The organism is Arhodomonas sp. AD133 (genome assembly GCF_051195215.1).
GTDB lineage: Bacteria > Pseudomonadota > Gammaproteobacteria > Nitrococcales > Nitrococcaceae > Arhodomonas.
Genome location: NZ_JBNAZM010000023.1, coordinates 1 through 56,111 on the forward strand (window position 1 = coordinate 1; position 56,111 = coordinate 56,111).

50 protein-coding genes, 1 CRISPR repeat array and 1 riboswitch (1 of these 52 running past the window's edge) are annotated in these 56,111 nt (G+C 68.2%); of the genes, 16 read left to right on the forward strand and 34 right to left on the reverse strand.

The annotated features are described in order from the left end of the window. Together ACPEES_RS13465 and ACPEES_RS13470 are read left to right on the forward strand one after the other, a co-directional pair. The coding region (locus ACPEES_RS13465) for an energy transducer TonB family protein (protein WP_435104023.1) at window positions 1-662 on the forward strand (662 nt) is incomplete at its 5' end. A gap of 219 nt (window positions 663-881) precedes the next feature. Then, the gene (locus tag ACPEES_RS13470) at window positions 882-1,286 is read left to right on the forward strand and encodes a phasin family protein (protein WP_435104024.1); all 405 of its coding nucleotides are present in this window, start codon (window positions 882-884) and stop codon (window positions 1,284-1,286) included. Between the two features lie 269 nt (window positions 1,287-1,555). Here ACPEES_RS13470 and ACPEES_RS13475 read toward each other — a convergent pair whose 3' ends face one another. Continuing rightward, window positions 1,556-1,921: an SHOCT domain-containing protein gene (locus ACPEES_RS13475; RefSeq protein ID WP_435104025.1), complete on the reverse strand. Its 366-nt coding sequence runs from the start codon at window positions 1,919-1,921 to the stop codon at window positions 1,556-1,558. A gap of 637 nt (window positions 1,922-2,558) precedes the next feature. Between ACPEES_RS13475 and ACPEES_RS13480 the strand changes: the two genes are divergently transcribed. Continuing rightward, window positions 2,559-3,236, forward strand: coding sequence for a rhomboid family intramembrane serine protease (locus ACPEES_RS13480; protein WP_435104026.1), 678 nt, complete (start codon window positions 2,559-2,561; stop codon window positions 3,234-3,236). Window positions 3,237-3,293: 57 nt separating this feature from the next. On the opposite strand, the gene ACPEES_RS13485 is transcribed toward ACPEES_RS13480, so the two are convergent. Then, on the reverse strand, window positions 3,294-4,814 hold the full coding sequence (locus tag ACPEES_RS13485; RefSeq protein WP_435104027.1) for a YifB family Mg chelatase-like AAA ATPase: 1,521 nt from the start codon (window positions 4,812-4,814) through the stop codon (window positions 3,294-3,296). An 83-nt stretch (window positions 4,815-4,897) separates the two neighbouring features. Then, complete coding sequence (ubiK, locus tag ACPEES_RS13490; protein WP_435104028.1) at window positions 4,898-5,170, reverse strand: ubiquinone biosynthesis accessory factor UbiK; 273 nt, start codon at window positions 5,168-5,170, stop codon at window positions 4,898-4,900. A gap of 251 nt (window positions 5,171-5,421) precedes the next feature. Between ubiK and ACPEES_RS13495 the strand changes: the two genes are divergently transcribed. The 3 genes from ACPEES_RS13495 to ACPEES_RS13505 all read left to right on the forward strand — a co-directional run bounded on the left by ACPEES_RS13495 (window position 5,422) and on the right by ACPEES_RS13505 (window position 7,777). Continuing rightward, entirely contained in the window at window positions 5,422-5,760 is a 339-nt protein-coding gene (locus ACPEES_RS13495; RefSeq protein ID WP_435104029.1) for a P-II family nitrogen regulator, read from the forward strand. Window positions 5,761-5,809: 49 nt separating this feature from the next. Next, on the forward strand, window positions 5,810-7,054 hold the full coding sequence (locus tag ACPEES_RS13500) for an ammonium transporter (RefSeq protein WP_435104030.1): 1,245 nt from the start codon (window positions 5,810-5,812) through the stop codon (window positions 7,052-7,054). A gap of 321 nt (window positions 7,055-7,375) precedes the next feature. Further along, on the forward strand, window positions 7,376-7,777 hold the full coding sequence (locus ACPEES_RS13505) for a DUF4870 family protein (protein WP_435104031.1): 402 nt from the start codon (window positions 7,376-7,378) through the stop codon (window positions 7,775-7,777). 470 nt (window positions 7,778-8,247) lie between these two features. Here ACPEES_RS13505 and ACPEES_RS13510 read toward each other — a convergent pair whose 3' ends face one another. From ACPEES_RS13510 to ACPEES_RS13540, 7 genes are all read right to left on the reverse strand, one after another. Next, a complete protein-coding gene (locus ACPEES_RS13510) occupies window positions 8,248-8,817 on the reverse strand; it encodes a cob(I)yrinic acid a,c-diamide adenosyltransferase (protein ID WP_435104032.1) in 570 nt (189 codons plus the stop codon). A gap of 115 nt (window positions 8,818-8,932) precedes the next feature. Then, entirely contained in the window at window positions 8,933-10,627 is a 1,695-nt protein-coding gene (locus ACPEES_RS13515) for a methylmalonyl-CoA mutase family protein (RefSeq protein ID WP_435104033.1), read from the reverse strand. Next, window positions 10,608-11,594: a methylmalonyl Co-A mutase-associated GTPase MeaB gene (gene meaB / locus ACPEES_RS13520; RefSeq protein ID WP_435104034.1), complete on the reverse strand. Its 987-nt coding sequence runs from the start codon at window positions 11,592-11,594 to the stop codon at window positions 10,608-10,610. Before meaB ends, ACPEES_RS13515 begins: the two co-directional genes overlap by 20 nt. A gap of 1 nt (window position 11,595) precedes the next feature. Continuing rightward, window positions 11,596-13,020 carry a phenylacetate--CoA ligase family protein gene (locus ACPEES_RS13525; protein ID WP_435104035.1) on the reverse strand — a complete coding sequence of 475 codons (1,425 nt, stop codon included), beginning with the start codon at window positions 13,018-13,020 and terminating at the stop codon, window positions 11,596-11,598. 26 nt (window positions 13,021-13,046) lie between these two features. Then, on the reverse strand, window positions 13,047-13,463 hold the full coding sequence (locus ACPEES_RS13530; protein WP_435104036.1) for a cobalamin B12-binding domain-containing protein: 417 nt from the start codon (window positions 13,461-13,463) through the stop codon (window positions 13,047-13,049). Window positions 13,464-13,496: 33 nt separating this feature from the next. Beyond that, complete coding sequence (locus ACPEES_RS13535) at window positions 13,497-14,159, reverse strand: GntR family transcriptional regulator (protein WP_435104037.1); 663 nt, start codon at window positions 14,157-14,159, stop codon at window positions 13,497-13,499. 19 nt (window positions 14,160-14,178) lie between these two features. After that, window positions 14,179-14,394 (reverse strand): DUF1289 domain-containing protein, encoded by a 216-nt coding sequence (locus tag ACPEES_RS13540; protein ID WP_435104038.1) that lies wholly within the window; start codon window positions 14,392-14,394, stop codon window positions 14,179-14,181. A 132-nt stretch (window positions 14,395-14,526) separates the two neighbouring features. On the opposite strand from ACPEES_RS13540, the gene ACPEES_RS13545 reads away from it, so the two are divergent. Genes ACPEES_RS13545 through ACPEES_RS13560 form a run of 4 tightly spaced genes read left to right on the forward strand, consistent with a single transcriptional unit; the run spans window position 14,527 to window position 18,759 of the window. Further along, on the forward strand, window positions 14,527-15,129 hold the full coding sequence (locus tag ACPEES_RS13545; RefSeq protein ID WP_435104039.1) for an ABC transporter ATP-binding protein: 603 nt from the start codon (window positions 14,527-14,529) through the stop codon (window positions 15,127-15,129). Beyond that, window positions 15,120-15,929, forward strand: a complete 810-nt coding sequence (locus ACPEES_RS13550) for an ABC transporter permease (protein ID WP_435104040.1) — start codon at window positions 15,120-15,122, stop codon at window positions 15,927-15,929. Before ACPEES_RS13545 ends, ACPEES_RS13550 begins: the two co-directional genes overlap by 10 nt. A gap of 2 nt (window positions 15,930-15,931) precedes the next feature. Next, window positions 15,932-18,277 (forward strand): S8 family serine peptidase, encoded by a 2,346-nt coding sequence (locus ACPEES_RS13555; protein ID WP_435104041.1) that lies wholly within the window; start codon window positions 15,932-15,934, stop codon window positions 18,275-18,277. Beyond that, a complete protein-coding gene (locus ACPEES_RS13560) occupies window positions 18,274-18,759 on the forward strand; it encodes a protease complex subunit PrcB family protein (protein ID WP_435104042.1) in 486 nt (161 codons plus the stop codon). The genes ACPEES_RS13555 and ACPEES_RS13560 overlap by 4 nt, the downstream gene beginning before the upstream one ends. 82 nt (window positions 18,760-18,841) lie before the next feature. Here ACPEES_RS13560 and ACPEES_RS13565 read toward each other — a convergent pair whose 3' ends face one another. The 19 genes from ACPEES_RS13565 to thiS form a co-directional block, all read right to left on the reverse strand. Beyond that, on the reverse strand, window positions 18,842-21,088 hold the full coding sequence (locus tag ACPEES_RS13565) for a TonB-dependent receptor (RefSeq protein WP_435104043.1): 2,247 nt from the start codon (window positions 21,086-21,088) through the stop codon (window positions 18,842-18,844). A 74-nt stretch (window positions 21,089-21,162) separates the two neighbouring features. Further along, a complete protein-coding gene (gene speE, locus ACPEES_RS13570; protein ID WP_435104044.1) occupies window positions 21,163-22,041 on the reverse strand; it encodes a polyamine aminopropyltransferase in 879 nt (292 codons plus the stop codon). Between the two features lie 91 nt (window positions 22,042-22,132). Further along, window positions 22,133-22,897, reverse strand: coding sequence for a (2Fe-2S) ferredoxin domain-containing protein (locus ACPEES_RS13575; RefSeq protein ID WP_435104045.1), 765 nt, complete (start codon window positions 22,895-22,897; stop codon window positions 22,133-22,135). Further along, the gene (locus ACPEES_RS13580; protein WP_435104046.1) at window positions 22,894-24,555 is read right to left on the reverse strand and encodes an oligopeptide/dipeptide ABC transporter ATP-binding protein; all 1,662 of its coding nucleotides are present in this window, start codon (window positions 24,553-24,555) and stop codon (window positions 22,894-22,896) included. The genes ACPEES_RS13575 and ACPEES_RS13580 overlap by 4 nt, the downstream gene beginning before the upstream one ends. Further along, a complete protein-coding gene (locus ACPEES_RS13585; protein WP_435104047.1) occupies window positions 24,552-25,445 on the reverse strand; it encodes an ABC transporter permease in 894 nt (297 codons plus the stop codon). The genes ACPEES_RS13580 and ACPEES_RS13585 overlap by 4 nt, the downstream gene beginning before the upstream one ends. Continuing rightward, on the reverse strand, window positions 25,442-26,398 hold the full coding sequence (locus tag ACPEES_RS13590) for an ABC transporter permease (RefSeq protein ID WP_435104048.1): 957 nt from the start codon (window positions 26,396-26,398) through the stop codon (window positions 25,442-25,444). Before ACPEES_RS13590 ends, ACPEES_RS13585 begins: the two co-directional genes overlap by 4 nt. 36 nt (window positions 26,399-26,434) lie before the next feature. Further along, a complete protein-coding gene (locus ACPEES_RS13595; RefSeq protein ID WP_435104049.1) occupies window positions 26,435-27,982 on the reverse strand; it encodes an ABC transporter substrate-binding protein in 1,548 nt (515 codons plus the stop codon). 98 nt (window positions 27,983-28,080) lie between these two features. Further along, window positions 28,081-30,066, reverse strand: coding sequence for a TonB-dependent receptor plug domain-containing protein (locus ACPEES_RS13600; protein WP_435104050.1), 1,986 nt, complete (start codon window positions 30,064-30,066; stop codon window positions 28,081-28,083). Window positions 30,067-30,112: 46 nt separating this feature from the next. After that, window positions 30,113-31,561, reverse strand: a complete 1,449-nt coding sequence (locus ACPEES_RS13605; protein WP_435104052.1) for a cobyric acid synthase — start codon at window positions 31,559-31,561, stop codon at window positions 30,113-30,115. Continuing rightward, window positions 31,558-32,517 carry a cobalamin-binding protein gene (locus ACPEES_RS13610; RefSeq protein WP_435104053.1) on the reverse strand — a complete coding sequence of 320 codons (960 nt, stop codon included), beginning with the start codon at window positions 32,515-32,517 and terminating at the stop codon, window positions 31,558-31,560. Before ACPEES_RS13610 ends, ACPEES_RS13605 begins: the two co-directional genes overlap by 4 nt. Beyond that, window positions 32,514-33,497 carry a threonine-phosphate decarboxylase CobD gene (gene cobD, locus ACPEES_RS13615; RefSeq protein WP_435104055.1) on the reverse strand — a complete coding sequence of 328 codons (984 nt, stop codon included), beginning with the start codon at window positions 33,495-33,497 and terminating at the stop codon, window positions 32,514-32,516. Before cobD ends, ACPEES_RS13610 begins: the two co-directional genes overlap by 4 nt. Next, window positions 33,490-34,389 carry an adenosylcobinamide-phosphate synthase CbiB gene (gene cbiB / locus ACPEES_RS13620; protein ID WP_435104056.1) on the reverse strand — a complete coding sequence of 300 codons (900 nt, stop codon included), beginning with the start codon at window positions 34,387-34,389 and terminating at the stop codon, window positions 33,490-33,492. The genes cobD and cbiB overlap by 8 nt, the downstream gene beginning before the upstream one ends. Continuing rightward, window positions 34,389-34,994 (reverse strand): cob(I)yrinic acid a,c-diamide adenosyltransferase, encoded by a 606-nt coding sequence (cobO, locus tag ACPEES_RS13625; RefSeq protein WP_435104057.1) that lies wholly within the window; start codon window positions 34,992-34,994, stop codon window positions 34,389-34,391. Before cobO ends, cbiB begins: the two co-directional genes overlap by 1 nt. A 174-nt stretch (window positions 34,995-35,168) precedes the next feature. Beyond that, entirely contained in the window at window positions 35,169-36,956 is a 1,788-nt protein-coding gene (locus tag ACPEES_RS13630; protein WP_435104058.1) for a TonB-dependent receptor domain-containing protein, read from the reverse strand. 96 nt (window positions 36,957-37,052) lie between these two features. Beyond that, window positions 37,053-37,304, reverse strand: a riboswitch (cobalamin riboswitch). Window positions 37,305-37,370: 66 nt separating this feature from the next. Further along, window positions 37,371-38,138, reverse strand: a complete 768-nt coding sequence (locus ACPEES_RS13635) for an ABC transporter ATP-binding protein (RefSeq protein WP_435104059.1) — start codon at window positions 38,136-38,138, stop codon at window positions 37,371-37,373. Then, window positions 38,135-39,115 carry a FecCD family ABC transporter permease gene (locus ACPEES_RS13640; protein ID WP_435104086.1) on the reverse strand — a complete coding sequence of 327 codons (981 nt, stop codon included), beginning with the start codon at window positions 39,113-39,115 and terminating at the stop codon, window positions 38,135-38,137. Before ACPEES_RS13640 ends, ACPEES_RS13635 begins: the two co-directional genes overlap by 4 nt. Further along, the gene (gene trmB / locus ACPEES_RS13645) at window positions 39,115-39,810 is read right to left on the reverse strand and encodes a tRNA (guanosine(46)-N7)-methyltransferase TrmB (RefSeq protein WP_435104060.1); all 696 of its coding nucleotides are present in this window, start codon (window positions 39,808-39,810) and stop codon (window positions 39,115-39,117) included. Before trmB ends, ACPEES_RS13640 begins: the two co-directional genes overlap by 1 nt. A gap of 95 nt (window positions 39,811-39,905) precedes the next feature. Beyond that, complete coding sequence (locus ACPEES_RS13650; protein ID WP_435104061.1) at window positions 39,906-40,688, reverse strand: thiazole synthase; 783 nt, start codon at window positions 40,686-40,688, stop codon at window positions 39,906-39,908. A gap of 85 nt (window positions 40,689-40,773) precedes the next feature. After that, entirely contained in the window at window positions 40,774-40,995 is a 222-nt protein-coding gene (thiS, locus tag ACPEES_RS13655) for a sulfur carrier protein ThiS (RefSeq protein ID WP_435104062.1), read from the reverse strand. A 252-nt stretch (window positions 40,996-41,247) separates the two neighbouring features. On the opposite strand from thiS, the gene cas1f reads away from it, so the two are divergent. From cas1f to cas6f, 6 genes are read left to right on the forward strand one after another with little or no spacing between them, the layout of a single operon-like run. After that, window positions 41,248-42,225 (forward strand): type I-F CRISPR-associated endonuclease Cas1f, encoded by a 978-nt coding sequence (gene cas1f, locus ACPEES_RS13660; RefSeq protein ID WP_435104063.1) that lies wholly within the window; start codon window positions 41,248-41,250, stop codon window positions 42,223-42,225. Next, on the forward strand, window positions 42,222-45,557 hold the full coding sequence (cas3f, locus tag ACPEES_RS13665; protein WP_435104065.1) for a type I-F CRISPR-associated helicase Cas3f: 3,336 nt from the start codon (window positions 42,222-42,224) through the stop codon (window positions 45,555-45,557). Before cas1f ends, cas3f begins: the two co-directional genes overlap by 4 nt. A gap of 38 nt (window positions 45,558-45,595) precedes the next feature. Then, window positions 45,596-46,912, forward strand: coding sequence for a type I-F CRISPR-associated protein Csy1 (gene csy1 / locus ACPEES_RS13670; protein WP_435104066.1), 1,317 nt, complete (start codon window positions 45,596-45,598; stop codon window positions 46,910-46,912). After that, entirely contained in the window at window positions 46,905-47,879 is a 975-nt protein-coding gene (gene csy2 / locus ACPEES_RS13675; RefSeq protein ID WP_435104067.1) for a type I-F CRISPR-associated protein Csy2, read from the forward strand. The genes csy1 and csy2 overlap by 8 nt, the downstream gene beginning before the upstream one ends. Before the next feature lie 25 nt (window positions 47,880-47,904). Further along, complete coding sequence (gene csy3, locus ACPEES_RS13680; RefSeq protein ID WP_435104068.1) at window positions 47,905-48,945, forward strand: type I-F CRISPR-associated protein Csy3; 1,041 nt, start codon at window positions 47,905-47,907, stop codon at window positions 48,943-48,945. A gap of 4 nt (window positions 48,946-48,949) precedes the next feature. Further along, window positions 48,950-49,516 carry a type I-F CRISPR-associated endoribonuclease Cas6/Csy4 gene (cas6f, locus tag ACPEES_RS13685; protein WP_435104069.1) on the forward strand — a complete coding sequence of 189 codons (567 nt, stop codon included), beginning with the start codon at window positions 48,950-48,952 and terminating at the stop codon, window positions 49,514-49,516. A 130-nt stretch (window positions 49,517-49,646) separates the two neighbouring features. Further along, window positions 49,647-51,373: direct repeats of the CRISPR family, unit length 28 nt; unit sequence GTTGGCTGCCGCACAGGCAGCTCAGAAA. 188 nt (window positions 51,374-51,561) lie between these two features. Here the strand turns inward: cas6f and ACPEES_RS13690 are convergent. The 5 genes from ACPEES_RS13690 to ACPEES_RS13710 all read right to left on the reverse strand — a co-directional run. Further along, a complete protein-coding gene (locus ACPEES_RS13690; protein ID WP_435104070.1) occupies window positions 51,562-51,684 on the reverse strand; it encodes a hypothetical protein in 123 nt (40 codons plus the stop codon). 409 nt (window positions 51,685-52,093) lie between these two features. Further along, window positions 52,094-53,587, reverse strand: coding sequence for a tripartite tricarboxylate transporter permease (locus ACPEES_RS13695; RefSeq protein WP_435104071.1), 1,494 nt, complete (start codon window positions 53,585-53,587; stop codon window positions 52,094-52,096). 1 nt (window position 53,588) lies between these two features. Next, the gene (locus ACPEES_RS13700) at window positions 53,589-54,023 is read right to left on the reverse strand and encodes a tripartite tricarboxylate transporter TctB family protein (protein ID WP_435104072.1); all 435 of its coding nucleotides are present in this window, start codon (window positions 54,021-54,023) and stop codon (window positions 53,589-53,591) included. 10 nt (window positions 54,024-54,033) lie between these two features. Next, window positions 54,034-55,008: a Bug family tripartite tricarboxylate transporter substrate binding protein gene (locus ACPEES_RS13705; RefSeq protein ID WP_435104073.1), complete on the reverse strand. Its 975-nt coding sequence runs from the start codon at window positions 55,006-55,008 to the stop codon at window positions 54,034-54,036. Between the two features lie 140 nt (window positions 55,009-55,148). Beyond that, window positions 55,149-56,111: the 3' portion of a Bug family tripartite tricarboxylate transporter substrate binding protein gene (locus tag ACPEES_RS13710; RefSeq protein ID WP_435104074.1), read on the reverse strand. It continues 81 nt past the right edge of the window; the window shows 963 of its 1,044 coding nt (coding positions 82-1,044); its start codon lies beyond the right edge, outside the window — the gene reads right to left on this strand; the stop codon is at window positions 55,149-55,151.

Sequence of the window (56,111 nt, forward strand, 5' to 3'; positions counted from 1 at the left end):
AACCGAAGCCCGAACCGAAGCCCGAACCGAAGCCCGAACCGAAGCCCGAACCGAAGCCCGAACCGAAGCCCGAACCGAAGCCCGAACCGGAGCCGGAGCCGGAGCCGGAGCCGGAGCCGGAGCCGGAGCCGGAGCCGGAGCCGGAACCGGAACCGGAACCGGAACCGGAACCGGAACCGGAACCGGAACCGGAACCGGAACCGGAACCGGCAGAACCAGGGCCTGAGCCTGGCGACAACAATGACGAGCGCGCCGAGTCCGGGGCGGAGAAGACGGACAGTGCGGGCGATTCAGGCGCAGCGGCCGGCTCGGGTGAGACGGATGCGGCTGCCCCTGCCGGCGCGTCAGGCCCGGACCGTGGCGCCACCTCCGGTGCCGCGGACCACAGCGGCTATCTTCAATCTCTGTTTGCGGCGTTGCAGCGGTACAAGGAGTACCCGCGGCGGGCCAAGCTGCGGCGGGACGAGGGGGTGGTGAACCTTTCCTTCACGTTGACCGCTGACGGTGAAGTCCGCGAAGCGTCAGTAGCGGAGACTTCCGGCTCGCGCACGCTGGATCGGGCGGCATTGCGCATGCTTCGGGCGGCCTCGCCATTACCGACGCCACCGGCGGACCTGGTGGGTCGCGAGATCGTCGTTCCGGTGCAGTACCAGCTGCGCTAGCGCGATGTCATCGAGCTCCAGCCACCGCTGCGGCTGACAGACGCCCCCCGGCATGCGGATCCGGGTCATGAACTGGTAGGCCGCCTCGCTGCGCCCGGGGAGCATCGCCTTGGTGGCGAGGTGCTTGAGGCACCGCTGATCAGTTGCATGTTGCAATGCAACATCACCGCTTCTATAGTGCACTGCAACATTTGATGACGTCCCAAAGGAGGGAGTCACATGAGTAACGAGACAATCACTGGACTTACCGAGCAGTTCACCAAGGCCTTCGAGCCGACGCGTGCCTTTGTTGGCCTGACCGTGGATCACATCGAGAAGCTGGCGCAGGTCCAGATCGAGGCCGCCAAGGCGTACACCGATCTCGGTATCGCCCAGACCCGTGAGGCCCTGCAGATCTCCGATGCGAAGTCCCTGCAGGACTACGTCGCGAGGCAGAAGGACGTCGCCGAGACCGTGACCAAGCGGGTCAGTGACGACGCCCAGAAGCTTGGCGAGCTCGGCACGAGCTACACCGAAGAGGCGACCAAGCTCGTTGAGCAGAACATCGGCCAGGTCCAGGGCGCTGCCAAGCCGGCTTCCCGCCAGGCCGCGACCAAGAGCAGCGGCGCCAAAGCCTCGGCATAAGCGCCGTTACCCGCCGGGACTTCGCGCCCGGCGGGGCGATGAATGAAAGGCTGGTCATGCGACCGGCCTTCTTTCGTCTGAACCCACCCGATGTCAGTCGTTCGCGGCTTCCAACCGAATAGCCCGAAATGGTTGCGGCCCGCATGGCTGCTGGAGGCCCGCGAGCGCAGCGACAGCGCGCCGCCGGAAGGCGGGGCGGGCAATATGCCCCTTTGAACCCCCGAGCCGGGCTGCCGGCCCAAGGGTGGTTGGACGAATTGCCGTGGATCTCATTCGCCGAGCACGCGGCGGCGTTCCTCGAACTCTTCCGTGTCGATTTCTCCGCGCGCATACCGCTCTTTGAGGATATCGAGCGGCGTACGTCCCGGCTGTCCATGATGCGGCGCTTGCGGGCCTTGCCACGGTCCACCGAGCCAGCGCACCAGCAGTACGACACCCGCGATTACCGTGACGAGGACCAGGATCATGAAGAGCGGACCAAGGATCATGCCGTACCAGCCTCCGCCCCAGTCCATCATATGGGGGCCGTAGCCACGCGAGTACGGCTCTGCCTGTCGTTGTGCCCAAGCCCAATCCGAAGCCAGCGCGATCCCGGCAACTGTAACCGCCGCCGGGAATATCCGGTGCTTGCTCATATCTGCGTTCCCCTTCGTTTGGGCTGTCCTCCGAATGCCCGTGCGTGCGGAGGTTTCAGCGCACGGTCCATTGATGCAGGTGGCCCTGGAGCCCATCGCGTTCCAACGCGCCGTGCCGCTGCAAGAACCCGTATGTGCCTGAACCCTGCTCCCGGAGCGCCGAAATGGCTGATACCCAGCGTTTGTCCGTACGGCAAACCAGAATGACAGGCCTGTTGCGATGCGGCTTGATCTCGATCATACGATCGGCGTTCACGGATCGGTGGCCGAGTTTCCGTGTGGCGCGATCGCGTCGACTCGGTGGCCTGCTAGCCTGAGAGTGAATGGAAGGCGGATGTCGTCATGAACGGCCTCCGGAGGATGCGATGGCGCCGACGCTGACGGAGGGGACTGTGCGCCTTACCGGAACATCCGTCCTCCCGCGGATGCCGCGTGCTCGGGCGTTGGATCGAGGTACGGACAGTTCTTGGGGCTGGTGGCTTTCCCTGAAGCGGCGCTGTCTCAAGCTGTGTGCCAAGGCGGGTTGCGTCCGCGCTTCGACAGCGGAGAGGGCGCCGAGGCCCGCCCGCCACGTGATTACTCTGCAGCGGCTCCGCCATGAACGGGGGCCGCTTGTTCGAGGGTGGACGTTCTCCCCATGCGCGAACCTCGCCTGATGCACACTGTCACCCGTGTGACCCTGTTCGTGGTCGCGCTGTGGGCCATACAGGGGATGGCGGCGTTGCTGGGCATGTCGCTCGGGCCGCTGGGTGTGCAGCCACGGGAGGTGGCGGCGTTGCACGGCGTCGTGACTGCGCCGCTGGTGCACGGCTCATACTCGCATCTCATGGCCAACACCCCGGCGTTGCTGGTGTTGGGCGTGGCGATGCTGTACGGCTACCCGCGCGCTTCGCGGATCGCGCTGCCCATCATCTGGCTCGGTTCCGGCCTGGGGGTGTGGCTGTTCGCCCGCGAGGCGGTCCACCTTGGTGCCAGCGGCCTCATGTACGGAATGATGCTCTTCGTCTTCGTGATGGGCATCCTGCGCCGCGATCGCCCATCGATGGCGCTGGCGATGCTGGTGTTCTTCCTCTACGGCGGCATGATCTGGGGTGTTCTGCCATTGAAGCCCGGCATTTCCTTTGAATCCCACCTTTTCGGCGCGCTGGCCGGTGTCGCCGCGGCGTTTCTGCTGCGCCATCGGGATCCCCTCGCCGAGCGCCGGGTGAGGAAGCGGCCCGTCGATCCCCGGCGCGAGGAAGAGGATCCGGTCATCGGGGAGCTCTGGCGGGACGCAGAGGCGCCGGAGGTTCCGCGGCGCCGTCGGGATGAGTGAAAACGGGTGCGCCGATCTGGCTTGCTTCGCCTACCGGCGATTGCCTTGGAACTGCGCTCACGCTGTCGCTGTTCCGCCTGCGGCGGCGGTGCTGCGCTCGCGGTAGCCGATGGCTTCGGCGAGGTGGGCGACGGTAACGCGCTCGCTCTCGGCGAGATCGGCGATGGTGCGGGCGACGCGCAGACAGCGGTGATAGCCGCGGGCCGACAGGCCCAGGCGTTCGGTCGCCTGGTCCAGCATTTCGCCCTCCGCGCGGCCCAATGCACATGTTCGTTCCAGTGTTCCCGCCGGTAGCCGGGCCGCGGCGGTGCCGTCGCGTTGCTGCTGAACTTGCCGTGTGGCCTCGACACGGGTACGGACCTCGGCGCTGCACTCGCCGGGCGGGCTCGTCCGTAGCTCCGTGGGGGCCAGGCGGGGTACCGAGCAGAACAGGTCGATGCGATCGAGCAGGGGACCGCTTATCCGCCCCTGATAGCGGGTGATCTGGTCGGGTGTGCAGCGGCAGGCGCTGGTGGGATCGCCCAGATGGCCGCAGGGGCAGGGGTTCATGGCAGCCACGAGCTGGAAGGCCGCCGGGTAGCGCACTTTGGCTGCCGCCCGGGAGATCTCGACGTGCCCTGTCTCCAACGGTTCGCGCAGCATTTCCAGCGCCTTGCGGCTGAACTCCGGCAGCTCGTCGAGAAACAGCACCCCATTGTGGGCCAGTGATACCTCGCCGGGCCGGGGCCGTGAGCCGCCCCCGGCGAGGGCGACGTGGGAGGCGGAGTGGTGTGGGCTGCGAAACGGGCGCACGCCCCAGCGGGCGGGGTCGAAGCCGCCGTCGCTCACCGACGCGACGGTGGCCGCTTCGAGGCTCTCGTCGTCGCTCATGCGGGGGAGAATGCCGGGCAGACGTGCCGCCAGCATGCTCTTGCCCGTGCCGGGCGGGCCGGCGAGCAGCAGGGAGTGGCCGCCAGCGGCGGCGATCTCCAGACATCGTCTTGCCTGATATTGTCCGCGCACGTCGGCGAGGTCGGGGGCGTCCCGGCGTCTGCCGGCTTGCGGCGGGCTCGCATAGGCCAGGCGGTCGCGGTCGCTCAGGTGGGCGCAGACTTCGAGCAGGTGATCGGCGCCGAGGGCCAGTTCCGGGCCCGCGACAGCCGCTTCGGTGGCGCTCGCCGCCGGCAGAATCGCCTGGCGGCCGGCTTCACGGCAATGCACCGCGAGTGGCAGGGCGCCGGAGACGGGGCGCAGGTCACCGGTGAGCGCGAGCTCGCCGGCGAATTCGTAGCCGGTGACGGCCTCCTTCGGTATCTGGCCGGAGGCGGCGAGGATGCCCAGCGCGATGGGCAGATCGAAGCGCCCGCCTTCCTTGGGCAGATCCGCCGGGGCGAGGTTGATGGTGATCCGTCGTGCGGGAAAATCGAATCCGCTGGTGACCAGCGCGCTGCGCACCCGGTCGCGGGCTTCCTTCACGGCGGTTTCGGGCAGACCGACGATGGACAGTGACGGCAGTCCCCCGGCGAGATGCACTTCGACGGCCACTGACGGGGCTTCCACACCCACCGCCGCGCGGCCGTGAACAACGGCGAGCGACACGGTTCCCTCCTTTGGGCACCGCCGGCGGCGATGCTTCCCTGAGTGCTACAGGGCGCCTCTCCCGGCGCCCCTGAACGTCGGGACTAGTCGACCGGCTGCGGCGGCTGACTCTCGCTGTGGCCGGCTTCGAGTGCCGCCACGCGCTGCTCCAGTGCCTCCAGCCGGGCACGCGTGCGGGCGAGCACCTTCGCCTGGGCGTCGAATTCTTCCCGCGTGACCAGATCCATTCGCGAGAAGGCCGACTGCAACGCAGTGCGCGCGTTCTTCTCGATTTCCTGCTGGAACTCGCGCACCCCGCCGGGCAGATGCTCGCTGACGCGTCGCGCGAGATCGTCGAGTTGCTTGGGATCGAGCATCGGGCGTCCTCCCTGTGGGTTGTCTTCATTCTACGTCGTTACGAGTCCGCGTGGCGAATGCACCAATTGCGCGCGCGCCGCCGCGGGCGATTGCACCGAATCGGTGCGGGTGTGTCCTGGCCCCAATCATGGGGGTTTCCGTTAACTATTTGAGTTTCATGAACAAATCAGAGATGGCACGCGGGGTGCTTAGAGGGAGTCAGGTTGGGCGCTGTGCCGGAATGTCCCGGCCGATCAGGGAGATTTAGACGATGAAACTGCTCACCGCGATTATCAAACCTTTCCGCCTCGACGATGTGCGCGAGGCTCTTTCGGAGATCGGCGTACGGGGTATCACCGTGACCGAGGTCAAGGGCTTCGGCCGGCAGAAGGGTCACACCGAGCTCTACCGCGGCGCCGAGTACGTCGTGGACTTTCTGCCCAAGATGAAGCTCGAGGTGGCGCTCGACGACGCGCTCGTGGAGCAGGCCGTCGAGGCCATAGCCCGCGCGGCGAACACCGGCAAGATCGGTGACGGAAAGATCTTCGTCACGGAGCTCGCCGAGGTCATGCGCATCCGTACCGGCGAGACGGGCGTGGACGCGCTGTAACCGTGAGGCGTTCGCCGATTATTCCAGTGAATGAGGGAGGCAGGTTCCCATGGACCGTGTAGTCGAACTGGCCTACGCGCTGGACACCTTTTATTTCCTGGTGTCCGGCGCGTTGGTGATGTGGATGGCGGCGGGCTTCGCCATGCTCGAGGCGGGGCTGGTGCGCGCCAAGAATACCGCCGAGATTCTGACCAAGAACGTCGCGCTCTATGCCATCGCCTGCGTGATGTATCTGCTCTGTGGCTATCAGATCATGTACGGAGAGGCGGTCAACGCCTTCATCCCGGGCTTCGGCTCGCTGATCGGTGCCGATCACACGGCGCAGTCGGTGCTCGCCAGTGATGGTGGCATCTATTATTCCACGCTGTCCGATTTCTTCTTCCAGGTGGTGTTCGTCGCCACGGCCATGTCCATCGTCTCCGGTGCGGTGGCCGAGCGCATGAGGCTCTGGGCGTTCCTTGCCTTCGCCGTGATCATGACCGGTTTCATCTACCCGGTGCAGGGTTACTGGAAGTGGGGCGGCGGTTTCCTCGACCAGCTCGGCTTTCAGGACTTCGCCGGTTCCGGCGTCGTGCACATGGCCGGGGCGGCCGCCGCGCTCGCCGGTGTGCTGCTGCTCGGCGCGCGCAAGGGCAAGTACGGACCCAAGGGCGAGGTCCGTGCCATCCCCGGTGCCAACCTGCCGTTGGCGACCCTGGGCACGTTCATCCTGTGGCTCGGGTGGTTCGGCTTCAACGGCGGCTCGGAGCTCAAGGTCTCCAACGTGGCCGAGGCCAACGCCGTCGCCCAGGTGTTCGTCAACACCAACATGGCGGCAGCCGGCGGTGTGATCGCCGCGCTCGCCACCGCCCGTCTCGCTTTCGGCAAGGCGGATCTCACCATGGCGCTCAACGGTGCGCTCGCCGGCCTCGTGGCGATCACCGCCGAACCGCTCACCCCCGCCCCGCTGCTCGCCACGATCATCGGCGCAATCGGCGGCGTGCTGGTGGTGTTCTCCATCGTCGCCCTCGACAAGCTCAAGATCGACGATCCGGTGGGCGCCATCTCGGTGCACGGCGTGGTCGGAATCTGGGGGCTGCTCGCCGTACCCCTGTCCAATGACGCGGCGGGTTTCGGCGGACAGCTCGCGGGGATCGCCACCATCTTCGTCTGGGTGTTCGCCGCAAGCCTGATCGTCTGGGCCGTGCTCAAGGCGGCCGTGGGCATTCGCGTCTCCGAGGACGAGGAGTCGGAAGGTACGGATATCGGCGAATGCGGTCTGGAGGCCTATCCGGAGTTCACCAAGCTCACCTGACAGGCGTGCTTGGATACCGCTAAAACGATAAGAAAAAGAAACTTAAAGGCAGTGATCGGCGCGTTCGGTGTGGGCGTGCCGCACTGCCTTCTTTTTTTCACTCGCCCCGCTTGGGGGCAGGTGCCGACCTTGCCAACCGATATACCCATATGCCGGCATCTGGACGTGCTCCTGTCGCTTTGTGATAGATTCCACGCCCTCGTCGCGTCGCAATCGTCACCATGACGCGACGGCCTCAGTGCGGGTCCGGCGCCGGTGACCCGTCGCGGTCCGGTCCTGGGCCCGGAAGGGAGGCATTCACTCGAAGCAAGGAGTTGCTCAATGATTGCCGACAGCGACACGGTCGCACGGACGAGTACCGGTCAATCCCTGTTCTCGGATGAGCGCCGATATGCGGCGTATGCTTACATCGCCCAGATCGTCGGGGTGTTTACCGCCATCGGTTTCATCGTCGCGCTCGTCATCGATTACCTGGCGCGCGACGAGCTCCCGCGCGATGGCACAACGGCCGCGCACGTCAACTGGCAGATTCGCACCTTCTGGTGGAGTGTGGCGTATTGCGTCCTCGCCTGGCTCGTCGGGATTTTCGGAACGTTTTTCATCATCGGCCCGGTGATCGGTGTGGCCGTCTGGTTCGCCGCGTTCATCTGGGGCATCTACCGGATCGCCCGCGGCTTCATCAAGCTGGCCGACGGCCAGCGTCCGAAACCGGGGTACGAATGAGGCAATTCGCCGCAGGCGGTTTCTTGATGAGTGGCGAGCAGTGAGTGGCAGGTTTCAAGTGCCGAGCGGTACCCGCGGCGGCAGCGTCGCGTGTAACGCGAGCATTCGATATGCCCGCCAGGGATCGGCGCCGCTGCGAAGCATACGGGCAATGCCAGCCGTGGCGATCCGCTGGTGCTGGCAGACGACGTCTCTGCACTCGGGATGTCGGCCAGCGCTTCGCGCTCGCCGACCTACGGCGGTCTTCCCCGGTTAGCTACGCGACAGCGGTAGGTCGGGGACCGCCTCCGGCGGTGCCCGACGTTGGTGCGTGGGGGCACTGCCGGCGCCGCCTCCGTATGCGATCGGTTGGCGTGCGCGGAGCGGAGCGCTGGTAATGTCGGCCAGCGCACGCGCTCGCCGACCTGCGGCGACTGTTCAGCGATGTTCATGCACAGCGCTTGACCGGCAACGGAGTATCTACGGCTTATTCACTCACGGTGCTTTCCGGGTACCCACAGCAGATCACCGTGGCCGGCGGCGGCGTTGACGTGACGGGCGGCCACGAACAGGTAGTCCGAGAGACGGTTGATGTAGCGCAGGCCCGCCTCGTTGATGGGGTGCTCGCGGTGGAGGGTGACCATGTCGCGCTCGGCGCGGCGGGCGACCGTGCGGGCGAAGTGCAGGTGCGCCGCGCGCGCGACGCCGCCGGGCAGGATGAACGAGCGCAGGGACTCGAGCTCGGCGTTGTAGGCGTCAATGCAGCGCTCGAGCCACGTCACCTGGCTTGCTTCGAGGCGCAGAGGGTCGTGCTTGAGCTCGGCGTCCAGGGGGGTGGCGAGGTCGGCGCCCAGATCGAAGAGGTCGTTCTGGATGCGCTCTAGCTCCGATTCGAGCTGGCCGGTACCGTCGATGCGGGCGAAGCCGATAGCGGCGTTGAGCTCGTCGACGCTGCCGAACGCGGCCACCCGCGGGTCGTCCTTGGGCACCCGCGAACCATCCACCAGGGCGGTTTCGCCGGCATCGCCGGTGCGCGTGTAAATCTTGGTGAGGCGGACCATAGAAGCGCTCGTCTCCCCGGCCGGACGTGGCGAACGCCCGGCCGCTGGCGGTGAATGAACCGGCCAATGGTTTCACAGCCGTCCGGCAACGGGAAGCCGCTTCCGGGGCGGCGAGTCAGATCACGGGGGTCTCCCGATACGTGCCCCATTTCTCCCGCAACGTCTCCACGATGTCACCCATGGAGGCACCCGCCTTCACCAGCTCGATGGTCACCGGCATGATGTTCCGGGACTCGTCCCCGGCGATTTCGCGGAGCTTCTCCAGGAGCCGGCGCACCGCGCTTTCGTCGCGCGCCGAGCGCACATTTTCCAGGCGCTCGATCTGGCGGCGCTCGGTCTCCGGGTCGTGGGGGTGCGTCTCGATGTCGACGTTTTCCGCTTCCTCGACGAAGCAGTTGACGCCGATCACCGGCCGCTCGCCGCTTGCCTTGCGGATGGCGAACTCGTAAGCGGAGTCGGCGATGCCCTTCTGGAACCAGCCGTCCTCGATGGCCTCGAGGGTGCCGCCCATCTCGTCGACCTGGGCGAGGATGGCGTTCACCTCGCGCTCCATTTGGTCGGTGAGCGTCTCCACGTAGTAGGAGCCGCCGAGGGGGTCGACCACCTGATCCACTCCGGTCTCGTAGGCGATCACCTGCTGAGTGCGCAGGGCGAGGCGCATGGCGTCTTCGGTGGGAATGGCGAAGGCTTCGTCCATGCCGTTGGTGTGCAGCGACTGCGCGCCGCCGAGTACCGCGGAGAGGGCCTGAAAGGCGGTGCGCACGATATTGAGCTGGTACTGCGGCTTGGTGAGCGTTGCCGCGGCAGTCTGGGCGTGGAACCGCAGCCGGCAGGATTCCGGCTTCTGCGCGCCGAAGCGCTCGGCCATGATCCTGGCGTAGACCCGGCGGGCGGCGCGGAACTTGGCGATCTCCTCGAAGAAGTCCGCCTGGCTGACGAAGAAAAACGACAGCCGCGGGGCGAAGTCATCCACGCTCACGCCGGCCTTGATTGCCTCCTCGACGTAGGCAATGGTGGTCGCCATGGTGAAGGCGATCTCCTGCACCGCGGTCGCGCCGGCCTCGGAGATGTGGTAACCGGAGATGTTCACCGGGTTGTAGCGGCGCATGTGCCCGGCGCCGTACTCGATGCAGTCGCGGACCAGGCGTACCGACTCCCGCACCGGGTAGATCCATTCCTTCTGCGCGATGTACTCCTTGAGGATGTCGTTCTGGATGGTGCCGGAGAGGTCGTTGAGGTCGTAGCCACGCCGCTCGGCGAGGGCGATGTACATCGCGAACAGGATCCACGCCGAGGGGTTGATGGTCATCGACACCGAGATCCTGGTGAGATCGATGCCCTCGAACAGGGTCTCCATGTCCTCCAGAGTGTCGATGGCCACGCCCTCGCGGCCGACCTCGCCGTGACTCATGGGGTGGTCGGAGTCGTAGCCCATGAGCGTGGGCATGTCGAAGTCCACCGAGAGCCCGGTCTGCCCCACGTCGAGCAGGTACTTGAAGCGCTGGTTGGTCTCCGCCGCCGTGCCGAAGCCCGCGATCTGACGCATGGTCCAGTGGCGGCCGCGGTACATGGTGGGGTAGGGCCCGCGGGTGAACGGGTAGCGCCCGGGCAGGCCGATGTCCTCGTAGCCGGTCTCGGCGATGTCCACCGGCGTGTAGATGCGGTTGACGGGGAGGCCGGAGCCCGTGCGGTACTCGCTCTTGCGCTCGGGCATGCGCCGGATGAAGCCGGCGACCTCGTTGGCCTCCCAGTCCCGGCGCTCGGTGTCGATGCGCGTGAGCGCGGCATCGTCATACAGCTTGCTCGTCATAGCGAATTCTCTCCTTGACCGTGGCCAACAGCTCCAGGGCGGCGCCGTGAGGGTCGAGCTCGCGCTCGACGACGCGTTCGATCATGGTTTCGATGCGATCGGGGTGGGCGCGGTAGAAGCTCTCGCGCACGATCTCCTCGGCGATCTTCACCACCCGGGTGCTCGCGATGCGGCGACGGCGGACATCGATCTCGCCGCTGCCATGGAGGTGCTCGCGGTGGCGGTCGAGGGCCGCGAGGAGCTCGTCGAATCCTGAAAGCGTCTCGCTGCTGGTGGGGATCACCGGTACCTGCCAGGCATCGGGGGCTTCGGGCATGCTCATCATCAACATGCTCTTGAGCTCGCGCACGGTGCGGTTGGCGTCCGGGCGGTCGGCCTTGCTCACCACGTGCACGTCGGCGATCTCGAGGATGCCGGCCTTGATTGCCTGGATGTCGTCACCGAGGCCCGGGGCGTTGATCACCACGGTGGTGTGGGCGGCACGCACCACGTCCACCTCGTCCTGGCCCACGCCCACGGTCTCGATGAACACCAGGTCGAAGCCGCCGGCGTCGAGCACGTCCACTGCGTCCAGCGCTGGCCGGGCGAGCCCGCCCAGGCTGCCGCGGGTGGCCATGCTGCGGATGAACACGCCCGGGTCCTGGACGAGATCGGACATGCGGATGCGGTCGCCGAGAATGGCGCCGCCGGAGAAGGGGCTGGACGGGTCGATGGCGATGACCGCCACGCGCCGCCCGGTCTCACGAATGGTGCGGGCGAGTTGGCTCACCAGGGTGGACTTGCCCGCGCCGGGCACGCCGGTGATGCCGACGACATGGGCGCGGCCGGTGCGGCGGTAGAGCGCGGCGAGGGCGGCACGACACTCGCGCTCGCCGGATTCCGCTCGGGTAATGAGCCGCGCCATCGCCCGCGGATCGCCGTTGCAGACGCGCTCGGCGAGCGTCTCGGAGGCGATGCGTTGTGCCATGTCAGCCGCCTCCGGCCCGCGCCTGCAGGCTGCGGTAGAGGTCGCGGTCGTCGACGACCCGCCTGGCCTTGAAGTCGGTGCGGTCGAACGTCCCGGTGGGCACCGCCGTCACTGCAACGCGCAGGCCGAGCATGCGGGCGAGGGCCTCGGCGGCGGACTGCCGGAAGCGCTCCTGCGCCGCCTCGCCGCTGGTCTCCACGGTGCGGTCCATTTCCACCTGTACCGCGAGCTCGTCCATGACGCCCTCGCGGGTGATCACGATGCGGTGCTCGCCCCCGTAGCCCTCGAGTTGGGTGAGCACCGCGGCGATCTCGCTGGGATACACGTTCTCGCCGCGCACCTGGAACATGTCGTCGATGCGTCCGTAGATCCCCTGGGGCAGGCGCGGGTAGGTGCGCCCGCAGGGATTCGTCTCCATGGTCCAGTGGGTGAGATCCCCGGAGAACAGCCGGATCATGGGCTGGGAGGTGCGCTCGAGGGTTGTGTAGATCGGTGTACCCTGCGCGCCGTAGGTCACGCGGCGGGCGGTCTGCGGGTCGCAGATCTCGGTATAGACGATGTCCTGCCACAGCAGCATGCCGTCGGTCTCGGCACTGCCGGCGCCGTGCATCCAGGGAGTGACCTCGGCCATGGTGCCGCAGTCCACCACGCGCGCACCGAAGGTCGCGGCGATGTGGTCGCGGATGCCGGGTATGGAGCCACCGGGTTCGCCGGAGAAGAACATCACGCGCAGGCCGAACTCGCGCGGGTCCACGCCTTCCTCCCGGGCGACCTCGGCGAGGCGCAGGGCGTAGGACGGCGTGCTGTAGAAGCCTGCCGGGCGTATCAGCCGCAGCCAGGTCACCGCGCGGGCGGTCATGCCCGGGGCGCCGGCGCCGAAGGGAAAGGCCTTGCAGCCGAGGCGCTCGGCGCCGGTCAGTGCGCCCCAGGAGCCCATGTAGAGGCTGAAGATGGCGGCAACGAACACCGTGTCTCCGGGACGCAAGCCCATGCCCCACATGATGCGCGCGTGGTTGTTGGCGATGGTCTCCCAGTCCTCGCGGGAGAGGCCGAATACCGTGGGCCGTCCGGATGTGCCGGAGGTGCCGTGAATGTGGTAGACCTCGGTGTGGGGTACGCAGAGGTAGTCGCCGAAGGGCGGATGGGCGTTCTGCGAGGCGCGCAGCTCGTCCTTGGTGACCACCGGCACGTGCTCGAAGTCGGCGAGGCTGCGGATGTCGTCGGGCTGAATGCCGGCCTCGGACCACTTCTGCCGGTAGAAGGGGGCGTGCCTCCAGGCGTAGCGCATGACCTCGCGCAGACGGGCGACGATGGCCTCGTCCCGTTGCCCCGGGGCCATCGTCTCGCGCTCGGGGAACCAGTAGCGTTCGCCCGGCGCGGGGAAGTAATGCGCGTCGTAGCGCGGCGGAAACTGCCACTGCTCCATGATCTCCTCCTCCGCAGTGTCGCGGTCTAGCGCGGTCCGCGCTCGGCCACCAGGGCACGGAACGCGTCGACGATCTCCTGCGGCGGGGTGTCCTGGAGCAGGACCCTGGCGACGCCCATGCGCTCCAGCTCGGCGACGTCCTCGTCGGGGATCACGCCGCCGCCGGCGACGATGATGTCCTCGCCGCCCTTCTCGCGCAGCAGCTCGAGCACCCGGGGGAAGACGGTCATGTGCACCCCGGAGAGCAGGCTGATGCCGAGGATGTCCACGTCCTCCTGCAACGCGGCGTCGACCACCTCTTCGGGGGTGCGGTGCAGGCCCGTGTACACCACGTCCATGCCCGCATCGCGCAGGGTGCGCGCCACGATCTTCACGCCGCGGTCGTGGCCGTCGAGGCCGACCTTGGCGAGCAGTACCCGGATCACCGCTTCACTCTGCGCCATCTCCTCTCCTCCTCGTCGTGGGCCGGACAGACCCTAGGCCGAGAGACGTTCGGTGGCCTGTTGCAGCCAGTGGCAGGCCCCGTCGGCGTGCTCACGGGCGAGCAGCTCCGCTTCGGGCACGTTGCCGTTGCAGATCGCCCGGTAGATGCGCTCGTGCTGGTCCCAGATCGGGCCCTGGTTGGCGGCGTCGTCGATGACGTTGATCATCACCCGCCGGGTGTGGTGCCACTGGGTGGCCATTACCTCCAGTACCCGGGCGTTGGCCGCGGTCTCGTAGATCAGCCAGTGGAATTCCTCGTCCGCAGAGATCAGCAGGGGCACGTCGTGAGCGGCAAGCGCCGAGCGTCCGTCGGCGAGAATGCGCTCGCCCTCGGCCATGAATCGATCGTCGCAGCGGCGTGCGGCTTCGCCCGCGGCGATCAGGTCGACGCCCGCGCGCAGACCGTAGAGATCGCGCACGAGCGCCGCGGACAGTGGGGCAACGCGCAGCCCCCGACGGCCGACGGGGCAGAGAAAGCCCTCGGTCTCCAGGCGCTTCAGTGCCTGGCCCACCGGCAGGCGCGAGACGTCGAGACGGCTTGCCAATCCGTCCTGGGTGATGCGTTCGCCCGGCCGCAAGGTTCCCTCGCAGACGGCGTTCAGCACTGCGTCGTAGACCAGTTCCGGCAGCGGCTTGGGGGTGTCGATGCGCTGCATGACAACACCTCTGGGAAGATTAGTAACGCCTCCTCGGCAGGGCGTCGGTCGCGGCGTCGGTGTTGTCCGATCGCCTCCGGCGAAGACGGTCGACGACGCGTTGCCGCTCCACGGGATCCATGTTCGACCAACGGCCGATCTCGTCGATGTGGCGACCGCAGCCGCAGCAGTACGCGCCGTTCGCGTCCAGCCGGCATACCCCAATGCACGGTGAGGGCACGTCCTGTGTCGTCATCGCGTCCCCAGATTTCTGAATACTGTATACAGTAAACAGCGTAGCCGGCGTTCCGGCGATATCCACCCGCGATTGAGCGCATCCGCTCCAGCCCGGTATAAGGGCAGGGGTCGATCGACGAGCGGGGCGGCGGTGACACTGGCGGCGAGACAACTGGACTGCGGGGTGGTACGGGTTGCTGCGCTGCAGGTGCGCGATGGCGAATGCGTTGCCCTCACCGGCCCGTCCGGCTCCGGCAAGACTCGCATCATGCGTGCGTTGGCGGACCTCGATCCCGCCACGGGCGAGATCACCCTGGACGGCCGTTCCCACCTGGAGTGGGGCGGCCCGCAATGGCGGGCACGGGTGATGTATGTGCCCGCGGAAAGTGCCTGGTGGGACGACCGCGTCGGCGCGCATTTCCCGGTCGATGTCACCACTGCCGACCTGCGGCCCCTTGGTTTCGCGGCCGATGTGCTCGACTGGCCGGTTGCCCGGCTCTCCTCCGGTGAGCGCCAGCGACTTGCCCTGTTGCGTGCCGTGCTCCGCACACCACGGGTGCTTTTGCTCGACGAGCCCACCGCCAACCTCGACAGCGCCAATGTCGATCGCGTGGAGCGCTGGCTCGCCGCACGCCCCGGCAACGATGGCGCGATGCTGTGGGTGAGTCACGACCAGAATCAGCTAAGGCGGGTGTGTGCCCGCGGCTATGGCATACATGCCGGCGAGCTCCGGGAGATCGTGCCATGGCCGTGATCCCTCTTACCGCGCTGGATCTCGCATTGGCCGCGGGGCTGGTGCTCGCGCTCGGCGTGCTTGCCTGGCGCGAACGCCTGGCGATCACTCGTTCACTATGGTGGGCGACGCTGCGTATGGGCGTACAGCTCGCCCTGGTGGGGCTGGTGCTGGAGGCGGTGTTCGCGCTGAACGACTGGCATTGGGTCATGCTTGTGGGGCTGGGCATGCTGCTCGTCGCCGCTCGCGAAGTGCACGCTCGTCAGCGTCACCCCTTCGCCGGCGGCTGGGGCTACGGTATCGGCGCGGGTGCCATGTTCGTCGCGAGTTTCACTACCGCGGGGCTCGCCTTGCTGGTGCTCGTGCAGCCCGAACCCTGGTACCGTCCACAGTACGCCATTCCACTGTTGGGTATGCTGTTGGGTAACACCATGAACGGGGTGGCGCTGTGCCTGGAGCGGCTCACCGAGGGGGCCTGGAGACAGCGCGCGGCCATCGAGGCGCGACTGATGCTCGGCGAGGAATGGCAGACCGCGGTCGCACCGTTGCGTCGCGAGAGCATGCGCAGCGGTCTGATCCCCATGATCAACGGCATGGCCGCTGCGGGAGTAGTGAGCCTGCCGGGGATGATGACCGGCCAGATTCTCGCCGGCAGCCCGCCTGGAGTGGCGGTGCGCTACCAGATCCTGATATTTCTTCTGATCACTGTGGGGACGGGTTTTGGGACGTTGCTCGCCAATCGGATGGCGGCGCGTCGACTGTTCGACGAGCGTAGCCGCTTGCGTCTGGATAGGCTGCGCGACAAAGCGCAGGGGAGATGACAATGATCCGAACATGGGGGCGTACCCTGCTGGCATCCGCCGTGACACTCGCCCTGGGCGCCTGCGGAGGCGGAGGTGGCGGCGGGGACAGCGATGAACCTGTTACCGAGATCAGCGGTCGCCTGCAGGTGGCCGAGGGCACCTACGCGGACGCGCCGGCGGGCGAGCGGGCGCTGTCGAACCCCGCGACGGTAAGCGCCAGCGCCGCGGTGGGCGGTGGCAGTGACCGCTACCGGGTGACGCTGGCCCGAGGCCAGGCGGTCTCCCTGGTGGCGACAGCGGGTCAGACTCTGCGTCTGCGCCTGTGTGCCGTCGGTGGTGACTGCGAGCAAACCCGAACGAGTGCCGGCCAGCCCGTGCGCACCGTGCTCGCTCCGGCGGATGGCACTTACCGCGCGGAGCTGGTTGCGGAGGCGGGTGCCGGGCTGTACGTGCTCGGCGTCGCCGGTGGTGCACCGACCGCCGATTTCGCGGCGGCCGCCGGTCCATTCGTGGCCGGCGAGATTCTCGTGGGGCTGCGTGCGGGGGCGCAGTGGCCCGAGGGCGCGCTGAGCCGGCAAGCGGCCGAAGGCAATGAGGGGCCTGTGCTCGTACATCTCGACACACCGGCAGGGGAGGCGATCCTGTCCCGTCTCGGGGTAACGGGCGGTGACGCCGATGGCTTGCGTGCACGCACGCTCAGGGCTGTCGCCGAGCTGCGGCGTCATCCGGATGTACGCTACGCCGAGCCGAACTATCTCTGGGAGCGCAACCGCATCCCCAATGATCCCCGTTACGCCACCCAATGGCACTATCCGGCACTGGCGTTGCCCGAGGCGTGGGACGAGGTCATCGGTAGCGGTTCGGATGTGACGGTGGCGGTCATCGATGATGGCATTCGCCGTCACGTGGACCTGAACGATCGCCTGCTGTTCGATCAGGGGTACGATTTTGCGTCCGACCCGAACTTCTCCAATGACGGCGACGGGATTGATCCGGACCCCACCGACCCGGCGGTCGACGGCATATTCCACGGCACCGAGGTGTCCGGCCTGGTGGCAGCGGCCACGAACAATGCCCTGGGCGTGGCCGGTTCTGCCTGGCAGGCCGCCCGGGTTCTGCCGGTGCGTGTCGGCAGCGCCTCGCGCATCACTCTGGCAGACGTGATCAATGGCGTGCGTTACGCGGCGGGCCTGGCCACGCCCGCGGGGCCGGCGCAGGCTGCACCGAGAGCGCAGGTGGTGAATCTCAGCCTCGGCGGGCCGGGCGGTGCGGCCCAGGCGGCCGAATTCGCACGCGTGCGTGAGCGAGGTGTGATCGTGCTCGCGGCCGCAGGCAATACGGGCGATGCCACGCCACAGTACCCCGCCGCACATGCGGATGTGCTCGGTGTCGCCGCCACGCGACGTGATGGTACCCGCGCGCCGTATTCCACCATGGGAGCGTCGGTCTCCCTCGCCGCGCCTGGTGGTGATGCGGGTGATCCGGTGCAGACCCTCAGCGGCGATGACGCCTATGCGGCGGTCGCGGGTACTTCCTTCGCCGTGCCCCAGGCCGCCGGTGTGGTCGCCTTGATGAAGGCCGTTCACCCGGGGCTCACACCCGAGGCGGTCGAGTGCGGCGTCCGTGCCGGCGAGCTCACCGATGGTGAGCCCGACGCGTGGGACCCGGAGCTCGGCTACGGACGGCTCGATGCGGCCGCGGCGGTGGATTATGCCGGACGCCTGGCCCGTGGCGAGGGCCTGGTATCCCCCAGGGTGGATGCCGTGCCGAGGCAGCTCGATTTCGGTTCCTTGCCGCAGAGCATGGAGATCGGATTTCGCATCATCTGTGGTGACGGTGCGTTTGCCGGACCGCCACAGCCGCAGGCGAACTGGTTGACGGTAACCACCGTGGACGAGGCCAGCGGTCGCTATCGTGCTAGCGTGGAGCGCGACGGCCTCGCCGAGGGGGTGAATCGCACCGTCCTGCGAATGGAAACGGACGGCGGTCAACGGCTGGACGTACCGGTGACGGTTCTGGTGGAGCCGGTGCCCGCTGCGGATGCCGGCCGGCAGTTCGTCCAGCTCTATCGCTGGGAGGACTACGTCTCCGGCGAGCCGGCGTCCCGCCAGCTCGAGCTGGACGGCAGCGACGATTACCGCTACCGCTTCACTGACGTGGACGCCGGAGAGTACGCGGTCATCGCCTCCAGCGACCTGGACGGCGACCGCCGCCTGTGCCAGCTCGCGGAGATCTGCGGTGGCTGGCCGGATGGCGCGGCCCTCGAGCCGCTGGAAATCGACGAGGGGGAGGTGCGTGAGAACGTGAACTTCCCGGTCGCGCCGTTGACCTCTTTGGCGCCCCAGTACCGCAAGGAGGGGCCATGAGGCACGGTGTGTGGCTGTTGGCAGTGGCGCTAGGGCTCGTCGCCTGCCGCGCCCAGGAGCCGGCACTGGATCAGGCGCTGACTGTCGAGCCGATGACCCTTGCACGCTCGGCGCGTTGTGCGCCGGGCGATGCCCGGGTCCGATGGTTCGACGATGCGGATGCGCTCGTTGCAGGCACGGGATCGCTAGTGGATGCCGGCACCGCCGACGGGCTCGATTGGCGTTCGCAGGCGGCCGTGGGCGTGTGGCTGGGTGAGCGTCCCACTGCCGGGTACGGTCTCAGCCTCGCCGACAGTCGCCAGCAGGGCGATCGGCTGGAGCTCGTCGTCCGGCGCCAAACGCCGCCGGCGGACGCCATGGTGGCTCAGGTAATCACGTACCCCTGCCTGATCGTGACCGTGCCGCGCACGGGGTATTCGACGCTGCAGGTGGTCGATGACGACGGCGCCAATCTCGGGCGTCTGCGGCCCGGTGTCGAATGAGTGTGACGCGTGAACGTGGTGGCCGCCTTCCGGCTGTCGCGTATCGGCGCTCCGGGGGCTTGAGCCCCCGGGTGCGCTCGGTTCAGTAGCGAACCGTATAGGTCAGGCTGTAGGTACGCCCGCGGCCCTTGTAGGCGAACATCTCCTCCGGACCATAGTACGGCGCGTAGAACAGCTGCGCGCGCTGTCCCCAGACCGTGGTGTAGTCGGCGTCGAGCAGATTGTGCACGCCGAAGGAGAGCTCACCGACGGGCAGCGTCTGGCGCCCGAGCAGGTCGACGGTGTTGAAGCCGTCGATCTCGTTGCCCTGGTCGTCGTCCAGGTCGAAGGCGCGGGTATACTGCAGGCGCACGCCGGTGCCGCCCTGTTGCCAGCCAGCGAAGGCAGTGGCCTTGGAGAGGCTGGCGTAGCGGGCGTCGCGTTTCTGCCAGTCACCGTCGGTCTTCTGCTCCGAGCGCACCAGGTGTGCGGTACCGCCGAGTCGCCACTGGCGGTCGATGCGGTAGCTGACCTTGCCTTCCACGCCGTAGTCCCGGGTCTGCTCATCGAGCACCTCGACGGCGAGGCTCTCGCTGTCGTTGGTGAGCGCTTCGTCCGACCACGCATAGTAGACCGCTGCCTGCGCGGTGAGGCGATCACCGAAGTGTCGCCAGCCGATTTCGAGCTGATTGGTCTTGATGCCCTTCAGCGGCGACTCGTCCACGTTGACGCTGTCGTTGAGCACGTAGTGCCCATCCACCAGCTCGTAGCTGCCCTGGCCGTAGTACTTGCCCGGATCGGGGATTTCAAAGCCCTGGGCGAAGTTGGTCCACAGCTGGTTGCGCTCGTTGACGTCGAACACCGCGCCCACGTTGACGAGCGTAGTGTCGTAGTCGTTGGAGCCGCCGGGGATGGCTTGCGCCGATGATGCGTAGCCCAGTGCCACTGCCACCTGCTGGCGGGCGCCGACGAACTCGTCCACCTCCACGTCGGAGTGCTGCTGGCGTACACCGGCGGTGAAGCGCAGGCGCTTGGTTGCCTGCCACTCGCCCTGGGCGAATGCACTCACGGTGTCCACCTGGTAGCCGGGGTAGCGGCCCACGGTCGTCGTTTCATCGAGCTTCAGCCCTCCGGAGTCGGCGGCCAGAGGAAAGTCGAAGAGCATCTGATCCGCTTCGAACTCCTCCCGATCCACGTCCAGCCCCCACTGCAGGCGTACCGGGTCGAGCTCGCTGACGAACACGCCCTTCAAGCCGTGGACGTCGGTGTCCTGCCTGGAGGCGGAGTAGTACGAGCCGGGGTCAGGCATGCCGTCGCCGTTACCGTCACGCACGTAGGGGAAGGGATGGAAACTCGCTTCCTCGCGTCGGCTGAATCCCTGCAGGTAGAAGCTCTGGCCCAGCAGGTCATCATGCTGATACGTCGCGTTGACGAGATGCCGCCGGGTGGCGGGCTCGCGGTCGGTCTCGAGACCGTCGCGAATGTCGAAGCTCTCGGGCGACGCGCCGGTGACGGCACCCAGGTCCTCGCCCAGGTACAGACCGGTGTCACCATCGTAGCGGGAATCGTAGTACTGGGCAGTCACCGAGAGACCCTGATCCGGGCCCAGATCGGCGTCCAGCGAGCCCATGAGATCGATGCTGCGGTTGTACTGGAGGTCGGTCTGGGAGATGTCCGGCACGATCTGCTCACCGTCGGCATCGTAGAATCCGCCGTTGCGCTGGACGGCGATACCGAAACGGCCCCGGACGGTCTCGTTGCCGCCGCTCACCGACTGCGCCGCGCGTGCTTCGTAGTCGTCGCCATCGTTGAAGCCGGAAGTGGCGCCGACCTGGCTCGTGAACTTCGCCCCGCCGCGCTCACCGCGTTTGGTGATGATATTGACGATACCGCCGGTGGAGCCGCCGCCGTAGAGCGCCGTGGCGCCGGAGAGCACCTCGATGCGGGCGATGTTGAACGGGTCGATGCTGTCGAACTGCCGGCTGAGCCCGCGTGAGGAATTCAGTGAGACGCCGTCGATCATGACCAGCACCGAGCGTCCGCGCATGTTCTGCCCGTAGTTGGTCCGTCCCTGGGGCGCGACGTCGAGGCTCGGAATGAGCTTGCCGAGCGCGCTCTTCAGGGAGGCGCCGGCGCGCACCTGCTTCATGAACTGCTCGGGCTCGATGATCCAGACGGTACCGGCGAGCTCGCTGATCTTGGCCGGCGCCCGGCTGCCCACCACTACCATCTCGTCCAGTGTGATGGCGGAATCGTCTGCCTGCACAGCCGCGGCCAGGCACAACGCGCCGGCGCCCAGGCCCAATCTCAGCGCTGTGCGTCGGTGCACGGCCAGTCGTTCGTCGTTCATGTGTTCCCCCCAACTTTGCACAGGAAAGCGGCGCGAACACTATCATGAATGCGAACGATTTACATATTCATGATTTATCCGGTGGTGACCGATTCCAGGCCGGAGAACAGTGCCGCACAGAAGGCGGGTGGAGCGAGCGCACCACGGTGAACGTCCGCGCTGTAGTAGCGCGTGGGAAACGCGCGGGCGTCGGCGTCGGCCTGCCGGAATCGGTTCACGGGCACGCCCTTGCCGGCGAGAGTGGCGCTCCACCAGCCGCTCGGATAGCTCGGCACCGGGAACGGCAGGGTCACACGGTGCGCGAAGCCGGCCTCGTCGAGAGCGCCATGGAGGTCGCGGATGATGCTCTCGCTGTGGAGCAGCGGCGACTCGCTTTGCTGGACCAGGACGCCACCGTCGGCGAGTACGCGGTGGACTTCGCGGAGGAACGGCGCCTCGAAAAGCCCCTCCGCGAATCCCACGGGATCGGTGCTGTCGATGATCACCACGTCGAAGGTTCCGTCCCCGGAGGACTTGATGTAGGCGAGTCCGTCCTCGAAGCGCAGCTCCGCGCGCGGATCGTCGTTGGCTTCGGTGAGCTCCGGGAAGAAACGCGCCGCCGCTCGGGTGACGCCCTCGTCGATGTCCACCTGGACTGCGTCGGTGACGTCGGGATGGCGCAGCACTTCGCGCAGCGTGCCGCAGTCACCGCCACCGATGATGAGCACGCGCCGTGGGGCGGCGTGCGTGAACAGCGCCGGGTGGCTCATCATTTCGTGGTAGAGGAAGTTGTCACGGCCGGTGAGCATCACGCAGCCGTCCAGGGTCAGGAGATTGCCCCAGTGGCTGGTCTCGAAGACCTCGATGTGCTGATAGCGGGTACGCTCGTCGAGGAGCTTGCGGCGCACCCGCAGCGAGAAGGCGACGCCCTCGCTTTCGAAGGCTTCGGAGAACCATTGGTCGTCGAGGCTCATGGGCGGCTCCGCTCGTTGTGCGACGGCGCGGCAGTCTACGGTATTCGGCGCGGTCTGACAGCCGATTGACGCCGTAATCGCGATCCGGCCCCTATCGACGGCAACCACCGCTGCCGGCACGCCCGTCGCCGGTACTCGTGGCGGTGTCGTGGATGACGAGCTCGGGCGCATCCCCGCCCTGCAGCAGCACGGCGTCGACGAAACGCTGCACTGCGGTACGGTCGGGTAGCCGGAACCATCGCCCACGGGGGTAGTGCGCGACAATCGGGCCACGGTTGCAGGGGATCAGGCAGCTCGTCTCGGAAACGAGACACCGTTGCCACAGCCCGGCCGTCCGCAATGCGTCGATGAGCTCGGCGCGCAGCGACGGCGCGTCGCGAAAATGGCAGCGCGGGCCGGTGCATACCAGCAGGTGATGCTCGAAGACGGGCATGTGATCCCACCCGGGCTTGCCGAGGGAGGGCGGGACCGCCGTTGTGGGCTCGGTCGGGTGTGCGGGATCGATGGCCTGACGTCTGACCGTCGCCAGCGTTGCAGCATTCGTGCACTGGTCTTCGCCGAGGGTGGCGGTGACGTTCGCCGGCGCGCGCGTCTGCAGCCAGTGAGCCAGCGCTCCCGGGAGCCAGGCGGCGACGCTGTCGGAGAATGGCAGCCCCACCGGCTGGACGTGCAGGTGCCGTGCCCCCGCCGAGGTCATGGCGTCCAGCGCCGCAGGCAGATTCCCGCCGCGCCCGGTGAGTCGCACCACGCGGGTGGGCACCGGCATGTCCGCGCACAGACCGTCGGCGAGACGGCGTGCGCGCCGGGCACCGAGGTAGGCGGGGGCGATGACGTACACGATGGCATCGGCGGTCATGGGCGGTCGGCTCCCTCTTTCATGCTGGCCGGATCAGGGGCGGTCAGGGGCACCACGCGGTGGCACAGGGCGTCGAGCAGTGGCCGGTCGTGACTGGCGATGACGATGGCGGTGCCGCCCGCGGCCAGCGCCGCTAGACAGTGCAGAATCGAGGCGGAGGCGGCGGTGTCCAGCGCGCTGGTGGGCTCGTCGGCGACGAGCAGCCGTGGTTGGGCGGCAAGCGCCCGGGCGATGGCCACCCGCTGGCGTTGCCCGCCGGAGAGCTCGGCCGGCCGGGCTTCGGGGTCGATTCGGCCGAGTCCGACATCCGCGAGCAGTCGCTGAGCCCGGGTGCGGCGTTCGCGGCGAGCCAGGCGCGTCCGGTGCGGGGCCGTCAGCGGCTCGCTGACACTCTTACAGACGGGCCAGCGGGGGTCGAGGCTCGCCGTTGCGTTCTGAAAGATCGCCATGACCAGGCCCGGCGGCGGCCATGGCCGTCCCGCGCCCGGCTGCCAGCCGTCGATGTCCAGGTGGCCGGCAGCGGGCGTTTCGATGCCGGCGAGCATGCGCAGGAGGCTCGATTTGCCGCAGCCCGACGGCCCGCTGACGCCCACGATTTCGCCGCGGTGGAGGGCGAGATCGGTGGCGGGCACGGCGACTGTCGTTCCGTAGTACTGACGCAGCCCCCGGGCGGTCAACAGTGCCGGGCCGCCGGTTGACGGTGGGAGTGGGGGACGTGCGCCATCGTCGTGGACCCGAACCGATGGGGGGCGTCGTAGTGGGAAGAGGCAGGCGACGTCGTTGTCGAGCGCCGGTCGCTGCGTATGGCAGAGCGCACGCGCGTGCCGGCAGCGCGGTGCGAAAGCGCACCCGTCGCCGGTGTCGCCCGGCGCCGGGGGGTCGCCGGGGAGCGTGGCTGGCAGCCGGCCGTGAGCCTGCGGACGGGCGGCGAGAAGACCGGCGGTATACGGGTGACGCGGTGTCGTCGTGATCGAGTGCGCCCTGCCGGTTTCGACGATCCGCCCCGCGTAGCACACGGCGATGCGATCGGCATGGCGGGCGACCAGGGCGATATCGTGACTCACCAGCAAGACCGCCGCGCCCTGATCCCGCAGGCCGCGCAGGGTGTCGTCGGCGCGCTCGGCATCCAGCGCGCTGGTGGGCTCGTCGGCGACGATCAGCGCCGGGGTGTGGGCGCCGGCGGCGGCGATGTTCGCGCGTTGCAGCATCCCGCCGCTCCATTGGTGGGGATAACGCTTCATGGCCATCGCCGGCCGGGCGATACCGAGGCGTCCCAGGCGTTCGGCCACGGCCCGTGGTGCGATGCGCTCCCCGTGGGCGCGCCATGCCTCGGCGACGTGGTCGTGGAGTGGACGCAGCGGGTTGCAGGCGGCGAAAGGATCCTGATTCACGAGCCCTGCGACACGGCCGCGTAGACGGCGGAGTGTGCGCTCCGGTGCCCCGACGATTTCCTCGCCGCACAGCCGTATCGAGCCATCGACGGTGGCCGAAGGTGGCAGCAGGCCGAGTGCGGCATGGGCGATGGTGCTCTTGCCGCAGCCGGACTCGCCGACGAGGGCCAGACACTCACCGGGGGTGACTTCGAGGCTGACGCTCCGCACCGCGGGGATCGTGGCCGCATAGGTGACGGTGACCGCGTCCATGACGAGCGTGCTCATGGCCCGGCCCCCGGTTCCAGCACGTCGCGCAGGGCGTTGCCGAGCAGGTTGGCCGCCGCCACCGCGATCGTAATGGCACATGCCGGGGTGAGGAGCAGCCACGGCGCCACCGAGAAAACCATGCGTGCCTCTGCGAGCATGGCGCCCCACTCGGCGTGTGGCGGCTGGACACCGAGGCCCAGAAAGGAGAATCCGGAGATCGCGCTGATCATGCCGCCGAGCCCGAGGCTGGCCACCACGCCGAGGGGGCTCGCCACTGCCGGCAGGATGTGCGAGAGCACGATGCGATAGCCCGGGATCCCGGCGAGACGGGCGGCAATCACGTCTTCCCGGGAGCGCGCATTCAGCGCGTAGGCACGTGCCAGGCGCGCGTAGTATGCCCAGTCGGCGATGACGAACGCCACGAGCAGGTTGACCAGCCCCGGACCGAGCAACCCGAGCACCGCGAACGCGAGAACGAGCCCCGGCAGGGCCATCATCACATCGGCGCAGCGCATCACCACGGTATCCACGAGGCCACCGGCGAGTGCGGCGGTTGTGCCCAGCAACAGGGCGACGGAGAACAGGCAGGCGAGCACCGCGACGGCGGCACCCAGGGAGCGATGAGCGCCATCGAGCAGGCGGGAGAGCACGTCCCGGCCGCTGGCATCGGTGCCCAGGGGGTGCGCCACACTCGGCGCCTGAAGTGCTTCGGCGTAGTTCGGCCAGTTGGGATCGTAGGGAACGAGCAACGGCCCGAGCACCGTGGCCACGGCCAGCACCGCGAGCAGCATCATGCCCGTCCGTCCGCCCCGGTGGTTGGCGAGCCGGCGCAGCACGAAGCGGTGACGGACCGTCGCGGCGGCCGCGTGCGTCGGACGCTGGCTGCCGGCATTCCAGGCACGAATCATGGGGTCGCCTCCCGGCGCAGCCGTGGGTCCAGCCAGAGGGCGGCCAGATCGACGGCGAGGCTCGCACCGACGTAGGACAGGGCGCTGACGAGCACGAACGCCTGGATCACCGGGTAGTCCCGCGCGTGAAGCGCCTGCAGCACGTAGCGGCCGATGCCCGGCCAGGTGAAGATTTCCTCGATGATGGGCGCGCCGCCGAGCAGTGCTCCCACGCTCATGCCGATGGCCGCCAGGAAAGGCATGACCGCGTTCGGCAGCGCGTGGCGGAGCAGGACACGTCGCCGCGTGGCCCCGCGTGCGCGTGCCGTGAGGACGTAGTCCGAGCGCAGCGTCGCGAGCAGGCTCGCTCGCAGAAGCTGTGTCCAGCCCGCGGCGCGATCGATGCCGATGGCGAGCGCCGGAAGCGCCACGTACGCCGTGGCACCGCCGGTGAGCACCTGGCCCACCCCTGCGGCAACGACGGCGTACTGCAGAACCAGCAGTGCCAGCACGAAGGTGGGAATGGAGGCGCCGAGCTGCGTGTACGCGCAGATCAGCCGATCCGGCCAGCGCCCGTGCGTGGCGGCTGCCGTCAGCGCCAGTGTGAGTGACGTGATGACGGCGATCGCCAGCGCGCAGCCGAGCAGGGTTACCGTGGCGGGCAGGCGGTCGGCCAGATCCTGGAGCACGGGCTGGCCGGTGCGGTAGGAGACGGAAAAGTCGCCCTGCACGACCCGAGCGAGCCAGTCCAGATACTGCGCGGGCAGCGGCTCGTCGAGCGCCATCTCCGTGCGTAGCGCCTGGATCTGCAGCGCCGTGGGGTCCTGGACACCACGTGCCTTGAGGATGCGGTACGCCGGATCGCCGGGCGCCAGAGGCAGCAGTGCCCAGACGATGACCGTCGCGGCGAGCGCGGTGGCTACGGCCTGAGCGAGGCGTCGGCCGCTGCGTTGCAGGAGACGTTTGGTGGCCATCCGTTGCCGTCGTTCGTTTGGCCGGTCGTTGCGCGGTTACTGCGCCAGCCCGGACGGTTGCGTGCGCCAGCCGACGTGGAACAGGGCGAAGCCAGGCTGGTAGTCGCGATAGCGGTCGTTGACCACCACGCGGCCCCTGCTGAAGACGAGCGGGAACACGTAAGGGTCTTCGTGCACCAGGATATGCTGGACCTCGCGCAGGATCTCGTGGCGCCTGACCTCGTCCACCGTGGCCGAGAGCTCGTCGGTCAACCGGTTGATCCGCCCATTGTCGTAGCCGCCGAAGTTACGGTGCCCGTCCGGGCGCAGGTAGCGCCGGAGGAACGCCCCGGCGTTGCCCCAGCCCGCCGTGCCGCCGCTGAGCAGGGCCAGGTCCCAGGCGAGCCCGCCTTCGCCGACACCTGCGTAGATGTCGTCCACCGAGCGGATCTCCAGGCGAATGCCCACGTGACGGAGCTGCGCTTGCAGTGCGTTGGCGAGCGGGACCAGGTCCGGCTGCTGCGGATAGGTCAGCACCGTGAGCTCGAGCGCCTGCCCGTCCCTGCGGCGCCACTCGCCGGTGCGGCGCCAACCGGCGGCCTCCAGTAACGCGTTCGCCTCGCTGCGGTCGGTTTCGTAGTTCTCCACCGCCCACGGGAAAAACGGGGCATAGAGGCCCGTGGCCGTGTCGAGCAGGCCACCGAAGACCGCCTGCGCGATCTGCTCGTAGTCGATCGCTTTCATGAGCGCTTTGCGGACCCGAACGTCGCGCAGCGGCGTCTGCTCGACGTTCATGTACGCGGTAAAGCCACCGGTGCCCGGCGTGCCGTGGTTGAAGTGGACGCCCGGCGCCGCTTCCACCATCGGTCGGGCCGCCATGGGCGGATACAGCGCGATGTCGGCCTCGTCGTTGCGCACGGCGAGGATACGGGCGGTGGGGTCGGTGACGAAGCGTACGCCCACGCCTGGCAGCGCCGGTTCGCCGCGCCAGTAGTCCGGGTACCGCTCGAGGGTCAGCGCCTGGGCGTCGAGGCCCACTACCTCGTAGGGCCCGGTATAGATGCCTGCGCCCACCAGGGACGCCCAGTCGCCGTCAGCGGCTTCCACGGTGCGGGCGTCGAAAATGGGGAAGACGGCCTCGTCGGCGAGCACCGCCGGCAGCGCGGGCCATGGGTCGTCCGTGGTCACGGTGATCTGGTACTCGCCGGTGGCCGTGAAGCGTGCCTCCGCGGGTACCGCGCTTCGGGCTGCGGCGGAGTGCGTGCGTTGGTACTCGATGGCCGCGAGCACCGCTTCCGCGTCCAGCTTCCGGCCGTTCTGGAACGTGACCCCATCGCGGACCGTCAGTCGCCAGGTGTGCGCGTCCACGTTGTCCAGCGCGCTCAGCAGCCAGGGGTGATGCTCGCCATCGCGACGGAACTTCATCAGCAGCTCCGCCGCGCCGAACTCCTGCATCCAGTACCCTTCGGTGGCCGGGTTCATGCTGCGCACTGCGAACGAGGTGACGATGCGCAGTGGCGGCGGATCGCCGGCTGCCGAGACTATGCCGGCGGCGAGCACGAGCACGGCGGCGAGCAAATGGCGAATCGGGCGTCCGTGAGGCATGTCCATTGTCCTCTGCGGTCTGCGGTCTGCGGTTGACGTCGGCTCGCTGCGCCAGCGGCGCAGCGGGTGGCGTTAGGAAGCCGTCGGGGATGCCATGGTCAGAACACGTAGCTGTAGGTGAGCTGCACGTTGCGCGGCATGCCGAGGTTGTCCACGCGATAGGGCTCGTCGCTGCCGTCGCGTTCGGCGCTGCCGATGGTCGAGGCATAGTCCTCGTCGGTGATGTTCTCCACGCGGACGCCGAGCCGGTGTCGGTGGGCACTGCCGAAGCGCAGATAGCCGCTCACATCGGCGAGCAGGTGATCGCCATAGCGTTCCCGGCCGATGTCGCTGACGTGGTCGTGGGTCGGGCCCACGTAGACCGTGGACAGCTGTGTGCCATAGGCGCCGCCCGGGGCGTCGTAGCCGACTCCTGCCTTGATGAGGTATTCCGGCACGTTGTCGATCTGTTGATCGTCGCCGTCCTCTCGGGCGCGGGTGTATGTCGCGTTCAGGGAGGTGTGCCAGCCACCGGCGAACTGCAGGGCCAACAGGGCTTCGCCGCCGTACATGCGCACGCGGTCGTCGCTGTTGATATAGGTACTCACGCCGTCGCCGCTCGCGAACTGGATCAGGTCGTCGATCTCGCGGCCGAACGCGGCGAGCTCCCAGCTCACGCCGACGCTGCCCACGCGTGTCGCGCCGCCCCATCCCAGGTCGGCGTTGAGGCTTTCCTCGCCGTCCAGGTTTTCGTTGCCGCGGGGGTGATCCGGGTCGCGGGCGTAGAGTTGATAGGCACTCGGCAGGCGGAAGGACGTGCCCAGGGTGCCGCGGACATACTGGCCACCGCCCAGGGGGTGGCGGGCCGAGATGTTCCACACGGTGTTTTCGCCACCCAGGTCGGCCTTGTTCCAGCGTACGCCGAGGGCGAGTCGGGTGCGCGGCGAGAACGCGAGCCTCGGCCGGTACTGCGCGAACACCGCGCCCACCGCCTCGGTCCGGGTTTCGATCAGCAGGACGTCGTCCTCGCCGGAATACTCCTGCCAGTCGGCGCCGAAGACCACCTCGCCGCCGTCGTCGAGGAACCAGCGGCCCATGGCATTGAGGCCGTAGTCCTCGTAGCCCCAGGGCGTGGCGTCGTAGACCGTCTCCACCTCACCGGGGATCGCGGTGTTGCGCAGCTCGCTGTATTCGGTGTCCCACCGATGGTAGTAGCCCTTGAGGAAGAAGCTGAACGACGGCGAGACGAACTGATCCCACTTGGCGATGACGATGTCCTCGGTGCGGTCGTTCTCGGCGCTGTGGGTCTCGGTGGGGTCGGCGTCGTCGAGCACGGCGTCGTTGTGAATGGTCTCCAGGGTCAGCCGGCCGCCGTCGCCGATCTCGCGACGATATTTGCCGCCCAGGCTCGTCACGCGGTAGCCGCGATCGATGCCCCCGGGACGGGCGCTCGGTTCGATGTGTTCGTCGCGGTAGGGCTGGAAGCCGTCGGAGCGGTCGTGGGAGCCGAAGACGACGAGCCGGTTGCCGTCGATCTCGCCGCTGACGTACGCGCTGGCGTGGCGGTCACCCAGGTCGCCGGCGCCCACGCCGATGCGGCCGTCGGTCTCGGTGCGGAAACCGCGGGTGATGATGTTCACCACACCACCCAGCGCCTGGGTACCGTAGAACAGGCTCTGTCCGCCCTTGACCACCTCGATGCGTTCGATCATGTGGGCGGGAATGGAGTCCAGCGGCGAGGTGCTGCCGTAGAGGCGGTTATTGATGCGCACGCCGTCCACCAGCCAGAGAATGTCCTCGGTCCGAGAACCGCGCAGCGAGGCCTCCACGTAGTCGAAGCGTCCGTTCTCCGGGGCGACGTAGAGCCCGGGAATGAGCATCTGCAGTGCCTGCGCCGTGTCGGTGGCGCCCGTCTTCTCGATGGCCTCGCCGCTGATCACCTCGACCCGGCTGCCGAACGTGCTGAGCTCACCCGAGAGGCTTTCCTCGATGGGCTCGGCGGTGATTTCCACGGTGTCCGTGCTCGGGTCGGGCGGGGTGGCGAGCACGGCGGGTGCCATTGACAAGGCAGTCGATGCGGCGACGAGTCGTCTCGATGCAATCATCCGTTGCGCTTACTCCTTGGCGAATTGTTCGTGACGATGGTCGGACTCAGCCGGCGATCTCCGGCAGGCAGGCGTCGAGGTCGATATGCGCGTCGATGGTGTCGGCGAGGCGGTCGATACCCGCCTCGCGCTGAGCGGCGTAGTCGGTGGTCTCGGGGCTGGCGAGGCCCGCCCAGCGCAGCAGGGTCTCGCGCGCTTCGGGGTGCTCGAAGATCCCGTGGAGGTACGTGCCAGCGACCCGGCCGTCGGCGCTGCGCGCGCCATCGGGCGTCGCGTCCGCCAGCCGGGCGAACGCGCGCTGGCGGTCATCGCCATCGGTCTCGCCCATGTGGATCTCGTAGCCGTCCACCGCCGCGCCGTCGTTGAGGGTTCCCCGGACGCGCGTGAGGCGTTTCTCGGCGGCCAGGGTGGTGGCGACGTCGAGCCAACCGAGTCCGGTGCTCTCGCCCGGCGGCCCCTCGACCCCATGAGGGTCGGCAATGCGCCGGCCGAGCATCTGGTAGCCGCCGCAGATGCCGAGTACCCGGCCGCCGTAGCGCAGGTGGCGGGTGAGATAGGCTGGCCAGCCGTGGGCTTCGAGCCAGGCGAGATCCGATCGCACCGATTTGCTGCCCGGCAGGATCGCCAGATCCGATGGCGGTGGTGTTTCGCCGGGGCCGACGAGGTGCACGGCCACCTGGGGGTGCAGGCGCAGCGGGTCCAGGTCGGTGTGATTGCTGATCCGCGGCAGAGCAGGCACCACCACCTGCAGCTCCGCATCGCCCGCGCGCTCGCTGGGCAGGGCGTCCTCGGCCTCCAGGTGCAGGCCGTGGAGGTAGGGCAGCACACCGAGCACCGGTTTGCCGGTACGTTCGGTGAACCACTCGAGCCCCGGGTCGAGCAACGAGCGGTCGCCGCGGAAGCGGTTGATGACCACGCCGGCGACGCGTTCGCGCTCGCTTGCCGAGAGCAGGTCCAGGGTGCCCACCAGCGTGGCGAACACGCCGCCGCGGTCGATGTCGGCCACCAGTACCACCGGGCAGTCCACTGCCTCCGCGAACCCCATGTTGGCGATGTCGTCGCGGCGCAGGTTCACCTCGGCGGGGCTGCCGGCGCCTTCGGCGACGATCACTTCGTGGCGGGCGCTGAGGCGGGTGTGGGAGTCGAGTACGGCGGTGCGCGCGGCGCGCTTGAAGGCGTGGTAGTCCAGCGCGCTCATGCTCCCGTGCACCTGGCCCTGGAGGATGACCTGGGCGCTACGGTCGGCGCTCGGTTTGAGCAGCACCGGGTTCATGTCGCTATGGGGCTCGAGGCCGCAGGCGGCGGCCTGGACCGCCTGCGAGCGCCCGATTTCGCCGCCGTCGACGGTGACGGCGCTGTTGAGCGCCATGTTCTGCGGCTTGAACGGTGCCACGGCCACGCCGCGTCGCGCGAGTGCCCGGCACAGACCCGTGGCCACGGCGCTCTTGCCCGCGTCCGAGGTGCAGCCCTGGATCATCAGCGTCGATGCGGTCACGGGCGATGCCTCCGGGTCGTGGCCAGGGCTTCGCAGACCGCTTCGGCGCCGGCCAGCACGCGTGGCCCGGCGCGATGGATCACGTCCGGGTCCAGGTGGAAGAGGTTGTCACGTCGCACGGCGGTGATCGATGGCCACTCCCGCCAGTCGTCCAGCCACTCCGGGCGCTCGGCATCGCGTCCGGCGGCGAGTATCGCCTCCGGGTCAGCGGCAATCACCGCTTCCGTGCTCACGTGAGGGACCAGCGTCGGCAGCTCGGCGAACACGTTGCGCCCGCCGCAGAGCTCGATCACGCGGCTGATGAGGTGCTCGCCATTGATGGTCATCGTCGGCCCGTGCCAGATCTGGAAAAAGACCGGTACCGGGGCCTGATCGCGGTAGCGCTCGGCGAGTCGCTGCCGGTGCTCGCGAAAGCGCTCGGCGGCAGTTTGCGCCGTGTCCGCCGTGCCCGCGAGCCGGCCCAGGCGCGTGATGGTGCGCGGTATGGCCGCCAGCGCCCGGGGCTCGCTCACGTAGACGGTGAGTCCGAGCTCGCGCAGTCGCTCTATGGTGGCGCTGTCATTGCCGCTCGCCCAGGCGACCACCAAGTCCGGGTCGAGCCCGAGAATGCGCTCGAAGTCGACGGCGTCGTAGCTGCCCACGCGCGGAATCTCTTTCGCCGCCGGCGGGTAGTCGCTGTAGCTCACCGCGCCGACCACGCGCTCGCCGGCACCGGCGGCGAAGAGTATCTCCGTGGTGTGAGGCGCGAGGCTCACGATCCGGGTGGCGGGAGCCTCGAGCCGTACGGTGCGGCTGCTGTCGTCCTCGACGGTGACGGTGGCGTGGGCGAGCGATGTCGCGAGCAGCGCCAGCACCACCCAGGTCAGCGTGCACATCACGCCGATCCACGGCTGTGAGCGCAGATCTGCCAGGCGTTCCGGCCTTGCGCCGGATTCGGGGGCCGGGCGGACGGTCATCGTGTGATCTCCTGCAGTGCGGCATCGAGGTGTTGCCATTCGGCACACGGGCCAGGCAGCCCGAAGCGCAGCGCCGGTGGGGCATCGAAGGTGCGCACCAGCACGGCGCGCGCGGCGAGGGCGCGGGCCATCCGCGCCGGGTGGCGGTGGCGGACGTAGCGGAAGAGCGCCGTGCCACCCGTCACGGTCAGGCCATGGCGGTGGAGGAGCGCATCGAGCCGACGGGCGGCTGCCTGCAGTCGTTGCCGCTGGCGGCGTTGCCATTGGCGGTCGGCCAGGGCCCGCCGGCCCAGCCAGCGCGCAGGGTGGTTCACCGCCCACGGCCCGAATCGCTGCGCGAGTCGCTCACGCAACCAGGCCGGAGCGCCCACGAAGCCCAGGCGGACTCCGGCCAACCCGAAGAACTTGCCCACTGAGCGCAACACCACCAGCCCGGGAAGGCCCGCGAGCGCGGCGATGCTGGCGTCCGGGGCGGCGTCGGCGAAGGCCTCGTCGACAATCAGCCAGCCGTCGCGGCGGGCAAGGCGGGCGTGCAGGTCGAGCAGTACGGCGGGGTCCAGGCGACGGCCGCTGGGGTTATCCGGATTCACCACGACGACTGCGTCCGCGTGGTCGGCGGCACCGTGAAGGCCGGCATCGTCGTCTTCGGTGACCACCGCGCCGGCCGCCTGCCAGGTAGCCGCGTGCTCCGCGTAGCTGCCAGCAGGGCAGGTGACGTGCCGCAGTGGTAGCGCCCGGGGCAGGTGCTGGAGAACCCCCTGGGTGCCCGGTGCTGCGAGCCAGGCCCCTCCGCCGAACGCGGCGCGGGCGGCGCTTTCCAGGCCGTCGTCGTGCTCCGGCAAGCGCTGCCAGACGTGGTCGGGGATCGCCGGCACCGGCCAGGACCACGGGGCGATACCCGTGGAGAGGTCGAGCCACCGTTCCGGTGGGATGCCGTGTGTCCGGGCAGCGGCCCGGAGTCGTCCGCCGTGTTCAGGCAAGGGCGTATCCTCCGGCGATGACTGTCAGCCAGACGGCGATGCCGCGCTCTACCAGGGCGGTGGCCCGTGCGATATCCGTTCCCTCGGTCGGGCGCCCGTCACCGAGGGCGGGCCGGTGACGCCACTCGCCGTGATAGCGTGCGCCACCGCCCAGGCGCAGCCCGAGTGCCCCGGCGCCGGCGGCCATCACTAGACCGGCGTTGGGGCTCGACCAGCGGTCGCCGTCGCGTCGCCATGCGCGCCAGGCATCGCGGCCCTTCCCCAGGAGTGCGTAGGTGGCGGCCGTCAGGCGCGCCGGTATGTAATTGAGCGCGTCGTCGAGGCGCGCGGCGACCAGACCGAACGCCTCGAAGCGCGGCGTCCGGTAGCCCCACAGCGCGTCCAGTGTGTTGGCCAGGCGGTAGGCGACGACGCCGCCGGCGCCGGCGATCAGGAACCAGAAAAGGGCGGCGAAGACCGCGTCGCTGCCGTTCTCGAGTACCGACTCCACGGTTGCCGCCGCGCATTCCTCCGAGCTCATGGCGGCGGTGTCGCGGCTCACCAGGCAGCCTGTGGCGGTGCGGGCAGCCTCGAGATTGCCGCTATCGAGCGCCACTTGCACCCGGGTGGCGTGCTCGCCGAGGCTGCGCCCGCCGAGTGCCAGCCACAGCGTGGCAACCGATACTGCGAGCCCTGCCCCCGGGACGCTCGCCAGCGCTGCTGCTGCCAGCGCCGGCGGCGCGATCAGGGCCGCCGCGGCCATCCCGCCCCGGAGGCGGCGTCGCGGACCGCTGTTAGCGCGTCGCTCCGCGGCGGCGGCCAGGCGGGCGAATGCACCGAGGGGGTGCCGGGCCGGTTCGGGCAAGAGGCGGTCCAGGGCCACGGCGAGTGCGGCGACCGCCAGCACGGTCATCAGAGCTCGACGCCCTTCTGGGCCTTCACGCCGGCCTTGAACGCGTGCTTCATGGCTTTCATCCAGGTCACCGTATCCGCCGCCTCGATCAGCGGTTCCGGTGCGTAGCGACCGGTGATCACCACGTTCTGGTGCGTGGGCCGGGCGGCCAGTGCTTCCAGCACCGCCTCCAGGGACACGTATTCCTTGGACAGCGCGACGTTGAGCTCGTCGAGCAGTACCAGCCCGTAGGCGGGGTCGGCGAGCATTGCAGCCGCGCGCTCCCAGGCGGTGTTGGCTGCCGCAACGTCACGGTCCCGGTCCTGGGTTTCCCAGGTGAACCCCTCGCCCATGACGTGATAGTCCACTTCGGGGGTGCGACGGAAGAATGCTTCCTCACCGGTGCTGTAGGCCCCCTTGATGAACTGGACGACGCCCACTCGCATGTCGTGGCCCAGTGCCCGGGCGACCATGCCGAACCCGGACGAGCTCTTGCCCTTGCCGTTGCCGGTGTTGATCACCACCACGCCGCGGTCCTCGGTGGCCCGCGCGATGCGGCTGTCCACCAGGCGCTTGGTACGGGCCTGGGCACGCTGCCAGGCCTCCCGATCATGTTCCTCGCTCATTTCGGTCTCCGTGGATGAATGGGATGGCTCACAAAGACGGCGAGCGGTCACAGGGGCCGACGATAATCGACCAGGCCACCCCCGGAGAGGTTGACCGTCCACCAGGGCGTTCGAGCGTTCCTTGCGGGGTGCCCTCGTGTCCCTCGCGTCTTCGTGTCGACTTCATCTTGCTCGCTATTCCCCCCGCCACTCGATGGAGACGAGCACCGTGCGGCCGGGCATCTCGAAGGTATCCGCGGTCTGGTAGTCCTCGTCCAGGAGGTTCGCCACCTTGCCCCGCAGCGTCCAGGCGTCGCTGAGCGCGTAGGAGGCAGTGACGTCGACGACGGTGAAGCTGTCGAGCTCGGTGGTGTTCGCGAGCTCGTCGAAGCGCTCACCGCCGTAGTGGATCTCCGTACCGACACGGGCGCGACCGAACGCGCGGTCGATCCCGAGGGTCGCGGTGAGATCCGGGCGCCGCGGCAGGTCGTTGCCGGTGTCGCCGTCCTCGGCATCCAGCCAGGTCGCTGCCAGACGGGTGCCGAAGCCGGCGATATTGCCGCTGACCTCGCCTTCGATGCCGCGGATGCGGGCTTCGTTGACGTTCACGCTGCTGGCGGCGTTCGCGTCGAAAGTGATGAGATCGTCCGCATCCGTGTGGAATGCGGCCACCCGCCATCGCCAGGCACCACTGCTTTCCAGGCCGACCTCTGTGGTGCGCGAGTGTTCGGGCTCCAGGTCCGGGTTGCCCTTGAAGAATCCGGTGTCCGGATAGTAGAGATCGTTGAACGTCGGTGCCTTGAAGGCCGTGCCATAGGAGGCATAGGTGCGGAGTGCCGGTGAGATGCGGTAGCCGACGGCGATATTGCCGGTGGTCTCGCCACCGAAGGCTTCGTTGTCGTCGTGGCGCAGCGCCCCCTGGACGTCGAACGCACCGGCGTACCACTGATGCTGGACGAATACGGCGAGATTATCGCGGTGGGTCTCGACGTAATCGATGGTGCCGCTGACCCGGTCCTCGTGGTAGTCGACGCCGACGGTGGTGATGTGATCGTCGCCGATGAAGAAATCGTTCTGCCAGGTTGCGGTGTCACGGCGGGTGACGAAGCGGTCGCCATCGAAATCGCGGCTGTCCACGTCGTCCAGGGTCGACCCAACCGACAGGCTTGAACGCCAGCTCTGCGTGGGTTGCCAGTCCGCTTCGCCGCTGACGACCTGCTGGGTTTCGTCAGCGGCGGTCGAGGTGGAATCGAACTCGTTCTCGCCGTCGACACGCAGGGCCCGACCGCGCAGGGTCAGTGTGTCGGTCACCTGGTAGTGGCCGCTGACACTGGCCGAGCGGTTGTCGTAGCCGTCCCGGTCCGGGTCGTGGGCGAAGCTGCGTTCGTCGGTGGCATCGAAGCCATCCGTGGATTGCCCCGAGGCGCTAACGGCGAAGCCGCCGCGCTCGCCATCACGGGCGAGGCCGGCTCCGAGCTCCCAGGTGTCGCGGTTGCCCACGGCGAGGCGCGCGTGGGAGCGATCGCGCCGCGTGAAGATCTGGATGACGCCGCCGATGGCGTCGGCCCCGTAGAGACTGGCCCGTGGGCCGCGGACCACCTCGATACGCTGGATCTCACTGACGGACAACTGTTCGAGCGGCGCGCTGCCGAGCGTCGCCGAGCCGATGCGCACGCCGTCGACGAGCACCAGCGTGTGATCGCTCTCGGTGCCGCGAAGGTACAGGCTGGCGGCTTTGCCGCGGCCACCGTTGCGCGCGATCGAGACGCCGGGCAGGCCGCGTAGCAGCTCTGGCACGTCCGCGGGTTGGCGTCGGTCGATGTCATCGCGGGTGATTACGCTCACGGCGGCGAGCGCGTCGTCCGCCGTGAGCGGCGTGCGGGTGGCGGTGACGACCAGCGGTGCAGTGCGTTCCGCGGCGCCGACGGCCGTCGCGCTCGCGGCAGCGACCGCCGCGACGATGAGACTGTGACGTTTGTGCATGGAGCCCCCTGCTGCAGTCACCCGGGGTGACGTTGGGCATGCGGGGGCGGCGGGAGATCGGACGAAGCCATTTCCCGGACACCGCCCACCGCAGCGTCGAAGGTTGCGCTCCAGGGCGGTCTCCGGGCTCGTGAGCGGGCGTCGGCCGCGGACCCGCCTTCCCGCGTCAGCGGACGCAGTGGCCTGTCGGGTCCGTGGGGAGCGTCGAGGCTCCCCGGCTCACCTACCGTTGCGGGGGCAGCGCCGGCTTTGCCGCCGATAGCAGCGCACCGGCTTCCCGTTCGGGGAGTCGTTCGTCGATTCCCCGACCCGTGACGATGCACGGGAACCTGGAGCGAAAGTGGCAGGGAACATACTCGCCGGATGCGAGGGGGTCAACGTCTGCACCCGCAGCTCGGGTGGCGAGGCAATGGTTCAGACCGGCAGGAACGCGCGCCGGTCGCCATCGCTGAGAATCCGGATGGGGTGGCCGTAGAGGCGGGCGAGGGTGGTCTCGTCGAGTACGTCTGCAGTGGCGCCGAAGCAGACCTGGCCGTCACCGAAGAGCAGCAGCAGGTGATCGCAGAAGCGGTCGGCGAGGTTGACGTCGTGCAGGCTCATGACCACCGCACCCTTGGTCTCCTGCGCCCGGCGGGTGATCAGCGCCAGCAGGTTCACCTGGTGGTGGAGGTCCAGGTGGTTGCTAGGCTCGTCGAGCACATACACGGCGGGCGCCTGGGTGAGCACGGTGGCCAGCGCCAGGCGTCTGCGCTCGCCGCCGGACAGCGTGGAGACCGGGCGGTCGGCGAGCTCGGCGAGGCCCACTTCGTCGAGCGCCGCTTCGGCGGCTGTGGTGTCCGTCTCGCCCTCCCATTGCCAGGCCCCGAGCCAGGGGTGGCGGCCGATCAGGGCAGTCTCCAGCACCGTGGCGGGGAAGGGGTCGTGGTTGTCCTGAGGCATGAGCCCCAGGCGTCGGGCGATGGCGCGACGGCCGAGATGTGTCAGGGATGTGCCGTCGAGCAGGATCCGGCCGCTGTCAGGGGAGCGAAGGCCGGCGAGGGTGTGCAGCAGGGTCGTCTTGCCCGTGCCGTTGGCGCCGAGTACCCCCCAGCATTCGCCGGCGCCGACGCTGAAATCGAGTGTCCGGCACACGCTTTGTCCGGCGATGGACACCGACAGGGCCTCGGCTGCGAGCAGGCTCACGACGGCACCTCACGACCCCCACGGTGGAGAAGAAACAGGAACACGGGCACGCCGATGAACACCGAGAAGACGCCCACCGGCAATTGCTGCGGGGCGAAGGCGGTGCGCGCGAGGGTATCGGCGAGCACTACGAACGTGCCGCCGAGCAGCACCGCGGCTGGCAGCAGCAAGCGGTGGTCGGCCCCCATGGCCAGCCGTAGCAAATGCGGGACGACCAGCCCCACGAACCCGACGCTGCCGGCGAGGGTGACGGCGGTGGCCGTGAGCAAGGAGGCCAGCAGATAGATGAGCAGCCGCAAGCCCCGCACGGAGACGCCGAGCGCCTGGGCCTGGAGCTCGCCACGGGCGAGCAGGTTGAGGTTGCGTGCCACTGCCAGTGCCGCGGTGAGGCCGACGATGAGTACCACAGCCGGTCCTGCCGCCGACGGGGCGGTGGCGAGGTCGCCCATGAGCCAGAAGAGCATGCCGCGGACGTCGGTGGGCGGCCCGACGGCGAGTAGGAAACTCACCACCGCGCTCCAGCCCGCGGCGACCACCACGCCGTTGAGAAGCAACCGTGTGGGCGTCCAGCCGCCACGGCCGTGGGCGAGACCGAAGACCAGCAGCATCGAGGTCAGCGCACCGGCGAAGGCGCCGCCGGAGGTCCACAGGGCGCCGAGGCCAAGAAGAATGGTCGAGAGCGCGCCGACGGCGGCGCCGCCGGAAATGCCCAGCACGTACGGGTCGGCGAGGGGGTTGCGCAGTAGCACCTGCATCAGCGCTCCGGCGAGGGCGAGCAGCCCGCCGGTGACGAACCCGGCGGCCGCACGCGGCAGGCGCAGGCCCCAGACCACGTCACGGGCAGTACCTTCGCCGACGAGGGTCGCCAGCAGGTCGCCGGGACCGATGGCAAGGCTGCCTACGGCGGCCGCGATCAGGAAGCTCGCCAGTGCCAGGGCGGCGAGGCCCGTGAGCCAGCCAAGGCCTGCCCGCGGCATCATCGACGGGTCAGGATGAGGTCCCAGACACCGTGGCCCTTGCTCAGCCCGCGGCGCTCGAACCTGGTTTCGGGGCGTTCGCCGCGGTCCGGGGCGAATCCGGCGTGGGGGTTGTCGAAGTCCGGATTTGCCGAGACCACTTCCAGCATGTGCTCGGCGTAGTCGGCCCAGTCCGTGGCGAGATGCAGAAAGCCTCCGCTGGCGAGGCGCTCGGCGACCAGCGCCAGCCACGGCGGCTGTACCATGCGCCGCTTGTGATGGCGTTTCTTCGGCCACGGATCCGGGAAGAAGAGCTGCAGGCCGGCCAGCGAGCCGGGGGCGATGTGGCGGCGGAGCACTTCCACCGCGTCGGCGCATATCACCCGGACGTTGTCCGTGCCTTCGGCGTCGAGCTGGCGCAGCAGGCGGCCGACGCCGGAACGGTAGACCTCGATCCCCAGGTAGTTGCGTTCCGGGTGGCGCGCGGCGAGCTCAGCCAGGGCCTCGCCGTCACCGAACCCCACGTCCAGCACGACCGGCGCCTGGCGACCAAAGGCGGCGGCGAGATCCAGCAGGCCCTCCGCGGGCTCGATGCCGTACCGCGGGTAGAGGGTATCCAGCGCCCGTTGCTGCCCTTCGGTCAGCCGCCCTTCCCGGCGGACGAAAGAGCGAATGGGGCGATGCCGGGGTTCGTTGATGTTTGCGCTCTCGGTCACGGATCTGCCACTGGCCGCTGTACGGGTCGATTGTGGTGTGTGTCGCCTGCCACGGGCGGGCGGAGGCGGAAACCGGTTGCCCGCGACGTGCCCGTTCAGAAGAACGTGCCCTCGATCGGCGATGAAGCGCTGGCGAAGCGCTTCTTCGCGATGCGTCCGGCACGGTAGGCTTCGCGCCCGGCCTCGACGGCCTTGCGCATCGCCGAGGCCATGAGCACCGGGTTCCGGGCGCCGGCAATGGCGGTATTCATCAGCACGCCGTCGCAGCCGATTTCCATGGCCACGGAGGCGTCCGATGCCGTGCCCACGCCCGCATCCACCAACACCGGCACGCTGGCGTTCTCGATGATGGTGATGATGTTGTACGGATTCTGGATGCCGAGCCCCGAACCGATGGGGGCGGCCAACGGCATCACCGCGACACAGCCGATGTCTTCGAGGCGGCGGGCGATGATGGGGTCGTCAGAGGTGTAGACCATCACGTCGAAGCCGTCGGCGACGAGTTGCGCTGCGGCGTCGAGGGTGGCGGGGATGTCCGGATAGAGCGTGCGCTCGTCTCCCAGAACCTCCAGCTTCACCAGGTTGTGACCGTCGAGCAGCTCCCGGGCCAGGCGGCAGGTGCGTACTGCATCCTTTGCGGTATAGCAGCCGGCGGTATTGGGGAGGATCGTGTAGCGCTCCGGCAGGACCACGTCGAGCAGGTTGGGCTCATCCGGCTTCTGGCCGATGTTGCTTCGGCGGATGGCGACGGTGACGATTTCTGCGCCGCTCGCGCGGATGGCAGCATCCGTCTGCTCGAGATCTTTGTACTTGCCGGTGCCGATCAGCAATCTGGACTCGAAGCTCCGGCCGGCGACTACGAGGTTGTCTTCGCTCATAAGTCGAATGCGGGTTACCAGCCACACGGCACGGCCGCGCCGAGTGCGCGGTGCGTGCATCCAGGGGCGGTTGAATCGCCGGCGGTCACCCGCCGCCGATGGCGTGTACGATCTCGACCCGGTCACCGGGTTTCAGCGCATGCGCGTCGAAGCGGCTGCGCGGGACCAGGTCCTCGTTGACTTCGATGGCGATGCGCCGCCCCCCGAGCCCGAGCGACGTCACCAGGTCGGCGAGCGTTTGCCCCGGCGTGAACGGCTGCGCTTCGCCATTGACGATGATTTCGCGACGGTGGACGGTCTCTTCCATCACGCCGCCATTGTATACCAAGCCGCGCCGGGGGCGAAAATGTACGCCTCGCTTGCGTGGGCAGTGGTTTCCTCCCCCCTCTCCGGCCAGTCCCTGGACGGCCATGTTTATTGCTCGGTAAGGTGCATTCCAAAGGCATCGATGAGCCCTGCTTCGTTCAGAGCGCATCTTCGTCGGTGTCCAAACAACAAGATGGTGGCAAGTGCAGGCGAGTCGCCGGTAGCTGTCGCGGCGTCCGGGGGGTAGTTCGTAATGGACGATTTTTCCGCGGGGGATCTGAAAACCATCCTGCACTCCAAGCGGGCGAACATCTACTACCTCCAGCACTGTCGCGTCCTGGTCAAAGGCGGGCGAGTCGAGTTCGTCACGGATGAGGGCCGGCGTTCGCTGTACTGGAATATCCCCATCGCGAACACAACGACGGTCCTGCTGGGCACGGGGACCTCGATCACCCAGGCGGCGATGCGCGAGCTCGCCCGGGCCGGCGTGCTGGTCGGGTTCTGTGGCGGCGGCGGGACGCCGCTGTTCAGCGCCAACGAGATGGACGTCGAGGTTGCCTGGTTCAGCCCGCAGAGCGAGTACCGGCCGACCGAGTATCTGCAGGCCTGGGTGGCGTTCTGGTTCGAGGAATCACAGCGCCTGGAGGCCGCGCGGTGCTTCCAGTGGGCGCGGCTGAAGCGGATACGCGAGAACTGGCTGGATAACCGTGCGCTTGCGGATGCGGGCTTCGGGGTGGCACGTGAGCCGCTGACGCATTTGGTGGAGCGCACGGAAGCGGCGGTGGCCGCGGCACCGGACACGGTGGAGCTGCTGACGCTGGAGGCGCGGCTCACCAAGCAGCTGTTCGCCATGGCCGCCGGCGCGGTGGACTACGGCGAGTTCACCCGGGCGAAGCGCGGGAGCGGCACGGACCCGGCGAACCGGTTCCTGGATCACGGCAACTACCTGGCCTACGGGCTCGGTGCGACAGCCACCTGGGTGCTGGGGCTGCCACACGGCCTGTCGGTCCTCCACGGCAAGACCCGGCGGGGCGGGCTCGTCTTCGACGTGGCCGACCTCGTCAAGGACGCGGTCATCCTCCCGCAGGCATTCATCTCCGCCATGCGCGGCGACGAGGAGCAGGAGTTCCGTCAGGCCTGCATCGAGCAGCTCACCCGTACGGAATCCCTGGATTTCATGATCGATACGCTGAAATCCGTGGCCGTCACGCTCGGGACGCCCGCCCAATGAACGTGCTGCTCGTCTCCCAGTGCAGCAAGAACGCTCTGAAGGAGACGCGGCGGATCCTCGACCAGTTCGCGGAACGCCGTGGCGAGCGCACCTGGCAGACGCCCATCACCCAGGCCGGGTTGGACACTTTGCGCCGCCTGCTCCGGCGCAGTGCGCGCAAGAATACCGCCGTGGCCTGCCACTGGATACGCGGGCGCGACCACAGCGAGCTGCTGTGGATTGTCGGCGATGCCGGGCGGTTCAATACGCGCGGTGCCGTACCCACGGAGACCACGCGCAGGGATATCCTGCGGCGGGCGGACGAGAACGACTGGCACACCGGGGAAGACATCCTCCTGCTGGCCAGCCTGGCGGCCCTGCTGCACGATCTGGGCAAGGCGTGCGCCGCCTTCCAGCTGCGCCTGCACGACCCCGCCGGCGCGACGCGCAACCTCTACAGGCACGAATGGATCAGCCTGCGACTGTTCGAGGCGTTTGTCGCCGGTGATGACGACGCCACGTGGCTCGCGCGGCTGGCCGGTCTGGACGCGGACGACGCCCCCTGGTTGGAACGGCTGGTGCGCGACGGCCTGGACGACGGCCCTGCCTCACCGTTTTCTTCGCTGCCGCCGCTGGCGGCCGCGGTGGGCTGGCTCATCGTCACCCATCACCGCCTGCCGGAGATGCCGCGATCCGCCGATGATGGCGGATTCCAGGTGGCACAGCTGCGGGATCTGCCCTCGCTCATTACCGCGGACTGGAATGACGACGTCCCTCACGAGCGTGATCTCCGTGAGCTACCCGGTTACTGGCGTTTCGACCACCCGTTGCCAGTGACTACCGGCAAGTGGCGGAGCCGGGCAGCGCGCATAGCCCACCGGATGCGTCGTCGTCTCGATCACTATCAACAGCAGTGGCTGGACAACCCCTACGTGATGCATCTCGCCCGGCTGAGCCTGATGCTGGCGGACCATCACTACTCCAGCCTGGAGGATCCCGGCCAGCGCACCCGCGGCGAGCGCGGATATCCCCTCTACGCCAATACCGTGCGCCGCACCGGGGCCCTGAACCAGCCCCTGGACGAGCACCTCCTCGGCGTGGAGGCCGGGGCGCGCCGGGTCAGCGGCACGCTGCCCGGTGTCGAGCGCTACCTGCCGCGGCTGGCCCGCCACCGCGGGTTCCGCCGCCGCAGCGCCGACCCACGCTTCCGCTGGCAGGATCGGGCCTACGACCTCGCGGCCTCCCTGCGTGAACGCGCGCAGGCGCAGGGGTTTTTCGGCGTCAACCTGGCATCGACGGGCTGCGGCAAGACCCTGGCCAACGGCCGGATCCTGTATGCCCTCGCGGACCCGGACAGCGGGGCACGATTCTCGATCGCCCTCGGCCTGCGCACGCTCACGCTTCAGACCGGGCGTGCGTATCGGACGCTGCTGAACCTCGGCGAGGACGAGCTCGCCGTGCGCACCGGCGGATCGGCGAGCCGCGCGCTGTTCGAGCACTTCGAGGCGGAGGCGGACGCCAGCGGCTCGGCCTCCAGCCAGCGCCTCATGGAGGAGGACGCCCATGTCTATTTCGAGGGGGATTTCGGCAATCATCCCCTGCTGCGCCAGCTCGCCCATGACCCGGGCATGCGCGCCCTGATCGCCGCGCCGATCCTCGTCTCCACCGTGGATCACCTGGTGCCCGCCACCGACGGACTCCGTGGTGGGCGCCAGATCGCCCCCATGCTGCGGCTGCTCAGCGGCGACCTCGTGCTCGACGAGGTGGACGACTTCGACCTGAACGACCTTCCCGCGCTGACGCGCCTGGTCAACTGGGCCGGCATGCTCGGCACGCGGGTGCTGCTCTCCTCGGCCACCCTGGCGCCATCGCTGGTGGAAGGGCTGTTCCAGGCCTACCGGGCGGGCCGGGCCGTGTATCAGCGCAACCGTGGTGAGCCGGGGCGGGCAGTGAGCATCACCTGCGCCTGGTTCGACGAGAGCGACCGCCGGCACGTGGACTGCCCGGATGCCGAGTCGTTCACCGCCGCCCATGGGGCATTCGCCGGCCGGCGTCGGGAGCGTCTGGCCGAGGTGGCGGTGAGGCGCCGGGCGGCGCTGGTGCCCGTGGCGGCATCGCGGGAGACCGGGGCGCCGACCATCGCCGAACAGCTTGCGGCGGAGATGCGCCGGCAGGCACTCGACCTCCACCAGCGGCACCACAGTGTCGACCCTCCCAGCGGCAGGCGGGTGAGCTTCGGCCTGATCCGCATGGCGAACATCGAGCCCCTGGTGCAGGTCGCCCGCGCCCTGCTGGCAGCCGGTGCGCCGGAGGGCTGCCGCATTCACCTGTGCGTGTATCACGCGCAGTTCCCGCTGGTCATGCGCTCGACCATCGAGCGTCATCTGGACGGTGCCCTCGACCGCCGTGACGAGATGGCCGTGTTCGAGCGCCCGGACGTACGGGCCTGCATCGACGGTGCCGGCGAGGCGGATCAGCTGTTCGTCGTCCTGGGCTCGCCGGTGACGGAGGTCGGCCGGGACCACGACTACGACTGGGCCGTGGTCGAGCCCTCCTCGATGCGCTCGCTCATCCAGCTCGCCGGCCGGGTGCGGCGGCACCGGGTTACCTCCTGTGAAACCCCGAATATCGCCTTGCTGGCCAGCAACTACAAGGCCGTGGAAGCGCCCGGCAACGTCGCTTTCACGCGCCCCGGTTTCGAGGGCGACGGGCCATGGCGGCTCAGGAGTCACGATCTGCACGACCTGCTTGCCCCCGACGAGTACCAAACGGTGGATGCCCGGCCGCGCATTACCGAACGCAGCGAGTTGCGCCCCCGCGACAGCCTGGTGGACCTGGAGCACGCCCGCCTGCGTGCCGCGCTGCTGCCCGGGGAGTCGGGGCCGGGCCGCGCCATGACGGCGCGGGAGCGGCGCGCCATGAAGGCGCCACCCGCACCACCGCTCAATGCCGCGAGCTGGTACGGCCTCCCGCGGGCGGACCTCAGCGGCGTGCTCCAGCGCAAACAGCCGTTCCGGCAGCAGACCCGGGAGGAGGCCGAGCTGGTGCTGATGCCCGACGACGCCGGCGAGCACTGGCACCTCAGGGAGCTGTGGCACGAGCCGGGCAAGCGGGGTGCCCCTCTCTATCTGGACGCAGACGACCGGCTGGAGCGCTCGGCCTCGGAGGGCATGCAGGGCGAGCGCATCACGCCCTGGATCGGCACCGGCTATCTCGACATCCTCGCGGCCCTGGCGGAGGACCTGGATCAGCCGCTGGAAGAGTGCGCGCGTCAATTCGGTGTTGTGACCGTGCCACGGAACGATCGGGGGTGGTGCTATCACGAGCTCCTGGGCTTCACGAAACGCCGCTGACGGCCCGGACCGTTGCCGAAGGCAAGGAGAAGGCACCGATGGAGAGAACGATGCCGGACGACACTGACAGAGCCCTTCGCGAAACCGTGGAGGCGTTCATAGGCGAGCGATGTCAGGCGAAGCTCGACAAGCTAAAACCGGACGACGACAGCCATTACGAGAAGCGCCAAGCGGTAATTGACCATCACCGCCGGGAAAACTGGCTCGCGGACGCCACGCGGCGCGTCGCTCAGCTGCAGGTGGTCACCCACGCGCTCAAGGCCACGCACCCGGATGCCAGGGGCACGAGCCTGTTCGCCCCGCCGGAGACGTTGCCGGCGCATCCGGCCGTGGGCACCCACGTCCTCGGTGACGGGGCGCCGCGGGACGTCGTGGGCAATGCCGCGGCGCTCGACGTCTACAAGTTCCTCCAGACCGAGCACGACGGCCGGTCCATGCTGGATCGTGCCCTGGCCGGCGAGGCGGCTTTTGCAGCGGCCCTGAGCGACGATCCGGCGCAGGGGCAGGCGTGGATGGAGGCCTTTGCCGGCATCACCCGGGCCGGTCACGACCAGGCCAGCCATACACGCGCCAAGCAGGTCTACTGGCTCGTCGACGACGACCCCACCGACGATCGGGGGTTTCACCTGCTGGCGCCGTTATACGCCACGAGCCTCGCGCATGCGGTCTTTCACGCGATCAACGAGGATCGCTTCGGCGAGGCGGCGAAGGCGGCACGGACGGCCCGGCGTGAACGTCGCTACAGCGCCGTCGAGTCCCGCGAGTACCCGAAGCTGGCGGTGCAGAAATTCGGCGGGACCAAGCCCCAGAACATCTCCCAGCTTAACAGCGAGCGGCGCGGCAGCAATTACCTTCTGGCCTCGCTGCCGCCGGACTGGCGTTCCGCGGATGTACGGGCACCGCTCCATACCGACTCGGTATTTCCGCTCTTCGGCCGCCGCCGGCCCGTGCGCTCGGCGGTGAACGCGCTGCTGCGCTTCCTGCGCTCGGACCCGAAGCCGAACGTCGAGACCCGCCGCCACCGGGATGAGCTGCTGGCCGAGCTCACCGACGCGCTCCTGGTGTTCGCCGCCGAGCTGTCGGCACTGCCGCCGGGCTGGAGCGGCCACGCCGACTGTCACCTCGTCGAGGCGGAGTGCCTTTGGCTCGATCCCGACCGGGCGGCGGAGGACGCCGAGTTCGCCGCACGCCGGGCACAGGTGGACTGGCCGCAGGAGGTCCGCGAGCGCTTCGCCGACTGGCTCAACGGTCAGCTTCGGGACGCACTGCCGGTGGCTGACGCCGAGCGGCGTTTCTGGGCGGACCGGCTGGAGGCGGAAATGGACGAGCTGGAGGAGGCGCTGCCCCATGTCTGAGAGTCATTCGCTACTCGTGCTACCCCATGTGCGCGTGCAGAACGCGAACGCCATCTCCAGCCCGTTGACTTGGGGATTTCCGGCGATGACCGCGTTCGCGGGCCTGATGCACCTGCTCGAACGCCGCCTTGCCGAGCGGGACGTCCCGCTCCTGTTCGAAGGAGTCGGCGTGGTGTGTCACCACTGCGAGCCCCAGGCGAGCCATCGCGGCTACACCCACGCCTTCCACCTGACGCGGAACCCGCTGGACAGGGACGGCGACACCGCCGCCATCGTCGAGGAGGGGCGCGTGCATCTGGACGTCAGCCTGGTCTTCGCGGTGCTCGGCGATGCCTGCGCCGCGCCGGCGGAGGAGCGTGCCGCGGTCGCCCGGGAGGTCGGCGAGCTCCTGCTCACCCTGCGGGTGGCCGGCGGCACGGTGCTGCCGGGCTCGCTCCAGGGGCGCCGCTGGAACGGCCCCGAGCTGATCCCCCTGGACGAGCGGGAGGATGAGCGCCGCCGGCAGTACAAGCGCCTGCTGCGGCGGTGGCTCCCCGGCTTCGCCCTCGTCTGCCGTGACGACGTGCTCCACGAGCGGCACGCGCAGATGTGTGCGGACGACCCGGACGCCACGCTGCTGGATGCCTGGCTCGACCTCTCGCGGCTGAACATGACCTGCCGTAGCGAAGATGATGACGGTGAGGAAACGATTCGCTGGGAGGCGCGCCGCCGGCCCGGATGGCTGGTGCCGATCCCCGTGGGTTACGGCGCCCTCGGGCCGCTGCAGGTGGGCGGCGACGTCCGCCGGGCCCGGGACGAGGCCACTCCGCTGCGCTTCGTCGAGAGCCTGTACTCCATCGGTCAGTGGGTGAGTCCCCATCGGCTGGACAGCCCGGAGAGGCTGCTATGGTACGTCGACAACCGGCTCGACGAGGGGCGCTACCGACTGCGCAACGACTACATCGACAACGCCGCCGAATTCGTCTGACCTGCACCAGGAAGGAGCCTGAACCATGGCCAAGACCGCCGAGCTCAAGACCGCTTCCGTCCTCGCCTTCGAGCGCAAGCTCGATCCCTCCGACGCCCTCATGTTCGCCGGCCGCTGGAGCGAGCGTGGCAGCGCCACGCAGTGGCCCGGCATCGCCATTCGCGCGAAGTCCGTGCGCGGCACCATCTCCAACCGGCTCAAGGCGAAAGACCAAGACCCCGCGAAGATCGACGCCGCGATCCACAACCCCAACCTCCAGACCGTGGACGTCGCCGCCCTGCCCACGGATGCCGATACCCTGCTGACGCACTTCACGCTCAAGGTGCTCGGCGGTGCCGGCGAGCCCACCGCCTGCAACAGCGCGGCCTATCACGAAAAGCTCCGGGCCGCGGTCGATGCCTACGAAACCGAGCACGGCTTCGACGAGCTGGCCCGGCGCTACGCCCACAACCTCGCGAACGGGCGTTTCCTGTGGCGCAACCGCGTCGGCGCGGAGGCCGTCGAGGTCCGGGTGAGTCACCGCGAGCACGGCGAGCTCGCGGCGAGCTGGACATTCGACGCCCTCGAGCTCTCGGTGCGCGATTTCGAGCCCGCCGCCGGTGCCCGGGACGATCTTGCCGGCCTCGCTGCACTCATCCGCCAGGGGCTCGCCGGCGAGCGCCTCGTGCTCCTGGAGGTGAGCGCGTTCGCCCGGATGGGTGCCGGTCAGGAGGTCTTCCCCTCCCAGGAGCTCATCCTGGAGCGGGGGCGGAACGACAAGAGCAAGACGCTCTACAGCGTCAACGGCGTCGCGGGTATCCACTCCCAGAAGCTGGGCAACGCGATCCGCACCATCGATACCTGGTATCCGGAGGCGGACACCGCCGGGATCGGGCCCATCGCCGTCGAGCCCTACGGCTCCGTGACCACGCGGGGGACCGCGTACCGCCAGCCCCGGCAGAAGGTTGACTTCTATTCGCTGCTGGATGACTGGCTGCTCAAGGATCGCAGGCCGGCGGTCACCGATCAGCACTACGTCATGGCCACCCTCATCCGCGGCGGCGTGTTCGGCGACAAGGCGGAGTGAGGTGATGCTGGATCACTACCTGGACATCCGCGTTCTGCCGGACCCGGAGTTTCAGCAGTCCATGCTGCTCGGCGCACTGGTGAGCAAGCTGCACCGGGGGCTGGTGGGCATTGACGCCGACGATATCGGCATCAGCTTCCCCGCCCATCGGACCGACCCCCGCACGCTGGGCGACGTGCTGCGGCTCCACGGAACGGCCGACCGGCTCCATGAGCTGACCGCGGCCCGCTGGCTTGCCGGGATGCGTGACCATGTCGATCACGACGAGATCCGGTCCGTACCCGACGGGATCGTCCACCGGGTCGTCCGGCGCCGGCAGTACAAGACCAACGCCGAGCGACTGCGCCGTCGCCGCATGCGCCGGCATGGCGAAACCTACGAGCAGGCCTGCGTCCAGGTCCCGGACAGCGTCGAGCGGACGGTGACGACCCCCTTCGTCACCGTCCGCAGCAGCAGCACCGGCCGGGCGTTCGGGCTGTTCATCGAGCACGGAGACTGCGTCCCTGACCCCGTGCCCGGCGCCTTCAACACCTACGGGCTCAGCCGTACGGCCACCGTGCCGTGGTTCTGACCCTTTTTCCGGTGGCCGATAATCTGACCCCATGAATCAGTCATTTAGCAAGGTGCCTGAAAAATGGGTCAACGGCCGCCGGACCCTCGTTGTTCTTTAACAAACAGGGACTTGTCGCTGATAGACTCTAGTTGGCTGCCGCACAGGCAGCTCAGAAATTGTCGTCTTCCTTGGTGGACTCTTCCTTGAGGTTGGCTGCCGCACAGGCAGCTCAGAAAATGCCGATTCCGTAGCCGATATCCGCGACGATGTTGGCTGCCGCACAGGCAGCTCAGAAAATCTATATGAATGGCACTGAGGCCGTCGGGGCGTTGGCTGCCGCACAGGCAGCTCAGAAACTCACGATCAGCGGCGTCGAGCATGGCAACCAGTTGGCTGCCGCACAGGCAGCTCAGAAAACGGCCCCGATGAAGAAACGGTCAGCCGAAACCGTTGGCTGCCGCACAGGCAGCTCAGAAATCCTCCTTCTCTATGCCCGAAGCCCGCACTGCGGTTGGCTGCCGCACAGGCAGCTCAGAAAATGAGGGGGCGCGCACCCGCGGCAGACAGGAGGTTGGCTGCCGCACAGGCAGCTCAGAAAACTATAATCACCTTTCGCGACCGCAGCCGAGTGTTGGCTGCCGCACAGGCAGCTCAGAAAACTCTGGGTGTTTGGGTAGATCGAGCCAATCGCTTGGCTGCCGCACAGGCAGCTCAGAAAACCGCCATCCACGCCGATTCCGCTACCGGCCGGTTGGCTGCCGCACAGGCAGCTCAGAAAAGTAGGTGCGGACGTCAATGGTGTGTATCACAAGTTGGCTGCCGCACAGGCAGCTCAGAAAAACCCAGAGTCGCCGCCACGATACGTGCCTTAGTTGGCTGCCGCACAGGCAGCTCAGAAAAAGTGCTGGTCCGTGGTGGGGCACAGAACTCGGTTGGCTGCCGCACAGGCAGCTCAGAAATTGATGAAGTGTATTGGGAAAACCGAGGCTTTGTTGGCTGCCGCACAGGCAGCTCAGAAAATGTCAGTGAGCGTGGCGTCCTCCAGATCCTCGTTGGCTGCCGCACAGGCAGCTCAGAAATGGTGCGCAACGCCAAAGGGGCGGTGATTGGCGTTGGCTGCCGCACAGGCAGCTCAGAAATGGTCGAGAAGGGTCTGCCGGACCTCGTCGCAGTTGGCTGCCGCACAGGCAGCTCAGAAAGCTAGGTGGCGGATCAAACTGTCGGCTCGCTCGTTGGCTGCCGCACAGGCAGCTCAGAAAGTCCGGATAGACCACCACGAGCGCGGAGTGCTGTTGGCTGCCGCACAGGCAGCTCAGAAAATCTTGCTCGGCGGTTACGGACCAGCCGTTATGTTGGCTGCCGCACAGGCAGCTCAGAAAAGACGTCGGCATACCGTGACACCGCGGCGCATCGTTGGCTGCCGCACAGGCAGCTCAGAAACGTTGTTGCTGCATCGTGCTGGCGCTCTACATGTTGGCTGCCGCACAGGCAGCTCAGAAAGTGTTCTCCCGGGAGTACACCTGGCAAAACTGGTTGGCTGCCGCACAGGCAGCTCAGAAATCCAGCACCGGCCGCTCGTAGCTGAAGTCGACGTTGGCTGCCGCACAGGCAGCTCAGAAAGCCGTGCGCAGCCTGTTGAGATTCTGTTGCAGGTTGGCTGCCGCACAGGCAGCTCAGAAATTCTAGGAGTGATGCGGTGGAGCAAGTCCTCTCGTTGGCTGCCGCACAGGCAGCTCAGAAAAGGATGGAACGGGCCCGTTTGGCCATTGCTTCGTTGGCTGCCGCACAGGCAGCTCAGAAAATAGCACCTCGAAATCCAGTAATCCGGACATGTCCGGATTTTGAAAGTTCGCTGCCGTGTAGGCAGCTCAGAAAGAGTCGCGCGATGGGTGGCCATCCCGGTAGGCGTTCGCTGCCGCGTAGGCAGATCGAAGAAGTAGATATACGGATGCGCTTGTGCCCATTTCGTGTTCGCCGAACCCGACGAAGCGCTCTGTGTCGCTATGGCCACAAGTGGTTCGGTTACTCCGGCGTCTGCCGCGTGCGTTCAGTTTGAGAATCGTCTATCTGACATAGGCCAGCAATGCCGGCAGCAGCGCGAACCGCAGCAGTGTGGAGAGCACGATCATGCCGGCGATGTCCTCCACCGGGCCGTCGTAGCGCTCAGTGAAGAGATAGTTGAACATGGCCACCGGCATTGTGCACTGGAGGATAAGGGTGCCTGCGGCCACGGGGCTCAGGTCGAAGCCGTGTGCGCCGCTGTGGACAGCGTTGCTCGTCGCTCATGTAGACCTTGCTACACCACGCTCCTCGTGCCACTGACCGTCGAGGCGAGTGACTCGGAATATCGCAAGCCTGTTGTGGCGGCATACCACGAAGGCCTGTCGAAGCGAACAACGGCGCACACGGTTACTGAGACCTGACGATGCGTTCGAAAAGGTTAGTAAGACCAGCGCCGGGGTGCCCACGTTCATTACCAGCGCCCCGAGGAAGCGCCGGTGGAATCCCGACACCCGGGCGATGAGCAGCCCGGGTGCCGGGATCAGGAAGCCCGGCGCGACCGTGGGAGGATGGCGGTGTACCTCCAGGCGTTTGTCAGCCCCGCTGCTGCCCCAGGCGTCGAATGATGGTGGGGGCGAACAGGCCCACCAGTGCCATGGTCCACAGCGTCACCGACAGCGGGCTGGAGAGCAGTGTCGTCCAGTCGCCGTCGCTCAGGGTGAGCGCCCGTCGCAAGTTGGTTTCCATGGGCTGGCCGAGCACCAGTCCGAGCACCACGGGCACCAGCGAGATGTCGAGCTTGCGCAGGATGTAGCCGAGCACCCCGAAGAACACCATGGTGAGGATATCGAAAGGGCTGTGGCTGATGGAGTAGATGCCCACGAAGCCCACCAGGGTGACCAGTGGCATCAGTACCCACGAGGGTACGGAAAGCAACCGTACGAACAGCCCTACCAGCGGCAGGTTCATGACCAGCAGGACCACGTTGGCCACGTACAGCGCGGCGATCAGGCCCCACACCAGCGCCGGTTGCTGCTCGAAGAGCATCGGTCCAGGGGTCACGCCCAGTGAGACCAGCATGGCGAGGAGAATGGCCGTCGTGGCGCTGGCGGGTACGCCCAGGGAGAGCAGGGGCACCAGACCGCCGCTCACGCCGGCGTTATTGCCGGCTTCCGGGGCGGCTACGCCGCGCTTGTCGCCGTTGCCGAAATCGCCGTTTCGGCCATTGATGCGCTTCTCCAGGGCATAGGCCAGAAAGGCGCCGAGCGCGGCCCCGGCGCCGGGGAGCACGCCGCCGATGAAGCCCACGACGCTGGAGCGGATCATCGTCCAGCCGGTGCCGGCGACTTCCTTGATGGCCTTGCTGACGCGGCCGAGGCGAACCGGCTCGTGGGTGCCGGCGAGGTGCATGTCGATGAAGACCATCAGCTCGCTCACCGCGAACAGGCCCACCAGGGCCACGATGAAGTCGATGCCCTCGTAGAGCTCCAGGAAGCCGAACGTGTAGCGCGCCACGCCGCTGCCCGGGTCGATGCCCACGGTGGCGAACATCAGCCCCAGCAGTGTCGCCACCAGGGTCTTCACCGCGTTGGAGCCGGAGATGCCGGTGATGGTGGAGAAAGCGAGCACGTAAAGCGCGAAGTATTCCGGCGGCCCGAAGCGGATGGCGAAGCCGGCGAGCAGCGGGGCGAAGAACATCAGCGCAACGATGGAGATGGTCGCACCCACGAACGAGGCCACCGCGGAGATGGCGAGTGCGGCCTCTCCTCGGCCCTGGCGGGCCATGGGATAGCCGTCCAGCGTGGTCATGATCGCCGGCTCGTCGCCGGGGATGTTGAGCATGATGCTGGAGATGCGCCCGCCGTACATGGCGCCGTAGTACACGCACACCAGCAGGATCATGGCGGAGTCGGCGGGCAGGCCCAGGCTGAACACCAGCGGAATGAGGATGGCGATGCCGTTGGCCGGGCCGAGCCCCGGCAGCGCGCCGATGAGCGTGCCGGCGAACGCGCCGAGCAGCCCGAGGGCGATATTGGTGGGCGTAAGCGCCACCGCGAAGCCCTGGAGCAGCAGGTCGAATGTCTCCATGTCAGCCTCCGTAGAGGGTGCCGGTGGGCAGCGGCAGGCCCAGCACCCAGTCGAAGAGCCCGAACAGCGCCACGCTACCGCCGACGCCGAGGATGCCGGCACGCAGCCACGTGGTGCCGAGCTGCACGGCGATCACCGCGATGACTGCGGCGGTGGAAAGCACGAAGCCCAGCGGCTCCAGGGCGAAGGCGTAGCCGATGAGCACCGCTACGGCGATGATCTGGTGGAGCAGTGCGGCGCCCCGCGGCCAATCGGCCTCCGGGCCGGGGCGGACGATGAGGTAGATGCTGGTCACGCCCAGGAGCACGGCGAGCAGCGTGGGGAAGGACGCGGGGCCGAGCGGCTCCGAAACGAAGCCGCTCGTGTAACCCCGCGCCGCGATCCCGTAGCCGACCGCCAGGGCGAAGAGCAGCACCCCGGTGATACGGTCGCTCACGGGTTGTCCTCTACTGCAGCAGGCCGATTTCCTGGGAGAGCTCGCGCAGGTCGTTCACCTGCTGGTCGACGAACTGCTCCATGTCTTCGCCGCTGCGCTGGAAGGGCACCAGGCCATTCTTGCTCATGGCCTCCTTCCAGGCGTCGGACTCGTAGAGGGATTCCAGGGCGTCGACCCAGTACTGGTAGGCCTCGTCGCTGACGTCACCGCCCATGTAGAACCCGCGCCAGTTCGCACCGACCACGTCGAAGCCCTGCTCGCGGGCGGTGGGCAGCTCCGAGAACTGGTCGGGCAGGCGTTCGTCGGCAAGCACGCCGAGGATGCGGATCTTGCCGGCGTCGATCTGGCCGGTGAGCTCGGAGATATCGCCGGTGAAGGCCTGGATGTGGCCACCGATCATCTGGGTAAGCGCGGTGCCGCCGTTGTTGAACGACACGTACTTGACGTTGCGGACGTTGTCCACACCGGCTTCCTTGGCGAGCATCAGCACCTTCATGTGGTCCCAGCCGCCCACGGCGCTACCGCCGCCGAAGGCCACCTGGCGCGGGTTGTCCTTGACCGCTGCCATGAGGTCGCCGAGGTCCTCATAGGGCGAGTCCGCGGCCACGGCGATGGCGCCGAAGTCAGCACCGAGCGAGCCTACCCAGCGGGTCTGGTCGGCACTGAGACCGGCGAACTTGTTCTGGGCGAGACGGCTGGTGGTAGCGGTACTCGCGGCGACCAGCAGGTTGTTGTCGTCGGCGCGCTTGCCGACAACGTAACCGTAGGCCACGCCGCCACCGGCGCCGGCCATGTTGGTCACCGTCACCGATCCGGGTACCAGATCGAGCTCGCTCAAGATGCGGCCCACCGAGCGGCAGGTGAAGTCCCAGCCACCACCGGGATCCGCGGGCGCGATGCATTCGACCTTACTGGGCTCGAAAGCGTGGGCGGCGGGCACGGCCAGAGCGGCGGCCAGGGCGATACGCGTCAACCATTGGTGCATGGTTGTCTCCTCCTAAATGGCTTTGTGTCGCACGCACCCGCACACGCTTGAAACGGGGTAATGGAGCGGGTGTAGGAAGAACCCTACCCGGCTAAGCTGTCATCCACCTGTCAGCGCGGGTACTGCCGGCACCGACGGCATCAGCCGCCGGCGCCGTCGTTCGAGAGCTTGCGTAGCGCCTCGATCTGCTGCTCGATGGCTGCGCGGCCGGAGGCGTTGATGTCCTTCGACAGACTTTCGAGATCGGCGATCTGAGCGTTGATGAACTCAACCATGGCGTTGCCGCTGCGCCGGAATTTCACCAGGCCGTTGTTCTGCATCGCCGTCTGCCACGCCTGGGACTCGGCTACCTGCTGCAAAGCGTTCACCCAGTAGGTGTGTGCGTCGTCGCTGGCTTCCCGGCCCATGTAGAAGCCGCGCCAGTTGGCGCCGACGGTGTCGTACCCCTGTTCCCGTGCCGTTGGGAGCTCCGAGAACGCCTGGGGCAGGCGTTGATCGGCGAGCACGCCGAGGACGCGCAGTTGCCCCTCGCGAACCGATTCGGCCACCTCCGAGAGGTCGCCGGAGAAGGCGTCGACGTTGCCAGCACGCAACTCTTCCAGCGCGGCGCCGCCATTGTTGAACGACAGATATTGCAGTTCGTGGAGGTTCTTGATGCCGGCGGCGCGGGCGAGCATCAGTACCTTCATGTGATCCCAGCCGTTCGCCGGGCTGCCACCGGAGAAGGCGACCACGCGGGGGTTGTCGCGCACGGCGGTGAAGAGCTCGTCCAGGTTCTGGTACGGACTGTCCGGCGAGACCGCGATGACGCCGAAATCCGCACCGAGTGCGGCGAGCCAGCGAACGTCGCCGGCAGTGTGGCCGGCGTAGCGGCCCTGCGCGAGTCGGCTCGCGGTGGCCGTACTCGCGGCCACGAGCAGGTTGTCGTCGCCCGCGCGCTCCCCGGCGACACGGCCGTAAGCAATGCCGCCGCCGGCACCGGAGACGTTTGAGACCGTGACGGGGCCGGGGGTGAGTCCCTTGGCGGCGAGGATTCTCCCGACGGCGCGGCAGGTGAAATCCCAGCCGCCGCCTTTGTCGGCGGGGGCGATGCACTCCACGTC

What these genes read in the sequence shown, in the direction of transcription:
- csy1 (WP_435104066.1), top strand. Translation starts at nt 45,596, where the DNA reads ATGGAGAGAACGATGCCGGACGACACTGACAGAGCCCTTCGCGAAACC.
- cas3f (WP_435104065.1), top strand. Translation starts at nt 42,222, where the DNA reads ATGAACGTGCTGCTCGTCTCCCAGTGCAGCAAGAACGCTCTGAAGGAG.
- cas6f (WP_435104069.1), top strand. Translation starts at nt 48,950, where the DNA reads ATGCTGGATCACTACCTGGACATCCGCGTTCTGCCGGACCCGGAGTTT.
- ubiK (WP_435104028.1), bottom strand. Translation starts at nt 5,170, where the DNA reads ATGCTCGATCCCAAGCAACTCGACGATCTCGCGCGACGCGTCAGCGAG.
- ACPEES_RS13500 (WP_435104030.1), top strand. Translation starts at nt 5,810, where the DNA reads ATGGACCGTGTAGTCGAACTGGCCTACGCGCTGGACACCTTTTATTTC.
- ACPEES_RS13580 (WP_435104046.1), bottom strand. Translation starts at nt 24,555, where the DNA reads ATGAGCACGCTCGTCATGGACGCGGTCACCGTCACCTATGCGGCCACG.
- ACPEES_RS13565 (WP_435104043.1), bottom strand. Translation starts at nt 21,088, where the DNA reads ATGAACGACGAACGACTGGCCGTGCACCGACGCACAGCGCTGAGATTG.
- ACPEES_RS13695 (WP_435104071.1), bottom strand. Translation starts at nt 53,587, where the DNA reads ATGGAGACATTCGACCTGCTGCTCCAGGGCTTCGCGGTGGCGCTTACG.
- ACPEES_RS13475 (WP_435104025.1), bottom strand. Translation starts at nt 1,921, where the DNA reads ATGAGCAAGCACCGGATATTCCCGGCGGCGGTTACAGTTGCCGGGATC.
- csy2 (WP_435104067.1), top strand. Translation starts at nt 46,905, where the DNA reads ATGTCTGAGAGTCATTCGCTACTCGTGCTACCCCATGTGCGCGTGCAG.
- ACPEES_RS13470 (WP_435104024.1), top strand. Translation starts at nt 882, where the DNA reads ATGAGTAACGAGACAATCACTGGACTTACCGAGCAGTTCACCAAGGCC.
- ACPEES_RS13535 (WP_435104037.1), bottom strand. Translation starts at nt 14,159, where the DNA reads ATGCAGCGCATCGACACCCCCAAGCCGCTGCCGGAACTGGTCTACGAC.
- ACPEES_RS13610 (WP_435104053.1), bottom strand. Translation starts at nt 32,517, where the DNA reads ATGACCGTCCGCCCGGCCCCCGAATCCGGCGCAAGGCCGGAACGCCTG.
- ACPEES_RS13505 (WP_435104031.1), top strand. Translation starts at nt 7,376, where the DNA reads ATGATTGCCGACAGCGACACGGTCGCACGGACGAGTACCGGTCAATCC.
- ACPEES_RS13585 (WP_435104047.1), bottom strand. Translation starts at nt 25,445, where the DNA reads ATGATTCGTGCCTGGAATGCCGGCAGCCAGCGTCCGACGCACGCGGCC.
- ACPEES_RS13525 (WP_435104035.1), bottom strand. Translation starts at nt 13,020, where the DNA reads ATGGAGCAGTGGCAGTTTCCGCCGCGCTACGACGCGCATTACTTCCCC.
- ACPEES_RS13600 (WP_435104050.1), bottom strand. Translation starts at nt 30,066, where the DNA reads ATGATTGCATCGAGACGACTCGTCGCCGCATCGACTGCCTTGTCAATG.
- ACPEES_RS13510 (WP_435104032.1), bottom strand. Translation starts at nt 8,817, where the DNA reads ATGGTCCGCCTCACCAAGATTTACACGCGCACCGGCGATGCCGGCGAA.
- ACPEES_RS13515 (WP_435104033.1), bottom strand. Translation starts at nt 10,627, where the DNA reads ATGACGAGCAAGCTGTATGACGATGCCGCGCTCACGCGCATCGACACC.
- ACPEES_RS13705 (WP_435104073.1), bottom strand. Translation starts at nt 55,008, where the DNA reads ATGCACCAATGGTTGACGCGTATCGCCCTGGCCGCCGCTCTGGCCGTG.
- ACPEES_RS13630 (WP_435104058.1), bottom strand. Translation starts at nt 36,956, where the DNA reads ATGCACAAACGTCACAGTCTCATCGTCGCGGCGGTCGCTGCCGCGAGC.
- ACPEES_RS13530 (WP_435104036.1), bottom strand. Translation starts at nt 13,463, where the DNA reads ATGGCGCAGAGTGAAGCGGTGATCCGGGTACTGCTCGCCAAGGTCGGC.
- thiS (WP_435104062.1), bottom strand. Translation starts at nt 40,995, where the DNA reads ATGGAAGAGACCGTCCACCGTCGCGAAATCATCGTCAATGGCGAAGCG.
- ACPEES_RS13560 (WP_435104042.1), top strand. Translation starts at nt 18,274, where the DNA reads ATGAGGCACGGTGTGTGGCTGTTGGCAGTGGCGCTAGGGCTCGTCGCC.
- ACPEES_RS13690 (WP_435104070.1), bottom strand. Translation starts at nt 51,684, where the DNA reads ATGTTCAACTATCTCTTCACTGAGCGCTACGACGGCCCGGTGGAGGAC.
- ACPEES_RS13575 (WP_435104045.1), bottom strand. Translation starts at nt 22,897, where the DNA reads ATGACCGCCGATGCCATCGTGTACGTCATCGCCCCCGCCTACCTCGGT.
- ACPEES_RS13650 (WP_435104061.1), bottom strand. Translation starts at nt 40,688, where the DNA reads ATGAGCGAAGACAACCTCGTAGTCGCCGGCCGGAGCTTCGAGTCCAGA.
- ACPEES_RS13595 (WP_435104049.1), bottom strand. Translation starts at nt 27,982, where the DNA reads ATGCCTCACGGACGCCCGATTCGCCATTTGCTCGCCGCCGTGCTCGTG.
- cobO (WP_435104057.1), bottom strand. Translation starts at nt 34,994, where the DNA reads ATGAGCGAGGAACATGATCGGGAGGCCTGGCAGCGTGCCCAGGCCCGT.
- ACPEES_RS13480 (WP_435104026.1), top strand. Translation starts at nt 2,559, where the DNA reads ATGCGCGAACCTCGCCTGATGCACACTGTCACCCGTGTGACCCTGTTC.
- speE (WP_435104044.1), bottom strand. Translation starts at nt 22,041, where the DNA reads ATGAGCCTCGACGACCAATGGTTCTCCGAAGCCTTCGAAAGCGAGGGC.
- cbiB (WP_435104056.1), bottom strand. Translation starts at nt 34,389, where the DNA reads ATGACCGTGCTGGCGGTCGCCGCACTCGCCGTGGCCCTGGACCGCCTC.
- ACPEES_RS13495 (WP_435104029.1), top strand. Translation starts at nt 5,422, where the DNA reads ATGAAACTGCTCACCGCGATTATCAAACCTTTCCGCCTCGACGATGTG.
- ACPEES_RS13550 (WP_435104040.1), top strand. Translation starts at nt 15,120, where the DNA reads ATGGCCGTGATCCCTCTTACCGCGCTGGATCTCGCATTGGCCGCGGGG.
- cas1f (WP_435104063.1), top strand. Translation starts at nt 41,248, where the DNA reads ATGGACGATTTTTCCGCGGGGGATCTGAAAACCATCCTGCACTCCAAG.
- ACPEES_RS13555 (WP_435104041.1), top strand. Translation starts at nt 15,932, where the DNA reads ATGATCCGAACATGGGGGCGTACCCTGCTGGCATCCGCCGTGACACTC.
- meaB (WP_435104034.1), bottom strand. Translation starts at nt 11,594, where the DNA reads ATGGCACAACGCATCGCCTCCGAGACGCTCGCCGAGCGCGTCTGCAAC.
- ACPEES_RS13640 (WP_435104086.1), bottom strand. Translation starts at nt 39,115, where the DNA reads ATGCCGCGGGCAGGCCTTGGCTGGCTCACGGGCCTCGCCGCCCTGGCA.
- ACPEES_RS13590 (WP_435104048.1), bottom strand. Translation starts at nt 26,398, where the DNA reads ATGGCCACCAAACGTCTCCTGCAACGCAGCGGCCGACGCCTCGCTCAG.
- csy3 (WP_435104068.1), top strand. Translation starts at nt 47,905, where the DNA reads ATGGCCAAGACCGCCGAGCTCAAGACCGCTTCCGTCCTCGCCTTCGAG.
- ACPEES_RS13540 (WP_435104038.1), bottom strand. Translation starts at nt 14,394, where the DNA reads ATGACGACACAGGACGTGCCCTCACCGTGCATTGGGGTATGCCGGCTG.